Annotated in this window: 45 protein-coding genes and 1 tRNA gene; 23 read left to right on the top strand and 23 right to left on the bottom strand. The window is 66.5% G+C overall.

Going from position 1 to position 53,188, the window contains the following annotated elements:
- The first annotated feature begins 178 nt into the window (after positions 1-178).
- On the top strand, positions 179-1,261 hold the full coding sequence (locus tag AB4Z47_RS25315; RefSeq protein ID WP_441954212.1) for an ABC transporter ATP-binding protein: 1,083 nt from the start codon (positions 179-181) through the stop codon (positions 1,259-1,261).
- Positions 1,262-1,293: 32 nt separating this feature from the next.
- Here AB4Z47_RS25315 and AB4Z47_RS25310 read toward each other — a convergent pair whose 3' ends face one another.
- The 3 genes from AB4Z47_RS25310 to AB4Z47_RS25300 form a co-directional block, all read right to left on the bottom strand.
- Entirely contained in the window at positions 1,294-3,321 is a 2,028-nt protein-coding gene (locus tag AB4Z47_RS25310; RefSeq protein WP_441954224.1) for a M13 family metallopeptidase, read from the bottom strand.
- A gap of 61 nt (positions 3,322-3,382) precedes the next feature.
- The gene (locus AB4Z47_RS25305) at positions 3,383-3,763 is read right to left on the bottom strand and encodes a DUF397 domain-containing protein (protein WP_441954210.1); all 381 of its coding nucleotides are present in this window, start codon (positions 3,761-3,763) and stop codon (positions 3,383-3,385) included.
- 10 nt (positions 3,764-3,773) lie between these two features.
- Positions 3,774-4,625 carry a Scr1 family TA system antitoxin-like transcriptional regulator gene (locus AB4Z47_RS25300; RefSeq protein WP_441954208.1) on the bottom strand — a complete coding sequence of 284 codons (852 nt, stop codon included), beginning with the start codon at positions 4,623-4,625 and terminating at the stop codon, positions 3,774-3,776.
- 132 nt (positions 4,626-4,757) lie between these two features.
- Here AB4Z47_RS25300 and AB4Z47_RS25295 point away from each other — a divergent pair, with 132 nt between their 5' ends.
- Entirely contained in the window at positions 4,758-5,264 is a 507-nt protein-coding gene (locus tag AB4Z47_RS25295) for a hypothetical protein (protein ID WP_441954206.1), read from the top strand.
- Here AB4Z47_RS25295 and AB4Z47_RS25290 read toward each other — a convergent pair.
- Both AB4Z47_RS25290 and AB4Z47_RS25285 read right to left on the bottom strand, forming a co-directional pair.
- Positions 5,251-5,733, bottom strand: a complete 483-nt coding sequence (locus tag AB4Z47_RS25290) for a DUF4190 domain-containing protein (RefSeq protein WP_441954204.1) — start codon at positions 5,731-5,733, stop codon at positions 5,251-5,253. The genes AB4Z47_RS25295 and AB4Z47_RS25290 overlap by 14 nt on opposite strands.
- Before the next feature lie 114 nt (positions 5,734-5,847).
- Positions 5,848-6,636: a pirin family protein gene (locus AB4Z47_RS25285; RefSeq protein ID WP_441954202.1), complete on the bottom strand. Its 789-nt coding sequence runs from the start codon at positions 6,634-6,636 to the stop codon at positions 5,848-5,850.
- A 233-nt stretch (positions 6,637-6,869) separates the two neighbouring features.
- Here AB4Z47_RS25285 and AB4Z47_RS25280 point away from each other — a divergent pair, with 233 nt between their 5' ends.
- Complete coding sequence (locus AB4Z47_RS25280; protein ID WP_441954200.1) at positions 6,870-7,334, top strand: NUDIX hydrolase; 465 nt, start codon at positions 6,870-6,872, stop codon at positions 7,332-7,334.
- Positions 7,335-7,388: 54 nt separating this feature from the next.
- Positions 7,389-8,741: an MFS transporter gene (locus AB4Z47_RS25275; RefSeq protein ID WP_441954197.1), complete on the top strand. Its 1,353-nt coding sequence runs from the start codon at positions 7,389-7,391 to the stop codon at positions 8,739-8,741.
- Here the strand turns inward: AB4Z47_RS25275 and AB4Z47_RS25270 are convergent.
- Positions 8,731-9,240: a hypothetical protein gene (locus AB4Z47_RS25270; protein ID WP_441954195.1), complete on the bottom strand. Its 510-nt coding sequence runs from the start codon at positions 9,238-9,240 to the stop codon at positions 8,731-8,733. The genes AB4Z47_RS25275 and AB4Z47_RS25270 overlap by 11 nt on opposite strands.
- 327 nt (positions 9,241-9,567) lie before the next feature.
- Here AB4Z47_RS25270 and AB4Z47_RS25265 point away from each other — a divergent pair, with 327 nt between their 5' ends.
- Entirely contained in the window at positions 9,568-11,166 is a 1,599-nt protein-coding gene (locus tag AB4Z47_RS25265) for a DUF4185 domain-containing protein (protein ID WP_441954222.1), read from the top strand.
- On the opposite strand, the gene AB4Z47_RS25260 is transcribed toward AB4Z47_RS25265, so the two are convergent.
- Genes AB4Z47_RS25260 through AB4Z47_RS25250 form a run of 3 tightly spaced genes read right to left on the bottom strand, consistent with a single transcriptional unit; the run spans position 11,135 to position 13,470 of the window.
- Positions 11,135-12,019, bottom strand: a complete 885-nt coding sequence (locus tag AB4Z47_RS25260) for a biotin-dependent carboxyltransferase family protein (RefSeq protein WP_441954193.1) — start codon at positions 12,017-12,019, stop codon at positions 11,135-11,137. The genes AB4Z47_RS25265 and AB4Z47_RS25260 overlap by 32 nt on opposite strands.
- Positions 12,016-12,705, bottom strand: coding sequence for a 5-oxoprolinase subunit B family protein (locus tag AB4Z47_RS25255; RefSeq protein ID WP_441954191.1), 690 nt, complete (start codon positions 12,703-12,705; stop codon positions 12,016-12,018). The genes AB4Z47_RS25260 and AB4Z47_RS25255 overlap by 4 nt, the downstream gene beginning before the upstream one ends.
- Before the next feature lie 9 nt (positions 12,706-12,714).
- Positions 12,715-13,470: a LamB/YcsF family protein gene (locus tag AB4Z47_RS25250; protein ID WP_441954189.1), complete on the bottom strand. Its 756-nt coding sequence runs from the start codon at positions 13,468-13,470 to the stop codon at positions 12,715-12,717.
- A 144-nt stretch (positions 13,471-13,614) separates the two neighbouring features.
- Between AB4Z47_RS25250 and AB4Z47_RS25245 the strand changes: the two genes are divergently transcribed.
- Complete coding sequence (locus AB4Z47_RS25245; RefSeq protein ID WP_441954187.1) at positions 13,615-14,430, top strand: hypothetical protein; 816 nt, start codon at positions 13,615-13,617, stop codon at positions 14,428-14,430.
- 5 nt (positions 14,431-14,435) lie between these two features.
- On the opposite strand, the gene AB4Z47_RS25240 is transcribed toward AB4Z47_RS25245, so the two are convergent.
- Positions 14,436-15,896, bottom strand: coding sequence for a CCA tRNA nucleotidyltransferase (locus AB4Z47_RS25240; protein WP_441954185.1), 1,461 nt, complete (start codon positions 15,894-15,896; stop codon positions 14,436-14,438).
- A 684-nt stretch (positions 15,897-16,580) separates the two neighbouring features.
- Between AB4Z47_RS25240 and AB4Z47_RS25235 the strand changes: the two genes are divergently transcribed.
- Together AB4Z47_RS25235 and AB4Z47_RS25230 are read left to right on the top strand one after the other, a co-directional pair.
- A complete protein-coding gene (locus tag AB4Z47_RS25235) occupies positions 16,581-17,117 on the top strand; it encodes an NUDIX hydrolase (protein WP_441954183.1) in 537 nt (178 codons plus the stop codon).
- On the top strand, positions 17,114-19,684 hold the full coding sequence (locus AB4Z47_RS25230; RefSeq protein WP_441954181.1) for a DUF6049 family protein: 2,571 nt from the start codon (positions 17,114-17,116) through the stop codon (positions 19,682-19,684). Before AB4Z47_RS25235 ends, AB4Z47_RS25230 begins: the two co-directional genes overlap by 4 nt.
- Positions 19,685-20,084: 400 nt before the next feature.
- Here the strand turns inward: AB4Z47_RS25230 and AB4Z47_RS25225 are convergent, their stop codons facing one another.
- Entirely contained in the window at positions 20,085-20,591 is a 507-nt protein-coding gene (locus tag AB4Z47_RS25225) for a hypothetical protein (protein WP_441954179.1), read from the bottom strand.
- Between the two features lie 83 nt (positions 20,592-20,674).
- Between AB4Z47_RS25225 and AB4Z47_RS25220 the strand changes: the two genes are divergently transcribed.
- The 6 genes from AB4Z47_RS25220 to AB4Z47_RS25195 all read left to right on the top strand — a co-directional run bounded on the left by AB4Z47_RS25220 (position 20,675) and on the right by AB4Z47_RS25195 (position 28,982).
- Positions 20,675-24,370 (top strand): murein biosynthesis integral membrane protein MurJ, encoded by a 3,696-nt coding sequence (locus tag AB4Z47_RS25220; RefSeq protein ID WP_441954177.1) that lies wholly within the window; start codon positions 20,675-20,677, stop codon positions 24,368-24,370.
- Positions 24,371-24,693: 323 nt separating this feature from the next.
- Positions 24,694-25,260: an RNA polymerase sigma factor SigM gene (gene sigM, locus AB4Z47_RS25215; RefSeq protein WP_441954220.1), complete on the top strand. Its 567-nt coding sequence runs from the start codon at positions 24,694-24,696 to the stop codon at positions 25,258-25,260.
- 101 nt (positions 25,261-25,361) lie between these two features.
- Positions 25,362-26,168, top strand: a complete 807-nt coding sequence (locus AB4Z47_RS25210; protein ID WP_441954175.1) for a hypothetical protein — start codon at positions 25,362-25,364, stop codon at positions 26,166-26,168.
- Positions 26,169-26,274: 106 nt separating this feature from the next.
- Entirely contained in the window at positions 26,275-27,261 is a 987-nt protein-coding gene (trxB, locus tag AB4Z47_RS25205) for a thioredoxin-disulfide reductase (protein ID WP_441954173.1), read from the top strand.
- Between the two features lie 36 nt (positions 27,262-27,297).
- Positions 27,298-27,630, top strand: a complete 333-nt coding sequence (gene trxA / locus AB4Z47_RS25200) for a thioredoxin (protein WP_327111179.1) — start codon at positions 27,298-27,300, stop codon at positions 27,628-27,630.
- A 158-nt stretch (positions 27,631-27,788) separates the two neighbouring features.
- Positions 27,789-28,982 (top strand): N-acetylmuramoyl-L-alanine amidase, encoded by a 1,194-nt coding sequence (locus AB4Z47_RS25195; RefSeq protein WP_441954170.1) that lies wholly within the window; start codon positions 27,789-27,791, stop codon positions 28,980-28,982.
- Positions 28,983-29,057: 75 nt separating this feature from the next.
- Here the strand turns inward: AB4Z47_RS25195 and AB4Z47_RS25190 are convergent, their stop codons facing one another.
- From AB4Z47_RS25190 to rpmH, 9 genes are all read right to left on the bottom strand, one after another.
- Positions 29,058-29,786 carry a GNAT family N-acetyltransferase gene (locus AB4Z47_RS25190; RefSeq protein WP_441954218.1) on the bottom strand — a complete coding sequence of 243 codons (729 nt, stop codon included), beginning with the start codon at positions 29,784-29,786 and terminating at the stop codon, positions 29,058-29,060.
- Between the two features lie 253 nt (positions 29,787-30,039).
- A complete protein-coding gene (locus AB4Z47_RS25185) occupies positions 30,040-31,056 on the bottom strand; it encodes a ParB/RepB/Spo0J family partition protein (RefSeq protein WP_441954168.1) in 1,017 nt (338 codons plus the stop codon).
- A 69-nt stretch (positions 31,057-31,125) separates the two neighbouring features.
- Positions 31,126-32,079: a ParA family protein gene (locus tag AB4Z47_RS25180; RefSeq protein WP_441954216.1), complete on the bottom strand. Its 954-nt coding sequence runs from the start codon at positions 32,077-32,079 to the stop codon at positions 31,126-31,128.
- Positions 32,080-33,561: 1,482 nt separating this feature from the next.
- Complete coding sequence (gene rsmG / locus AB4Z47_RS25175) at positions 33,562-34,359, bottom strand: 16S rRNA (guanine(527)-N(7))-methyltransferase RsmG (RefSeq protein WP_441954166.1); 798 nt, start codon at positions 34,357-34,359, stop codon at positions 33,562-33,564.
- Between the two features lie 141 nt (positions 34,360-34,500).
- Positions 34,501-35,007 (bottom strand): Jag family protein, encoded by a 507-nt coding sequence (locus tag AB4Z47_RS25170; RefSeq protein ID WP_441954214.1) that lies wholly within the window; start codon positions 35,005-35,007, stop codon positions 34,501-34,503.
- 158 nt (positions 35,008-35,165) lie between these two features.
- Complete coding sequence (gene yidC, locus AB4Z47_RS25165; protein WP_441954164.1) at positions 35,166-36,245, bottom strand: membrane protein insertase YidC; 1,080 nt, start codon at positions 36,243-36,245, stop codon at positions 35,166-35,168.
- 4 nt (positions 36,246-36,249) lie between these two features.
- Entirely contained in the window at positions 36,250-36,648 is a 399-nt protein-coding gene (gene yidD, locus AB4Z47_RS25160; protein ID WP_441954162.1) for a membrane protein insertion efficiency factor YidD, read from the bottom strand.
- Positions 36,645-37,070, bottom strand: coding sequence for a ribonuclease P protein component (gene rnpA / locus AB4Z47_RS25155; RefSeq protein ID WP_441954160.1), 426 nt, complete (start codon positions 37,068-37,070; stop codon positions 36,645-36,647). Before rnpA ends, yidD begins: the two co-directional genes overlap by 4 nt.
- A gap of 21 nt (positions 37,071-37,091) precedes the next feature.
- Positions 37,092-37,235 (bottom strand): 50S ribosomal protein L34, encoded by a 144-nt coding sequence (gene rpmH / locus AB4Z47_RS25150; RefSeq protein WP_005516618.1) that lies wholly within the window; start codon positions 37,233-37,235, stop codon positions 37,092-37,094.
- 648 nt (positions 37,236-37,883) lie between these two features.
- Here rpmH and dnaA point away from each other — a divergent pair.
- From dnaA to AB4Z47_RS25105, 9 genes are all read left to right on the top strand, one after another.
- Complete coding sequence (gene dnaA / locus AB4Z47_RS25145; RefSeq protein WP_441954158.1) at positions 37,884-39,827, top strand: chromosomal replication initiator protein DnaA; 1,944 nt, start codon at positions 37,884-37,886, stop codon at positions 39,825-39,827.
- A gap of 915 nt (positions 39,828-40,742) precedes the next feature.
- Positions 40,743-41,918, top strand: a complete 1,176-nt coding sequence (dnaN, locus tag AB4Z47_RS25140) for a DNA polymerase III subunit beta (protein WP_441954156.1) — start codon at positions 40,743-40,745, stop codon at positions 41,916-41,918.
- Positions 41,919-42,158: 240 nt separating this feature from the next.
- Positions 42,159-43,379, top strand: a complete 1,221-nt coding sequence (gene recF / locus AB4Z47_RS25135) for a DNA replication/repair protein RecF (RefSeq protein WP_441954154.1) — start codon at positions 42,159-42,161, stop codon at positions 43,377-43,379.
- A gap of 441 nt (positions 43,380-43,820) precedes the next feature.
- Positions 43,821-44,390: a DUF721 family protein gene (locus tag AB4Z47_RS25130; protein WP_441954152.1), complete on the top strand. Its 570-nt coding sequence runs from the start codon at positions 43,821-43,823 to the stop codon at positions 44,388-44,390.
- A 133-nt stretch (positions 44,391-44,523) separates the two neighbouring features.
- Positions 44,524-45,444, top strand: a complete 921-nt coding sequence (locus AB4Z47_RS25125; RefSeq protein WP_441954150.1) for an alpha/beta fold hydrolase — start codon at positions 44,524-44,526, stop codon at positions 45,442-45,444.
- 298 nt (positions 45,445-45,742) lie between these two features.
- The gene (gyrB, locus tag AB4Z47_RS25120) at positions 45,743-47,788 is read left to right on the top strand and encodes a DNA topoisomerase (ATP-hydrolyzing) subunit B (RefSeq protein WP_441954148.1); all 2,046 of its coding nucleotides are present in this window, start codon (positions 45,743-45,745) and stop codon (positions 47,786-47,788) included.
- 58 nt (positions 47,789-47,846) lie between these two features.
- The gene (gene gyrA / locus AB4Z47_RS25115; protein ID WP_441954147.1) at positions 47,847-50,366 is read left to right on the top strand and encodes a DNA gyrase subunit A; all 2,520 of its coding nucleotides are present in this window, start codon (positions 47,847-47,849) and stop codon (positions 50,364-50,366) included.
- 39 nt (positions 50,367-50,405) lie between these two features.
- Positions 50,406-51,638 (top strand): DUF3566 domain-containing protein, encoded by a 1,233-nt coding sequence (locus AB4Z47_RS25110; RefSeq protein WP_441954145.1) that lies wholly within the window; start codon positions 50,406-50,408, stop codon positions 51,636-51,638.
- A 188-nt stretch (positions 51,639-51,826) separates the two neighbouring features.
- Positions 51,827-51,900, top strand: a tRNA-Ile gene (locus tag AB4Z47_RS25105).
- 244 nt (positions 51,901-52,144) lie between these two features.
- Here AB4Z47_RS25105 and AB4Z47_RS25100 read toward each other — a convergent pair.
- The 3 genes from AB4Z47_RS25100 to AB4Z47_RS25090 are packed head-to-tail and all read right to left on the bottom strand — an operon-like array spanning position 52,145 to position 53,030.
- The gene (locus AB4Z47_RS25100) at positions 52,145-52,399 is read right to left on the bottom strand and encodes a helix-turn-helix domain-containing protein (protein ID WP_441954143.1); all 255 of its coding nucleotides are present in this window, start codon (positions 52,397-52,399) and stop codon (positions 52,145-52,147) included.
- Complete coding sequence (locus AB4Z47_RS25095) at positions 52,396-52,755, bottom strand: hypothetical protein (protein ID WP_441954141.1); 360 nt, start codon at positions 52,753-52,755, stop codon at positions 52,396-52,398. The genes AB4Z47_RS25100 and AB4Z47_RS25095 overlap by 4 nt, the downstream gene beginning before the upstream one ends.
- The gene (locus tag AB4Z47_RS25090) at positions 52,731-53,030 is read right to left on the bottom strand and encodes a hypothetical protein (protein WP_441954139.1); all 300 of its coding nucleotides are present in this window, start codon (positions 53,028-53,030) and stop codon (positions 52,731-52,733) included. The genes AB4Z47_RS25095 and AB4Z47_RS25090 overlap by 25 nt, the downstream gene beginning before the upstream one ends.
- Between the last annotated feature and the right edge of the window lie 158 nt (positions 53,031-53,188).

Here is a 53,188-nt window from a genome sequence, read left to right as displayed (position 1 = left end):
GCGTTGCCGCGCTGGAGAAAGACGTCCGCGCCTGGATCACCAACTGGAACGAGAACCCCAAACCCTTCGTCTGGCGCAAAACAGCCGAGGAAATCCTCGACTCCCTAGCGAAATATATGGCGAAAATTTCGGGACCGACACACTAGTACCCGCCGTCCGAAGCAAGGAGACCGACAGCATGGCCACCGTGCAGTTCGAGGGTGTGACGCACCGGTACCCCGGCGCGCAGGCGCCCGCCGTCGACCAGCTCGAACTCGACATCGCCGACGGCGAGTTCATCGTGCTCGTCGGCCCGTCCGGCTGCGGCAAGTCGACCAGTCTACGCATGCTCGCCGGGCTGGAATCCGTTGCGGCCGGCCGCATCCTGATCGACGGCAAGGACGTCACCGGCCTACCTCCCCGTGCTCGCGACGTAGCGATGGTGTTCCAGAGCTACGCGTTGTATCCGAATATGACCGTCGCGCAGAATATGGGCTTCGCGCTGCGCAACGCGGGCATGAACAGAGCCGACACCCAGCTCCGGGTGCGGGAGGCCGCGCAGATGCTGGAATTGGAGCAGCTACTGGACCGCAGGCCCGCGAAGCTGTCCGGCGGCCAGCGGCAGCGAGTTGCCATGGGACGAGCCATCGTTCGCCGTCCACAGGTGTTCTGCATGGACGAGCCGCTGTCCAACCTGGACGCGAAATTGCGGGTGAGTACCCGTTCCCAGATCGCCGCGCTGCAGAAGCGGCTCGGCACGACCACGGTGTACGTCACCCACGACCAGGTCGAGGCGATGACTATGGGCGACCGAGTGGCGGTGCTGCGCGAGGGCAAGTTGCAGCAGATCGCCGCGCCCCGCGAGCTCTACGACAACCCGGTGAACACCTTCGTCGCGGGATTCATCGGCTCGCCGGGCATGAACCTGCTGGAGGCGCCAGTGCATGGCGGTTCCGCCGTGCTCGGCGATCTGCGAATTCCCTTGCCGCGCAGCGCTGAAACGGGCGACCGAGTGGTCCTCGGCATCCGGCCGGAGTCGTGGGAGGTCACCACCGACACCAACGACAGCCTGGCCGTGGACACGGAGTTGCTCGAAGAACTCGGCGCGGAGTCGTTCGTCTACAGCCACGGCGTCACCGAGGGGTGGACCAGCCGTTCCGGGAAGGTCGTCGCGCGCGTCGATCGTCGCTTTCGGGTAGCGCTGGGCGACCGACTTCGCCTGCGGCCCAAGGCGGACGACGTCTTCTTCTTCGACGCCGAAACCGAGGACCGAGTGCGCTGAGCCAGCCGACCGGACTGCTTCCGGTCGTCGGGCTACCAGATCTTCACGCGCTCCGCCGGGTCCAGGTACAGGGCATCGCCGGGTTCGACGTCGAACGCCTCGTGGAAGCTGTCGACGTTGCGCACCACGGCGTTGCAGCGGAACTCGGGCGGCGAGTGCGGGTCGATGGCGAGACGGCGGATGGCCTCCTCTGTCCTTGCTTTCGAGCGCCACACCTGCGCCCAGCCGAAGAACACCCGCTGCAGGCCGGTCAGACCGTCGATCTCCGGCGCCTCGCCGCCGTTCAGCGAGATCTTGTATGCCTCCAGCGCGATGGACAGGCCACCGAGGTCGCCGATGTTCTCGCCGATGGTGAACTCGCCGTTGACGGTGTGCTCATCCGGGAGGGCCTTGGGCGACAGCACGTTGTACTGGTCGATCAAAGTCTTTGTCCGCTTGCCGAATTCGGCGCGATCCTCGTCGGTCCACCAGTCGACCATGTTGCCGTCGCCGTCATACTTCGCGCCCTGGTCATCGAAGCCGTGGCCGATCTCGTGCCCGATCACCGCGCCGATCCCGCCGTAGTTGGCGGCGTCGTCGGCGTTCATGTCGAAGAACGGCGGCCGAAGGATGGCGGCGGGGAACACGATCTCGTTCATTCCCGGGTTGTAGTAGGCGTTCACCGTCTGCGGGGTCATGAACCATTCGTCGCGGTCGACCGGGCCGCCGAGCTTGTTCAGGTCCCGATCGTAATCGGCGGCGTAGCCGTTGCGATAGTTGCCGACCAGGTCGGCCGGGTCGATGACGACGGCCGAGTAGTCGCGCCACTTGTCCGGGTAGCCGATCTTCGGGGTGAACTTCTCCAGCTTGGCCAGCGCGGCCGTCCTGGTGTCCTGACCCATCCAGTCCAGCTGAGCGATGTTGCGGCGGTACGCCTCCTGCAGGTTTGCCACCAGCTCGACCATCCGGACCTTGGCCGCGGGCGGGAAGTGTTCGGCCACATACAGTTTGCCGACTGCCTCACCGAGCAGATCCTGCACCAGCGAGACACCACGCTTCCAGCGCTCCCGGTTCTCCTCGGCCCCGGTGAGGGTGCGGCCGTAGAAGTCGAAGTTTTCCTCGACCAACGCGTCGGTCAGATACGGCGCGCGTGAACGGAGTACCCGCCAGGCCGCCCAGGTTCGCCAGTCGGCCAGCGATTCGGCGGCCCACACCTGGGCAAAGGTGCGCAGGTAATCCGGCTGGCCCACCACCACTTCCGCGAACAGCTCGGGCCCGGGGCGTGCCGCGCCCTCGGCCAGCGCGGAAGCCCAAGCGACCCAGTCGAACTCGGAGTTCTCCTCGGCCAGCGCCTGGAACGTGGTCAGGTTGTAGCGCAGTTCGGCGTCGCGGCGACGCACCACGTCCCAGTGCCCGGCGGCCAGCTTCTGCTCCAGCTCGAACACCCGCTGCCCGACGGTGTCCAGGTCTGCGGGCAGCACTGCGGCCAGGCGGGGGTCGGCGGCGGCGAGGCCGAACATGCGGCCGATGTGCGCGATGTACTTGGTGCGGATCTCGGCGAACTCGTCCTGCCGGTAGTAGGACTCGTCGGGAAGGCCGATGCCGGACTGAGTGGCGTGCGCCAGGTAGCGGTTGGAGTTCTTGTCGTCGGTGTCGACGTAGACGCTGACGGCACCGCCGACGCCGGTACGCTGCAACCGGCCGAGCAGCGCGGCAAAAGACCCCTTGTCGGCGACCTCGTGGATGGCGGCCAGCTCGGCGGCGATCGGCACGAGACCGGCGGCGGCGACCGTGTCGGTGTCCATGAAGCTGGAGTACAGATCACCGATCTTGCGGGCGTCGCTGCCCGGCTCGGCGTCGGCGGCCGCGGCATTCTGGATGATTGCCTGGACGTCCAGCTCGGCTTGGTCGTACAGCGTGCGGAACGCGCCGTCCACCGCGCGGTCCGCCGGTATCTCGTACTCTGCCAGCCATTTGCCGTTGACGTGCGCGAACAAGTCGTCCTGCACGCGCACGCCCTGGTCGAGATGGGACAGATCGATACCGGAAGGACGGGTCAGTTCGGAAGTCACGACATCCAGTATGCCGATACGCGCGGGCGGGCCCCCGGCCGCTTGCGACCGGGGGTAGTGAACAGCGGAATCACGCAGGCAGGTGGATGTGGTCGAATTCGCCGTCGCGGGCGCCGAGCAGGAAGGCGTCCCACTCCTCAGGGGTGTAGGTGAGGGTGGTTTTGCCGTGGCGGAGTGTGGTGTGACCGTTGGCGGCAGTGTGCGTACTCAGTTCGCCCTCCGGTCGCCCGTGGGTGCGCAGGAGGTCGAGGAACGCGGTCCATTCGGCGGCGGTGACGGTGATGACGGGCTCTTCGGCGGTGCGGTGTGCCGGGTTGCGGCGAAACTTGCTGTCACGGATGAGCACCGCATCACCATCGAACCGAACTTCGACACATTGATTGCCGTTGTTCGATCGAGTCGATGTGAACCAGCCGGTGGATACCGGCATGGGGCTTGCGGTGGTGGCCATGGCCAGGATTTTACACGCGGGAATAGCGCCTGATCAGGGCCAATGACTTCATACGTTGCAGTGATTGCTCGAGCGCGCGCACATACGCGAAGCTGAGATCGCGCACCAGATCCGGGTCGTCGACCGCCCCGCCGAACACCGCGCTCTCCGCCCAGCCGAAGGTGGGCAGCTGCTCGCCCGCGAAGTCGATGAGATGGAAGCTGGAGCCGCCGAGCACCGCGCCCGAGGTGGCGGCGAACGGGATCACCCGCACCTCCACCGTCTCCAGTTCCTCGATCAAATCCGCCAGATAGTTCAGCTGCCCGCGAAGCACATCCGGCCCGCCGGTCTGCTGCAGCAGGGTGCCCTCGCCGAACACCGCGGTCAGTTCGACCGGGTCCGGGCCGCGCAGCCGCTCCTGCCGACGCATTCGAATCGCCACCAGCTGCTCGACCTGCACTGGGCGGATCATCACGTCAGCGCTGATCAGCGCGCGGGCGTAGTCTTCGGTCTGCAGCAGGCCGGGCACGAGGAGGCTGTCGTAGCTGCGGATGCTCTGCGCACCGAACTCCATCCCGTACAGCCGCTGCAGTTCCGGCCCGATCAAGGCCGACGGCTTCGCCCACCACCCACGCTGCTTGCTCGCCTCCAGCAGGGCGAGCAGCTCCTCGCGCTCCTCGGTCTCGACCTCGAGCAGCTCTAGCACCGGTCCGATGGTGCTGGTCGTGAGCACGCGCCTGCCCTTCTCCACGTGCGACCAGTTGGCCGGGGTGAACCCCACCCTCTTGGCGAAGCCCGCAGAGTCGAAGCCGCGCTGTTCCCGCAGCTCACGTAGCCGGAGCACCAGCTCCCAGCGGGCGACGGTTGGCGACACGGGTGCCATGCCTGGCGATGCTACGCCCCTCCGACTCACCCACAGGTGACTATTGTCAACCCAGTTGCACCCGACTAGGGTCGGAAGCAGCGGTCGTTTTCCCAGCACACGATCCACCCGCATCGAGGCGAGGTGTTCGTCATGACTACGTCCCGCACCGAAACAGGCGGCCATACCGGGCCCTTGGATTTCACGGAGATCCAGGGCGCGTTCGATCGCTGCCGCCGGTATGGCACGGAGCACGGGCTGTACGGCATCGTGGACCCGGCCCTCGGGCGGATCATGCTGGAAATCGGCTCCGTGGGCGCGGTCGTGATGCCCGCTGCGTTCGGCAGGCAGGTGCTCGACCGGCTGACTTCGGAACCCGAACACCGGCCAGGGCCGATTATCGCGCATCCGCGCTCGGACCGCTGGACCTTCCTGACCGGCCCCACCGATAACTCGTACTCGGATACCGCGCTGTTCGCAGATCTGTTCCGGGTCTGCGCGGCGATCGCGCTGCCGGGCAGCCACATCGTGCTGCCCTCACCCACCGACGAACGCGGCGGCTACCGGATCTGGGTCGCAGCGCCCGAGGGGGACTTCCGCCGCGAGTTCGCCGAGGTGATCACCGCCACCCGAGCGTGCGCCGCGGTCAGCGGGGTGTAGGAGCGGGCGGCGGAGTCAGTGTGACGCTGTATTTGTCCTGTAGCTTCTGGTTCCACTCGTGTTCGCACTGATCGATCTTGGACTGGTCGTTGCCCGCCTTACTGATGCAGTCGATGAAGTCCTTACCGCCGGAGTCGACGAAGAAGCTGTAGCCCACCACAGTGATCACGATGGCGCCGATGAGGCTCAGCACGCCGAGGACCAGACCTGCGATCGCCATACCGGTGCCGCCCGCGGTGCCCGAGCGGGCCTTGACCAGCGCGACCACACCGAAGATCAGTGCGAAGATGCCGAACAAGTAGCCGCCGACGACCGTCCAGAAGCTGAGCAATCCGAGGATGCCGAGCACCAGCGCGGTAATCGCGAGGCCCCTGCCTTTGGGTGACTCCTGCCAATACGCGGGCTGACTCGGCGGCGGATACTGCCCCGGGGGCGGCGGATACTGGCCGGGCGGGGGATATTGCGACATGGACTTCCTCTCCGTCAGTGCCTCGAGATGCTCGGTCCGGACGAGGTGGTCCGACAGTGTGCGACGGTCACCTGCTGATCGCGCTCCCGACGGACGGACGTTGATGCGAAACGACTACTGGGCGCCCAACCGCGCGTGCATCTCCCACACCAGGATTTCCGAAGGCTGCCTCGCCACCACGCGCTGTCCTCCGGTCCTGGTCAGACGCACCGCGTCGCCCTCATAAAGCGGGCCGACCCCCTCCATCTCCACCTCCCCGCGCGCGACGAACAGATGCAGGTACGGCGCGTCGGGCAGGTCGACGACCGATTCGACGCTCGCCTCCGCGCTTGCCATACGCGCCGCGTGCAGCGCCGAATGGCTGCTGTTGATCGCGATGGCGGTGCGATCGCGGTAGCGCGGCAGGCCCGAGGCGACCGTTACCAGGCCACCGCCCGCCAGCTCGTCATCGATCTCCAGCTGTTCGTAGCCCGGGGTGAGACCTGATTCGTCGGGCACCACCCACATCTGTACGAAATGCACCGGTTCCTCATGCTCGGAGCTACGGCCATCCAGTCGCCACGAGTCGTTCTTCTCGGAGTGCAGAATGCCGGTGCCCGCGCTCATCCGCTGGGCAAGCCCGGGGTAGATGATGCCGCTATGGCCGAGAGAATCCTGGTGCACCAGGCTGCCGCCGAGCACCCAGGTCACGATTTCCATGTCGCGATGCGGGTGGGTATCGAAGCCCTGACCGGGAGAAACGATGTCTTCGTTGTTGACGAGCAGCAGGCCGTGATGCGTGTTGTCAGGATCGTAATGCTCGCCGAACGAGAACGAGTGCTTCGAATCCAGCCACGAGATTCGCGTCTTCATACGGTCGCCGCCGCGGTGAACATCGATGTGTGGTGTCGTGAGTGTGGACATCAGGTCCTCCTCTCGGGACCGTGCACCGATCGCCATCCAGGGTAGGAGTACTTCCATCGCGGTACTCCACATTCCTAGTAAATTGTCCTGCACTGGGCATTTTACGCGAGCGACCACTGGGTGAACGGCAGGCGAGCAGAACCAACCGGTACGTCGAAACGCTGGGCCATCTCGCCGGATAGCGTGGCCCGGCGCCGATCGCCAAGCGCCACAATGGAACCGGAGGTGACGGCGTGCTGGGACCCGATGAAGTCGCCCGGATAGAGCGGCAACTCCGCAGCGAAGCGCACCGCGACGGCATCGCACATTTCGTGATCGGTGTCGCCGTGTTCCGCGAGCGCCGACTTCTAGTGGTGCGCCGGGTGCCCGACGACTATCACGGCGGTATGTACGAGCTCCCCGGCGGCGGTGTGGAATCCGGGGAGACATTCGCCGAATGCGTGGCTCGGGAATTGCTGGAGGAAACGGGGCTGCGGGTACGCGCCATCACCGACTTCCTGGCCGGATTCGACTACGCGACCCGGACCAAGGCGAAGGTGCGCAAATACAGCGTCGTAGTGGAGGCGGAACCGGGCGATGTCGCCCTCACACCACGGGAGCACGACGCGTTCGCCTGGATCGATGCGGGCGCGCTCGACGAGCTGCCGATGGCGTCGGATATGCGGGCGACGGTGAGCACGCTCCTCGATCGGGTTTGAGCCGGTCGGCCAGTGTTCGCTTGGATGTCGAGCGGGCGCAGTACCCTCGCGAACGTGTCGACCGGTCGCACCGAAGGTGTGAGCCCCGCAGAGGAACGGCCCGTTTCGCTGCGCGCCGCGCTGTGTGAAAGCCCGGGCGTGTCGCGGCTGGCCGTGGTCCGGTTCACCGGACAGTTCGGCGACGGGATGTTCCAAGCGGCGCTGTCGGGCGCGATCCTGTTCAACCCAGAACGGCAGACCGATCCACTGGCCGTCGCGGCAGGCTTCGCGGTGCTGCTGTTGCCGTATTCGCTGATCGGGCCGTACGCGGGCGCGCTGCTGGATCGATGGGACCGGCGCACCGTGCTGCTCGTGGCCAACGTGGTCCGTGCGGGCTTGATCGGCGTGGTGAGCGTCGGGCTGCTCGCAGGTATAGGGGAGACGCCGCTGCTGTTGCTGGCGCTGGCCGTGGTCGGAATCAGCAGGTTCGTGCTGGCCGGTGTGTCGGCGGCACTACCCCGGGTGCTGGCGCAAGCGTGGCTGGTGCCGATGAACTCGGTGTTCGCGACGGTGGCCTCCGGGTGTGCTGGGCTCGGCGCGGCGACCTCGGTGGCGGTGATCGGTCTGATCGGAGCGGGGGACTTCGCCTCGGCGGTCGCGGTGGCGATCAGCGGCGCCGGGTCGGTGCTCGGCGCGGTGCTGGCGGCTGGGTTCCGTCCGCGGGTTCTCGGTCCCGAAGCCGAGGCGACGGCCGGGGAGAACACCGTGCACGCCATCGCCACGGGCCTGCGCACGGGCGCCGTGGCGGTCTGGGAATCGGTGCAGGTCACCACGGCGATGCTGGGCATCGGCACACACCGGATCGTGTTCGGTGTGAATACGCTGATCATGGTGCTGGTGTTGCGCCAGGCTCCGTTGGACGGCTTCGGGATCAACGGTGGTCTGGTCGGGTTCGGCGTTGCCATCGCCGCCACCGCGGCGGGCATGCTGGTTGCCGCCGTCGCCGCGCCGCTGCTCATACCCCGCTTCGGACGACCGTGCACCGTGGTCGCCAGTCTGTTCACCGCGACGCTGGTGCAGCTCACACTGGTCACGCCGATCGTGTTCGCCGATTCGGCAACCGCGGTGCAGCGTGCGCATCAGCTGCTGCTGGTCGGTGCGTTCCTGCTGGGACTGGCCGGACAGACAATCAAGCTGACTGGTGACGCCACCATGCAGATCGACATCGATGACGCACGGCGCGGCCAAGTATTCGCGTTACAGGACACCGTCTTCAACATCGCGTTCGTCCTGGCCATCGCCCTTGCGGCGCTGGTGATGCCGGAAAACGGGCGATCGCTCGCCGTGGTATTGGCCGGCGCCGCGATCTACTGCGCGGGAATCGCGGCAATCGCGCTGAACACGCGCCGCGGCACGCCTACGCGATGATCGGTTCGTCGCCGAGGTTCCGACCATCGCGGCTCAACCAGTGCGCCAAGTGTTCGGGGAGTGTATCGGCCGGTTGCGAGGCACGATCGGGCAGCGCCGCCTGATTATCGAAGTCCACATGCGGGGACACCGAATCCGGGTGCGGCGCATCGGTGACAGGACGATCGGGCTCATCCGCGGCGGTGCGCACGATCCAGTCGAACGGCTCGCTTGCGGCATCGGCGGACAATCCCGTGATCTGGTGGTCCCAGGTGCCGAGGCCGGTGGGGTCGGTGAAGAAATGGTCGAGCAGGCCGTCGTCATCGAGATCCAGCGCCGCGATGTCCGCGATATCGGAGCCGCCCGAATCCCACAGCGCGTCGTCGGCGAAGCCGTCACCGTCGAAGTCCAGCCCTACCGCGTCGGCCGCGGCCGTGCCGGTGAGCTCCAGATCCGCCTCGCTGGTCCAGACGTGCACCCTCCCATCACCGGTGCCGAACACGTACTCGATCTCGTTCATATGTGTTTGGACGCGTACATCGTGGCACCGGTTCCATTTCGCCAGTAATTCTCCGATTCCGTCGTCCCACATTTGCTGACGCTATTCGGGTAAGTTGCACTTTCTGCGGCCCGATTCGACAGGAGTCAACACGAGATGGGTTTTTCGGCGAATTACCCCGACGCGGTGCGAGAACTGCTGGGTGCGTGGAAAACCCGATCTGTCCTATCCGTCCGGGATGCCGGATAGCCGATCGACCGAACCGACGTGATGCGCGAATCCGGAATCATCTCCCCTTGTGCGCCCGCGATATTCGGCGTCCTCCTCGCCGGGGTCCTCACTCTGCCGATGCCCGCGGCGCAGGCCGCACCGTTCCCGTGGGCGCCGCCACCGGTGAACAGCTGCGGCGAGACCGGATTCGACCCACTCGATCGCGAACCCGATCCCGCACAGCCGCCTCCGCCGCCGCTGCCGCCGCAGATCGACATCCCGCTGCCGATTCCGGAGCTCACACCGGTTCCGGTGCCCGACCCACCGCAGGACAACACGCGGATCGTCCCCGCCCCGCTGCCGACCGATCCGTGCGAGAACCCGTGCCCCGACATCCGGGACACCCCGAAGCCACCGGAACCGAATCCCGAGCCCAACCCGACGCCGGACAACAGCATCGACGACTCGACCGGCTCGAGTTCGGGCTCCGCCTCCCGTTCCGATCCGGGTTCCGGCTCCGCTTCCGGTCCGGGTTCCGGCTCCGACAGCGGTTCCAGCTCGGGTTCCGGGTCCGACAGCGGTTCCGGCGAGCCGATCAAACTGCCGCGCATCAAGTTCGCGCCGGAGACCGAACCGATTCCGATCCCGGTGCCCGGCGGCCCCGGCGAGGAACCGCAGCCAGCCCCGCCGCAGGTGGTGCACCCGATTGCACCGGGTCCGCTCGCGACGCCGGTCGACGCGCCGCGCGTCGAGTCGGTGCGGCTGGTCGGGCAGGTGACCGGGCACGGCTCGGAGAATCGAACCGACATGCGTTGGCAGGTCGACGGCACCGACCTCGGCCTCATGTGGGAGACCGGGCCTGACGAGGTCGCTGTGGTCTTCGGCGACACCTTCGGCAAGGGTTGGGGCGGCGGTGGCGCCGGCCACGACGACCAGGACTGGCGTAGCAACGTGATCGGTTTCAGCTCCGACCGTGATCTGTCCGACGGTCTGACGCTGGACACCTTCGCGCAGGACACCCGCTGCCACGCCGCAGAGATCCTGGGCAGCCGCAAGGTCAAGAACTGGGAGACCACCACCATCCCCACCTCCGGGTTCGCCATCGGGCACCGGCAGTACCTGAGCTATATGTCAGTGAACCGGTGGAGCCGCATCCCCGGCCTGTGGTGGACCAACTACGGCGGCTTGGCCTACTCCGACGACAAAGGGCGCACCTGGAAGAAGGACCAGCATGCCAAGTGGGACAACCTCTTCGGTGTCGGTCGGTTCCAGGTGGCTGCGATGGTGCCGCAGGGTGACTACGTTTATATGTTCGGCACGCCCAACGGTCGCATCGGCGTGATCGGGCTGGCCAGAGTGCGGAAGGACGAGGTACTGAACAAGTCCGCCTACCAGTACTGGGTCAACGGCACCTGGGCGCCGGCGGCCGAAAACCTGGCTACTCCCTTGGTGCTCGGCATGGCCAGCGAGCTGTCGGTGCGCTATGACCGGGAAACCGCACGGTGGCAGATGGTCTACCTCGATTCGGCGCGGGGCGCGATCGTGCTGCGCACCGCCGCCAGCCCGCAGGGCGCATGGACAGACGCGATCCCGCTGGTGCCCACGAACGACTACCCGAAGTCCTACGGCGGGTTCATTCACCCGTGGTCGACTGGTAAGGATCTGTACTTCATGCTCTCGGCGTGGGACAGCTACAACGTGTATCTCATGCATGCCCAGCTGGATTCGGGCCGCTGACCGCGCGGACGAACCGGACGGGCTGACCGGGCCGCGCCTGCGCGACGGCGTCGACGTCCGCATCGATGATTACCGCGACCACTGGGTAGCCACCCGTGATCGGATGATCAGCGAGGAACACCACCGGCTGCCCGCTCGGCGGCACCTGGATCGAGCCGAGCGTCATGCCTTCGGTCGGTAACTCGCCTTTGCCCTTTCGAGTCAGCGGCGGACCGGTGCGGCGATCCAACCGGGCACCGATCCGGTCGGTATCGGTGGAGATCTCCCAGACACCGTCGAACAACGCCGAGGCATCGGTGAACCAGTCGTCGCGTGGCCCGAGCACGGCGTGCACCGCAACGACGTCTGCCGGCGGTTCGGCAACCGGGGCGAACTCCACGGTCGGAAACGTGCGTGGAGAGGGTCCGATCGGGAGCCTATCGCGCTTGGCCAACGGGTCCGGACCGAGCCCGGACATGGTGTCTCGGCTGCGCGAACCCAGCACCGGCGGCACATCGACGCCACCGCGCACCGCGACGTAGCTGCGCAATCCGACCGGCGCATAGCCGAGCCGAAGCACCTGCCCCGCCTCGAGTTCCAACACGCAGGCGTGCCCTACGGGCGTGCCGTCGACGGTCGCGGGCGCGGGCGCACCGGTGACTGCGAACGTGGCGTGCCCTTCGGCGCGCAGCGCGAGCCCGCCGAGCAGCACCTCGATCGCCGCGTGCCCCTCCGGATTGCCGACCAGCCGATTGGCCAGCCGCAGCGACGAACGGTCCGCGGCGCCGGAGGGCCCGACACCGGAATCGAACCAGCCCGGCCTGCCGAGATCCTGAATGGTCGCCAGCGGACCGACCTGCTCGACGACGATCATCCGTCCGCCTCGACGAATCGAACCCTGTCACCCGCGCGGATCAACGCGGGCGGGTCACGTTCGACGTCCCACATCCTCTGGCCGGTAGACCCGATGAGCTGCCACCCGCCGGGCGTGCTGCGCGGGTATACCGCACTGTAGCCACCGGCGAGCGCGACGGCGCCCGCCGGAATCACGGTGCGCGCCTGGGCGCGTCGCGGCACGGTCAGCCGACCGTCGGGCGATTCCAGATAGCCGAAACCGGGGGCGAATCCGACGAAGGCGCACCGCCAGACCGTCCCGGTGTGCGCGGCGATCACCTCCGCGGTGCTGAGGCCGAGCAGCCGGGCGACCTCGTCCAGATCGTCGCCGTCATAGCGGACCGGAATCAACATCGGATCCGGGGGAGATGAATTGTCCGGCAGTGTTCCACGGGAAACACTGTCGGGAGGCTCGTCCCGCATCGCGGCGAGCAACGTGGTCACCACACGACGGACGGCCTCACCGTCGCGCGGTGAATGCAGGGTCAGCAAAACGGTTTCCGCGGCAGGCAGCACGTCCTGCACACCGGCCACGGGTCGGTCCCGCAGCGCCGCCGCCAGGTCCGCCACCATATCGCGCCGGTCGGGCGTCACCAGCAGTGCCCGATCCCCGGCCGCGCGGATCGCCCGCTCGGCTGCCTGCCACGCCGTGTCCTTCGTCGTCATCTCGCGGCCTCAGCCGAACGGCTCCACCGGCACGCCGACGTTGTCCAGCGCGCTTCGAATCAAGCGGGCCATCTCGACCGCCGCGGGAGAATCACCGTGCACGCAGATGCTCGCGGCGCTCACCGACACCACGCCGGGCCCGTCGACCGTGCGCGCGGTGCCCGACATGGCGATCGAGACCGCTTGGGCCACCGCCTCGTTCGGCTGCAGTACCGAGCCTGGCACACTGCGTGCGGCGAGCAGGCCGTTCGCCGTGTAGGCACGGTCGGCGAAGCCCTCGCCGACGAATCGCACCCCGGCGTCCTGTGCCGCTCGCTCCAGCTGGGTACCGGCAGGCCCGAGCAGCGTGAGCCGCAGGTCGTACTCCGTGATCGCGGCCACCACCGATTCTGCGAGTTTCGGGTCGCGCGCGGCCGAATGATAAAGCGCTCCATGCGGTTTCACGTATCTAACCCGGTCACCCGCGGCCTTCGCGAAGGCGTCCAAGCCACCGATCTGATATAGCACCTCGTCGCGGATTTCGGCGGGCGCGACGGCGATCTCGCGTCTGCCGAAACCGGCCAAATCGCGATAGCCGACATGGGCGCCGATCCGCACCCCGTTCTCCACGGCGAGCAGACAGGTCCTGCGCATAATCGTCGGGTCGCCCGCATGGAAACCGCAGGCGATGTTGGCGCTGGTGACGATATCGAGCATCGCGGCATCGTCGCCCATCGTCCACGGCCCGAAGCCCTCGCCGAGATCACTGTTGAGGTCCAGCGGCATGTGCGTCCTCCCACCGGCATTGTATTGCGGACGGACCTCTGATTCTGGTGCGGAGGTGATCGTCGGGCAAGGAGGCCCGGCAGCACGCCCTGGATCACAGTGCGATGGTTCCGCTCGGCACCGCCAAGTACGCTCGGAGCAATCATGGCCATGTATTTCGATCCGAAGTCCTGGTCGCCGTGGCGCGCCGTCGATCTCGGGAAACGCCTGTTCGATCCATCCTGGCTGGAGCAGTGGATCTCCCTCGGGACCGGATGGATGGCACCGGTCGCCGATCTCGGTGCCGGCACCGCCACGGCGCTGCTGCCGGATGCCCTTATGACGATGCTCAGCGAAGGCATTCTGAGCCGGTTCGGCGGGCAGGAGGTCAGCGCGACGCTACTCGGCCACGACCTCGACGCCACCCTGCAGGTGCTGAAGGTGCGCCGCCGCGGCGCGCACTTCCAAACCAAGACGGTGCTGTCGCAGCTGCGCTGGGACGACCACCCGATCGAGGCCGTAACGGTCATCGCGCACGGAGTCCGTTTGATCCCCGGCGTGCCGACCAAGCTGCGCGCCGCACAGCTCGACATCGACGGCACCGTCACCACCGCCGCGGTGGTCGACTGGCTCAACACCCAACCGCTGGCCTGGGCGCTCGACCTGCACGAGACCGGATTGATCCGGGCACGCCACCGACGAAAACGAATGACCGCCCTGGTCGATGCGTCCGTGACGGACCACCGGCTCGGCATCGAAGTACGCAAGGCGGCCTGGTTCGGCATCCGGATCCCGCGCAGGATGGTCGGCATCCCCACGATGGCGCTCAACCGGCTGCCCAACGACGCGAGGATTGTCTCCACCACCCGCGAGGACGATCTGATCCGGTTCCAGATCGAGCTACCGGAGACCACCGGTTCGTTCGATCTGGCCCAGATCCGCTCCGCAATCCTCGCGGGCAGTACCCTGATCGTCTTCTGATCCGGTCAGTTCTGCGTCTTCCACCACTCCAGCAGTGCCGATTCGGCCTCGTCCCGAGTGAGCGGACCGCGATCGAGCCGCAGCTCCTTCAGATAACTCCAGGCCCGGCCGACCTCGGGGCCCGGCGGCAGGCCGAGCAGCTCCATGATCGCGTTGCCGTCCAGGTCCGGGCGAACCTTGGCCAGGTCCTCTTGCTGGCGCAGCCGCTCGATCCGCTCCTCCAGCTCGTCATAGGTGGCGCGCAGCGCGGCGGCCCTGCGCTTGTTGCGGGTAGTGCAGTCGGCGCGGACGAGTTTATGCAGGCGGGGGAGCAGGTCGTCGGCGTCGGTGACATAGCGGCGCACCGCCGAATCGGTCCATTGCCCCTTCCCGTAGCCGTGGAAGCGCAGGTGCAGGAAAACCAACCGGGCCACGTCCTCGGTGAACTGCTTCGGATATTTCAGCGCCCGCATCCGCTTGCGCACCATCTTCGCGCCCACCACCTCGTGGTGGTGGAAGCTGACACCACCGCCCGGCTCGTTGCGCTTGGTGTCGGGTTTGCCGATGTCATGCAGCAGCGCGGCCCAGCGCAGCACCAGGTCGGGATCGCCATCCTCCTGGTCGATGGCCTGCTCCAGGACGGTGAGCGAATGCCAGTAGACGTCCTTGTGCTGGTGGTGTTCGTCGATTTCCAGCTTCATCGCGGGCACCTCGGGCAGCACCCGCTGGGCCAGCCCCGTCTCGCACATAATGTTGATGCCGTCGATCGGATAAGCGCCCGCGATCAGCTTGTCCAGCTCGACGCGCACCCGCTCGGCGGTGATCCGATCGATCTGATCGGCCATCGCGCTGATCGCCGCCCGCACCCGCGGATGCAGCTCGAACCCGAGCTGGGAGACGAATCGCGCGGCGCGCAGCATCCGCAGCGGGTCGTCGTCGAACGAATCCTCCGGCGCGGCAGGCGTATCGAGCATGCCCTCGAGCAAAGCGTTCATCCCGTCGAGCGGATCGACGAACGCCAAAGAGCCGTCCGCGCCGATCTTGACGGCCATCGCGTTCACGGTGAAATCCCTGCGTACCAGGTCACCTTCGAGCGAGTCACCGAAGGTCACCTGAGGGTTGCGGGATACCCGGTCGTAGGTGTCCGCACGGAAGGTGGTGATCTCCAGTTGCTGGTCGCCCTTTGCCGCACTGACCGTGCCGAACGCGAGGCCGCCTGTGTCCCAGAGATGATCGGCCCAGATGCGCAGCGTCTCCTGCACCACCTCGGGCCGGGCGTCGGTAGTGAAATCCAGATCGGTCCCCAACCTGCCGAGCACCGCGTCCCGCACGCTGCCGCCGACGAGATACAGCTCGTGCCCCCGCGCGGCGAACAGCTCGCCCAGAGGCGTCAGCACATCGGACAGCCTCCCGAGGGTCACCGCCGCCGCGGCCAGCAATCGGGTACGTCTATCAAGCGCAGCGTCCTCGGACTTGGGCGAAACCACGAATGAGCAGCTTACCGAGCCGCGGCAATGAATATTGCGGCGCAGCCCGCGCAGCACCCCCAGATATATAAGGCCATCCGCATCAACCGAGCCAGCGGCACCCGCCATCCTGTGCAATCCGACGAGAAACGCTCGCACCAGATCACCGATCCCGCGCTACCAGCCCCGCCCCGTGCTCGTCTGACGAGCACCGTTCGCGGCCCGGCTCACGTCCGATGCATCCACCTCGATGTCACCAGCGACAATCACCCTCCACGAGACGCCGAGCAGGCGCAAACACCCGGTGCTGCAATAGCCGACCCAACCGCCGTCACAGCGGCCCGACCTGCGCTTTCGAGCGCCGCAATCCCCGTTCACGGCCCCATCTCACGTCCGTGCCACCGACTCATCCGCAACGAAGTCACCAGCGGTGGCCACCCCCTCCACCAGCCGAAAACACCCCGTGCCGCAGTTGCCCACCCAACGCATCCACTCGGCCCTACCCCCGGTTCCGAGCGCAGCGAGACCAAGCATTCCCCGTTCACGGCCCGGCTCGCGTCCAAGAGGCCGCCGGGTCCGCGTCGAAGTCGCCGGCGGCGGTCGCTTGGACGCGAGCCTTAAGGGGCCGGGAACACGCCGTGCCGCAGGCGCGGCCAAAACCAACACAGCCGCAGGCGCGGCCGAACAACACAGTAGGATTGCCAGGTGTCTCCGGCCGATCGTGCGAACAGTCGACGCCGCCAGCCTCGGCGCCGCGGTTCGGCCGCCAATGCCGCGAAGCCGCGGATGCGAACGGTCCGCGAGACCTCGGCGGGTGGACTCGTCGTCGACGGCTTGGACGGTCCTCGGGAAAAGCGCAGTGCGGCCCTCATCGGGCGCACCGACCGCCGCGGGCGGTTACTGTGGTCGCTGCCCAAGGGACATATAGAAGAAGGCGAGACCGCCGAACAGACCGCGATCCGCGAGGTCGCCGAGGAGACCGGCATCAACGGTGTCGTTGTCGCCGAACTCGGCAGCATCGATTACTGGTTCGTTACCGACGGTCGGCGGGTACACAAAACGGTGCATCACTATCTGCTGCGATCGGTCGGTGGTGAACTGTCCGACGCCGACGTGGAGGTCACGCAGGTCGCGTGGGTTCCGTTGAGCGAGTTGGATTCTCGGCTTGCCTACGCCGACGAACGGCGACTGGCCGAGATGGCGAACAAACTGATCGACCGGATGGAGACCGGCAAGCGATGACGCGTGGACTGTTCCGGATCTTCGTGGCGGTCCTGACCATCCTCGGCCCGATGACGACGCTGCCGCTGCTTGTTTCCCCGGCAGCCGAGGCGCAGCCCACCGGGTCCGGATCCTCCTCGAACCCGAAATTCCTCAAGCTGTCCCTGGATTCGGTCTCGCCGACCGCGGTGACCACCACCAGCGACCCGCTGCTCACTGTCTCGGGCACGGTCACGAATATCGGCGACCGCGTGGTGGACGACATCAGCATCCGCATCCAAAGGGCGGCGGCGATCACCGCGCCGAGTGGGCTGCGGGCGACGCTGCGGCTCGATCAGATCAACTATGACGTGACCGGCCGATTCGAGGATGTCGCGGAGCGGCTGAACCCGGGCCAGCGCAAGCAGTTCACGCTGAGCATTCCGTTGCGCTCCGAGAGCGGCGTGCCGTCGCTGAATATCGATACCCCCGGCGTCTACCCACTGCTGCTGAATGTGAACGGCGAACCGGCGTACGGCACCCAGGCCAGGCTCGACGACGCCAGGTTCCTGCTTCCTGTGCTCGGCGTGCCGCCCCCGGCGAGCGACGACTCGTCGGGGGCGGCCACCGAGGCGGTGTCCGCGCCTACCGGCGCCCCGGTGGCGACGACGTTGCTGTGGCCGCTGGCTGACCGGCCGAGGCAGGTCGCGGGCCATCCGGGCAGCGTCGACGGCAAGGTGGAACTCACCGACGACGAACTGGCCGCCTCGCTCGGCAAAGGCGGCCGCCTCGATCAGCTGCTGGCCGCGCTGGAGGGGATGCTCAGCGCCAATGGCGGCCGGGACCGCATCCTGGCCTCCGCGGTGTGCCTCGCCGTCGACCCCGACCTGATCCTCACGGTACGCGCGATGACCAGGGGCTATCGTGTGCTGGCCAGTCCGTCCGACCCCGACGGGGCGACCAGGGCCGGCGCAGGCACCGAACAGGCACAGGCCTGGCTGGATCGGCTGCGGGCACTAGCCGGGTCGATGTGCACGGTGGCGCTGCCGTTCGCGCAGGTCGATCTCGCAGCGCTGGCCGCGGTGAACGATCCGGTGCTGTCCGCGCGCGCGATCAACGAACCCGCCGACATCGTCGACTCGATTCTGACTACCCGCTCGGTGCGCGGGGTCAGCCTGCCGGATTCCGGCAGCATCGATGACGGCGCCGGACTCCTGTTGCGGAGCCATGGTTTCGGGACCGCTGTGCTGGCCGACACCGCGGCCGTTCCGGAGGGCACGGCGGACTCGGCACGGTTGAGCGAAAGCAGCCAGCCCACCGGCAATTCGAACTCACTTACCCAGACCGCGGATCCCGCGGGCCCGGAAGTCGTTCGGATGCCCGAGATCACCGCGATTCAGCCGTCCAACCCGCCCGAAGCCGCGCCACCGGTCAACGGCACTGCAACGCCTGCGCCGAGCCCGGCAGCCGATCCTGCGCTGCACACCGCGACCTTCGATATCTGGTCCGCGACGGCGCTCGCCGCGGTCGGCTCCAATCCGCCGACGCCGTCGTTCACCCCGTCCCGAGTCCGCTACGACGTCACCAACGATTCGCGCGCCGCGCGGCTGCAGGACGCGCTGGGTGCGGTGTCCTGGAGCGCACTGAACCCGCAGGCGAACGGCCCGCGCGCCCTGTTGCTCGTCCCGCCGCAGCAGTGGGGTGCGAACCGGGACGAGGCGACTGCGCTGCTACGTCAGGTCGACCTGCTGTTGCGCGCCAACCTGGCCACCGCTCGCCCGTTTCCCGACCTGGTGACGCTGCCGCCGGACCCGCAGCCCTACGAGCTGAACTACCTTGCACAGGCCGCGCAGGACGCGGTGCCGGGCCGGTTCGTGCTTCCGGTGCGCGACCAGGGCCGCCGGATCACCGAGATGATGCGTGCGCTGGTCGACGTACCGGAGGCCGAGCCGACCTCGCACGACTTCCTGACCCCGTTGCGAGACGACCTGATCCGCGTACTGAGCCTGTCGGATCGGCGCGCGGGTGACGCCGGGCAACCGGACACGTTCGCCCAGCGAAGGCTGGACCAGACCACCCGGACGATGGACAGCCTGTACCGTTCGGTCACCGTGCTTCCGCCGGGCGGGGTATATACGCTCGCGTCCGAGCAGAGTCCGTTGCTGCTGGTCGCGCGCAATGATCTGCCGGTGGCCATCCGGGTCCGGTTCCGGATCGAGGCCCCTGCGGAGACGAAGATCACGGACCCTGGCGAGCAGCAGCTCCCGGCGAAAGGGACGCGCTCGTTTCAGGTTCCGACCGAGGTCAGCGACAGCCGCAACCTGGTCATTCCCATCTCGCTGACCTCGCCCGAGGGGATCCCACTCGGTAATCCCACACAGGTCTCGGTGCGTTCGAACGCCTATGGCCAGGCTTTGGCGATAATTACCGCATGCGCAGGACTCCTGCTGTTCTTCCTGGCCGGCCGCCGTTTGTGGCGCAGGTTCCGCGGGCAGCCCGATCCGGCGGACGAGGGCTTCGACCCCGGCACCCGGCGGCGGGTCAACCGCTACCGCCGCGCACGGAGACGGGTTCTGCGAGAGCAGGAGCAGCATCAGGAGGCACGGTGAGCGAACCCGCACCGACGGGCCCTCGCAAACCGCTTTCACCTGCGTTGATGTGGTCTGCAGCAGTGTCGTATGGCACGGTGGAGGTCAATCACGGTGTTCCCGTGCCGACACGGACCGGAGGGCGGCGATGGGCAGAGAGTTCGCCGGTCACGGCGTCGGCAAGACGCGGCTCACCGCACCGATGGGGATGCGGATATCCCGGCGGGTACAGGAGGCATGATGAGCGACGATGACATATCGGCTCATCGGCCTGTACCAGGCGATCGGCGGGACGGGCCGCCGTCCCGCCGGGCGCCGGTCGCGCCATGGGAACGCCGGCCGCCTATGCCTCAGGCCGAGGCCGAGGAGCCGAACGTGAACGTCGGCCCCTACAGCGACCAGATGCCGCGGGTACCGCAGATCAGTCATCCTTCGGCCCCACCACAGCAACCGAGGCCCGGCCAGCGCATTCCGCCACCGCAGCAGCAACCGAGACCCCAGCGGCCGCCGATGCCGCCCCAGCGGCCCGGTCCTGTACAGCACCCTGGCCAGCGGCAGTATCCGCCCGGACCACAGGGCCCCGCACAGCCGCGCTCGGTGCCGCCCCGTCCGGGGCCGGGACAGTCCGGTGCACTACCCATCGGACCCAGGCCCGCGCAATCCAGCCCGCCGCCCGCCGCCGTACCGAGGCCGGGGCACTCGGGCCCATCCCCGGCGCCCCCGCGTCCACCGCAGTCAGGTCCGATTCCGGCGCCCCCGCGTCCACCGCAGTCAGGTCCGATTCCGGCGCCCCCGCGTCCACCGCAGTCAGGTCCGATTCCGGCGACCCCGCGTCCACCGCAGTCGGGTCCGATTCCGGCCGCAGCGCCGGAGTCCGGCCGTGTGCCACCGCCGCGGTATGCCCCTGCGCAGCCGTACCCTCAGCCACAGCGTCCGCCCGCTCCGGTCCGACGCGAGCCCGTCTCGCCACAGCGGCTCCGGACCCAGGAGTGGCCCGCTGCCACCGGGACCGTGGAGAAGCCCGCCGAGTCGAAGCAGACTTCGAGCTCCCGGTTGCTCAGCGACTCGGGATCGATCGCCTTCGCGACGCTGATCAGCCGCATCACCGGGTTCGGTAAGCAGCTGCTGCTGCTGACCGTGCTCGGCCCAGCCATCGCGAGTGCGTTCACCGTTGCCAGCCAGATCCCGAACATGATCGCGGAGCTGGTGCTCGGGGCGGTGCTCACCGCGATTGTCGTGCCGACCCTGGTGCGAGCCGAGCAGGAGGACCCCGATCGGGGGGAGGCCTTCGTGCGGCGCCTGGTGACCGCCGCCTTCGTGGTCCTTGCCACGGCGGCGCTTTTGGCGACCGCGGCGGCACCGCTGCTGACCACGCACGTCTTCCTCTCCGACGACGGCAAGGTGAACACCGGCCTCACCACCGCGCTGGCTTTCCTGCTGCTGCCCGCGATCCTGTTCTACGGAATGTCGGCGCTGCTCACGGCCATACTCAACACACGACAGATGTTCAAGCCCGGCGCGTGGGCTCCGGTGCTGAACAATCTGGTCGTCCTGACCGTGCTCGGCCTGTACGTGCTGATGCCCGGCGAGATCACGCTGGATCCGGTCCGGATGAGTGACCCGAAGCTGCTGGTGCTCGGCGTCGGCGTCACAGTCGGTGTGGTGGTGCAGGCGGTCAGCCTGGTGCCGGCGATCCGCAGGGCGGGCATCGACCTGCGCCCGCTGTGGGGGATCGACGCGCGGCTCAAACAGTTCGGCGGCATGGGTGCTGCCATCATCCTGTACGTCCTGATCAGCCAGTCTGGCTTCATCTTCGCCACCCGCATCTCCTCGCATGCCGACGCGGCGGGTCCGGCGATCTACAACAACGCCTGGCTGCTGCTGCAACTGCCCTACGGCGTGCTCGGTGTCACGGTGCTCACGGCGATCATGCCGCGGCTGAGCCGCAACGCCGCGGCCGATGACACACCCGCGGTCGTCGACGACCTCTCTGCCGCGACCCGATTGACCATGATCGCGCTGGTCCCGGTGGTCACGTTCCTCACGCTGGCCGGTCCGCAGGTCGGCCAGGCACTGTACGGATACGGCAACTTCGGCGGCTCCGATGCCGAGCGTCTCGGCCTCGCGGTCAGCTGGTCGGCGTTCGCGCTGATTCCGTATTCACTCGTGCTGATCCACCTGCGCGTGTTCTATGCGAGGGAGCAGGCGTGGATTCCGACCTGGATCATCCTGGGCATCACCGCCGCGAAGATCGTCTTCTCGGCGCTTGCCCCGGTCGTCACCGATGCCGAGCATGTGGTGATCGCGCTGGGTGTTGCGAACGGCCTCGGCTTCGCGGTCGGCGCCGTGGTCGGCGGCTATCTGTTGCACCGCAGTCTCGGCGATCTCAGGATGGCCAACGTCGGCCGCACGGTGACACGTGTCGTACTCGCGTCACTCGCGGGTGGGGCGGTGATGTGGATAGTGGACCGGGTACTCGGCCTGGATCGACTGTCCGCATCCTTCGGTGGGCCCGGTTCGCTGGTCCGGGTGGCGATCACCGCGATCGTCATGTTGACGGTGGCCTTCGGCCTGATGCGACTCGCCGGTATTCCGGAAATCGTCGCCATCACCGTAGCCATCTCGCGGCGGCTCGGCTGGACCCCACCCGCACCGGATCTCGATCTGGAGAGCCCGGTCGAAGATCCCTATGTCACGCAGGTGCTCCGCAGGCCCGACCCGTATCTGGCCTACCCCCGCTTCGACGCGTACATGGATGCCCAGACCATGGTGCTGCCGGTGATCAGAGCCGACGCCGTTGACATCACCGGTGTGGGTGAGTTCCCGTACCCTGTTCGGCAGAGAAGCACAAGTGGCGAATTCGCCGAAACCGCGACATATCAGGGCGAAGGAGGACCGAGGGTGAGCGACGACGCGGTGGGCGGCGTCCCAGCCGCCGATTCTTCTGCGACCACGGCCGGCGGACTGTATACCGATGTTCCGCCGACCGCGGGGGAGCCGTTGGATCCCGCGTACGCGAACAAGGCGTCCGGGACGGCTCCGCCCGATCAGGACGCGGCGAGACCCCAGGACGGCCATATGCCGCCGCGCGATCCGATGTACGACACCGGGATGATCCCGATCGGGTCGCCGGAAATGCCGCCGATGGGTGGCGAGAACCTGGGCGCACGGCGAGTTCCGCGCGGCCCCAAGCTGATCCCTGGCGCCTCGGTGGCCGGTGGCCGTTACCGGCTGCTGGCCGACCATGGTGGCGCGCGCGGCCTGAGGTTCTGGCAGGCGCTCGACATCAAGCTCGACCGCGAGGTCGCGCTGACGTTCGTCGACGCCGACCAGAAGGCCACCGACAACTCCGGCCACGACGGCCCGCAGGCGATCCTGTCTCGCACGCTGCGACTCGGCCGGATCAACTCGCCCGGCCTCGCCCGTGTGCTCGATGTCGTCCGCGGCAGCTCCGGCGGCATCGTGGTGGCCGAGTGGACGCCGGGACGTTCGCTGCGCGAGATGGCGGAAACGGTGCCCTCGCCGATCGGCGCGGCGCGCGCGATCCGTGCTCTCGCCTCCGCCGCCGAGCTGGCACACCGAGGCGGCGGATCACTGTCCATCGATCACCCTGATCGGGTGCGCATCAGCGCGTCCGGCGACGCGGTGCTCGCCTTCCCCGGCACGCTGTCCGACTCGGATGCCCAGTCGGACGTGCGCGGTCTCGGCGCGATGCTCTACGCGCTGATCACCGCGCGTTGGCCGATCCGCTTCGGCGGGGTCTCCGGCACCGCGGCGACGATCGGCGGATTGCACCTCGCCGATCTCGGCCCGGACGGCACCCCGGTCGAGCCGAGGCAGATCCGTCCCGAAGTGCCGTTCGAGATTTCCGCGGTCGCCGTGCGATCGCTGGAGTCGAACAAGGGCGTGCGCACCGCCGCCACGGTGCAGCACGTGCTCGAGCAGGCGTCGGTGGTCGACCAGAAGACCGATTTCATCCCGGTACTGCGACTGGGCCAGCGCGCACCCGCGCGCACCGACGACTCGCTCGCCGATCCGGAACTGCTTGCGGCGGAGCGGGAACGGTCTCAGCGCATGATGTGGATCATGGTCGGCCTCGGCATCCTCGCCGCACTTGTTGTCGGCATTGTCATCTGGTGGATGGTCAGCGTGTTCGCGCCCGGCGCGTCGGACGCGCCGCTGAACGAACAGCGCAACATCGGTCTCACGACGAACAGCCAGCCCGCACCGACACCGGCAGCCGCGGGGCCGAACATCGCGCCCAGCGGCATCCCGGTGCCGGTGACCGGCGTATCTGTGTTCTCCCCGGAGGGCACCCCCGATGGCGTCGCCCGCGTCCAAGCGGTGCTGGACAACGATCCTGGCACCGAGTGGCGCACGGATCAGTACTTTCAGCAGTTCCCGGCCCTCAAGAAGGGGGTCGGTCTGCTGGCGACACTACCCAGCCCTACCAAACTGACGAACGTCTCGATCAACTCGCCCAGCTCCGGCACCTCGGTGGAGGTCCGCACCTCGCCTACCGGCTCACCGACCCTGGATCAGACCCAGCTGATCGGCTCCGCCCGCCTGGGCGACGGCGTCACCGACATCCCGGTGCACGCCGACCAAGCTGCCCGTTACGTGCTCGTCTGGATCACCGGACTGGGAAACTCCGGAGGTCAGTTCCAAACCGCCATCACCGATATTCGTTTCGACGCCGCGCCTTAGCCCGGCCTACGCAGGACTTCTGCCGCACGCATCGTTCGTGCAGGCCATTCGCTCGCGCGCCGCGTGTCGCGCACTTCATCATCCTCAGCCCGATCGGTTTGGTTGCTGCCAAATCGTTACGGACGATATGATCTTCTCGCGTTCTCAGCAGGGGAGCTTCCCGGGTTCTGATCTCTCGTTCCTGGATGCTGCGAAATTTCGGCGATGGTCTACCGTGCCCGTCGCTGCCCTGAGCGCTGTCCAAGGGGTTGGCATTGTCGTCCGAATTGAACGAGGAACTTCGCGGGGGGACGTCGCGGCCGGTCGCGCACCGCGAACGCCCGTTGTTCGTACCCGACGAATGCTCTGATATCGAACTGCTGCAGGCGCATGTGCGCGGTCAGCAGCACGCGTTCGCGGAACTGCTGCGCAGGCACAACGACCATCTTTGGCAGACCGCCCTGCGCACGTCCTATACCCGGGAAGACGCGGCCGACTCGCTACAGGACGCGCTGCTGTCCGCCCACCGAAGGGCGGCCTCGTTCCGCGCCGAGGCCGAGGTGCGCAGCTGGCTGCACGCGATCGTGGTGAACGCCTGTCTGGACCGGATCCGGCGCAACAAGACCAGGCGCGCGTTCTCGTTCACACCCGAGACCATGCCCGAACCCAGCGATGACCGCGACGAGATGGCCGAGTTGGAGATGTCCATGATCATCGATCACGCGCTGTTCTCGTTGCCGCCGGATCAGCGCACCGCGCTGGTGGCGATCGATCTGGAGGGGTATAGCGTATCCGAGGCGGCCACGATGCTCGGTGTGCCCGAGGGGACGATCAAGAGCCGGTGCGCCAGGGCGCGGCAGCGTTTGAAGGAGCGGTTGGAATTTCTGCGTGATCCGGGGAACCGGAGGTAGCTGAGATGCGTCATTAATAGTGACGAACCACTGAACGATGTCCATGAAGTCCCCGTCGTCGAGGGATCACCGCGATGTCAGATCCAAACAACGGAGGTGCGATGGCGACCCGGTCCGTGCCGCAACCTCCGTTCCCGACCGACCTGCTCGCCGACCTGCATGCCGGCAATGTGACGCCGGAGCAGCGCGAGCAGCTGTGGCCAGTGGTGTCGCGCGATCCGGAGGCGCTACGTTTCCTGCGCTCGCTCGACGATGTCACCGCCGAACTGCGCGCTCTCGGCCGCGACGAGCGCATCATCCACGCAATGCCCGCGGACGTGGCCGCGCGGCTCGCGCGGGTCGTCGACGAGTTGGACCTGTCCGAGCCGCCTGCCGAGCCAGCGGCCGCGATCCACCGGCTGTCGTCCGATTCCGATGCCGAATTCGACGGCGAGTCAATGGTTTCCCAATCCGTTCCCACAGCGCCCGTCTCGCTCGACGAGCGACGCCGCGGCAGGCTGCGCTGGCTCGCCGCGGCGGCCGCGATCGCAATGGTGGCGTGCGCGGGAGTTGCCGTGACGACGCTGCGCGGCGACGACGCCGCGCCCACCGCCCAGCCGACCCGACAGCCGACCGCAAGCAAAAATGACGAACTAGCCGACGACCTCACCGCCACCGCCGCGCTCAGTGCGCTGGGCCGCCACGACATCTCCGGCTCGCTCGCGAGGCCGGGAGCGCTCGACCGCTGCGTCCACGCGAACGGACTCGACCGTGCGGTGCTCGGCTCGACCGACATCAGATTCCAGGGCCGCGACGCGGTTCTCATTCTGCTCACCGGCCCGCGCCCGCCCAAGATCACCGCTCTGGTCGTCGGGACCGGTTGCCGCACAGAAGATCCTCAGCGCAGGGCGCTGCAGGACATCGGCTGACACTGCGATGTCGGCCACGCTTGTGGTGTGACCCGGTCAACGTGGGAACAACAGCCATTACCCTGTTGTTGACCGCTACGTCCACCGATTCTCCCCGGAAGGCCCCATGAGCACGCCAGTTTCCGACCTGATCATTGTCGGCTCCGGCCCCGCCGGCTACACGGCTGCCGTGTACGCGGCCCGCGCGGAGCTCCAGCCGCTGCTGTTCGAGGGAACCCAGTTCGGCGGCGCACTGATGACCACCACCGAAGTGGAGAACTTCCCGGGCTTCCGTGACGGCATCATGGGTCCGGATCTTATGGACGAGATGCGCGAGCAGGCCAAGCGGTTCGGTACCGACATCCGCACCGAGGACGTGGATGCCATCGATCTCAGCGGTCCGATCAAGAAGGTCACCATCGGCGATCAGACCTATCAGGCGCACGCCGTTATCCTCGCCATGGGCTCGGCCGCGCGCTACTTGAACGTGCCCGGTGAGCAGCGGCTGCTCGGCCGCGGTGTCAGCGCTTGCGCCACCTGCGACGGCTTCTTCTTCAAGGGACAGGACATCGTCGTGGTCGGCGGTGGCGACTCGGCGATGGAAGAGGCTATCTTCCTGACCAAGTTCGCCTCCAGCGTCACCATCGTGCACCGCCGTGAGGAGTTCCGTGCCTCCCGCATCATGTTGGAGCGGGCGAAGGCGAACGAGAAGATCAAGTTCGTGCTGAACGCCGAGGTGGTCGAGGTGCACGGCGAGAACAGCGTCACTCACCTGACCCTGCGCGACACCCGCACCGGCGAGACCTCCGAACTGGCCGCGACCGGCCTGTTCGTCGCGATCGGCCACGATCCGCGTAGCGAGTTGGTCCAGGGCCAGGTCGCGCTGGACGACGAGGGCTACGTGCAGGTGCTGCACCCGTCGACCGCCACCGATGTCCCCGGCGTGTTTGCTGTCGGCGATCTCGTCGACCACACCTACCGCCAGGCGATCACCGCCGCGGGGACCGGCTGCCGCGCGGCCATCGATGCCGAGCGCTGGCTCGCCGAACAAGGCGACATCACCTCGAACCGCCTCGAGAATGTGGGCGACTCGGTTTCCGTCCCCGCCAACTGAGCTTCTGTCCCGTTTCACTGCAAGGAGAGAAAATCCATGGCCGAGTCTGCCAAGACGGTCACCGTCACCGACGCGTCCTTCGCCGACGACGTGCTGCTCAGCGAGAAGCCAGTCCTTGTCGACTTCTGGGCCGACTGGTGCGGACCGTGCAAAATGGTCGCACCCGTCCTGGAGGAGATCGCCGGCACACATGCGGACAAGCTGACTATTGCGAAACTGGACGTGGATGCCAACCCCGGCACCGCCCGCGATTATCAGATCCTTTCGCTGCCTACTATGATGCTTTTCCGCGGCGGTAAGCCGGTCAAGCAGATCGTCGGAGCGAAGGGCAAAGCCGCCCTTCTGCGGGAACTCGAAGGCGTCATCTGACGACGCGGTACGACGACGCGCCGTAGGATGCCTGGACGCGGGATTGCCGAAATCCGGCCCAGGTTTGAGACAATCGACCGACGCTCCGGTCGTGCGAAGGTGTATGCCATCGCATGAGTGGGTACCCGCGGGTTGACGGAAGGAAAGGGCTCTCACGCATGCACCGACTTCGTCACGGCGATACCGGTCCAGCCGTAGCAGAGGTTCGGAGCACGCTGGCAAGCCTCGGGTTCCTACACGCCCATGTCGGTACGGGTCGCGCGGGCGCGCGCGAGTACTGGATGGACACCGACGCCATCTTCGACCATCACCTCGACTCTGCGGTGCGCGCGTTCCAGCAGCACCGCGGGCTCTTGGTCGACGGCGTAGTCGGCCCCGCGACGTACCGTGCACTGAAGGAGGCGTCCTACCGGCTCGGCGCGCGGACGCTGATCTACCAACTCTCCGCGCCGCTGTACGGCGACGACGTGGCCACCCTGCAGCGCAGGCTGCAGGACCTCGGCTTCTACGTCCACCGCGTGGACGGCTACTTCGGTCCGCACACCCATGACGCGCTCACTGCCTTCCAACGCGAGATCGGGCTGGCCGCCGACGGCATCTGCGGCCCCGACACGCTGCGCTCGCTCGACCTGCTCGGCGCAAGGGTCACCGGCGGCAACCCACACCGGATCGCCGAGGAAGAGGTGGTACACCGCGCGGGTCCGCAGCTCACCGGCAAACGGATCGTCATCGATCCGGGCCTCGGCGGACCGGACAAGGGCTATGCGGTGCCCACCGAGTACGGCGATGTCTACGAGTCGGAAGTCCTGTGGGACTTGGCAAGTCGCCTGGAGGGCCGGATGGCGGCGACCGGGATGGAGACCTTCCTGTCCCGGCCGTGGGGCACCAACCCGACCGACGCCGAACGCGCCGACACATCGAACGCCTTCGACGCCGATCTCATGATCTCGCTCCGTTGCGCCGTCAACCCGAGTCCGCTGGCCAACGGCGTTGCCGGATTCTACTTCGGTAACTCGCACGGCTCGGTGTCGATGATCGGCCAGGTGCTGGCAGGCTTCATCCAGCGCGAGGTCGTGGCGCGAACCTCGTTGCAGGACTGCCGAACTCATGCGCGAACCTGGGATCTGCTGCGACTCACCAAGATGCCGACCGTCCAGGTCGATATCGGTTACCTGACAAACCCGTACGACGCCTCGGTGCTCACCAACCCGCGTATGCGCGACGTGATCGCGGAAGCCATCCTGATCTCGGTGAAGCGGCTGTACCTGCTCGGTCAGGACGACCAGCCCACCGGCACTTATACTTTCGCGGAGCTACTGGCCGAGGAGCTTGCCGCGGCGGATCGGATGTAGTCGGTCCGCAGCTGAAATTCGATGCGCCCCTTGCTGACCCGAGATGGCAAGGGGCGCTTCGTATTTCAGCTCGGTTCAGCGTGCTCCGACGCGGGTCGGAGCCGCCATCGAGGCGGCGGCAAGCAGCTGGTCCAACGCCCGTTCCACGTCTTCCTTCCAGCCGTGATCGGAATCGAGCTCCAACCGCAGCCGCGGGAACCTGTGGTGGGGGGCGACCACCTCGAAGCCGACGTCCTCCAAGAAGTCGGCGTCGACCATGCAAGTCTCGGGCGAGCATTCAATCATTGCGCCCGGCACTTCTGCGCCCTTGATCGGTGCGATGATCCGCTCCATCAGGGTCATCGAGCCGAGACGCTCCGACAGCGCCCGCGCCGGTGGGTCGGTGCGAATGCCGAACGCCTCCAGCGCGCGGACGCCGCGGCGCACCAGATCGGCCACTACGGCCTGGATCAGCCGATGGGCGATGTCGGCATCCCGATAAGGGAATTCGGCCCGCAGCGTGGTCAGCAGGACCGCGTCCGGGCTCACCGGAGATGTGGGGAAGAGGGTGGCCCGCGGCACGGCGCTCGGCGGCGCATACAGGGCACAGCCGGCGATGTTGCCGTCGACATTCGCCACCTGCCCGCATGAGCCCCACTCCAGCATCACCGTCGACAGCCAGGCTTCCTTCTCGAAGACCGGATCGCTGAAGTTGCGCGAGTCCTCGGCCACGGCGGGATCTATCTCCCAAAACACACAGCGCCGCGCATGCGCGGGGAGCTTCTCCAGTCCGCCGAGGGTTAGTGCTGTGACGCTGGTCGACACCGCTCTGCTCAGCCTCCAGCTGTCCGATTCATCCACGCTCATGCCGCATCAATGGTTGCTCGCCAGCAAGAATAAGCGATCAAGGAGAACCCGCCTCATTCCATATCGCTGTGCTGTTGGTCGGAGAACTTGTGGTGTTCTGCCGGGGAGCCGTACAACGCCCCGCGACCCGCGCGAACCCATGCCGTCACAGTGACGTTTCGACCGCAGGTCCGCACCTACCGGAATCACAAGCTACTTTTTGTCACTTCTGTTACACGGTGGGAGTGTTCTGCTCCATCAGGGCGACGATGCGCTCGAGGTCTTCGACCGATCCGAACTCGACGACGATCTTGCCCTTGCGCTTGCCCAGACTCACGGTGACCCGGGTGTCGAATGAACCCGACAACCGTTCCGCCACGTCTTGCAGACCGGGCATGTGAATCGGTTTCCGCTGCGGAGCAGGGGAGGGCGTTGTGGCGTCCGGGTCCCGGTTCGCCAACGTGACAGCTTCCTCCGTGGCCCGAACCGAGAGGCCCTCGGCGACGATGCGGGCGGCGAGCACCTCTTGAGCATCCGCACCCGCCTCGAGACCGAGTATTGCCCGCGCGTGCCCAGCGGACAGCACGCCGGCTGCGACCCGGCGCTGCACCGGGATAGGCAGCCTCAGCAGACGGATCATATTTGTCACCACGGGGCGGGAACGACCGAGCCGTGCCGCCAATTCCTCGTGCGTAACGTCGAATTCCTCCAGCAGCTGCTGGTAGGCCGCCGCCTCTTCCAGCGGATTCAGCTGTACCCGGTGAATGTTCTCCAGCAGGGCGTCGCGGAGCATCGAGTCGTCCGCAGTCTCCCGGACGATCGCGGGGATGGTTGCGAGACCGGCCTCCTGGCAGGCCCTCCAGCGACGCTCGCCCATGACGAGCTGATAGCGGTCGGCGCCTGGTGCGACCCTGCGCACCACGATCGGCTGCATCAGACCGAACTCGCGGATCGAATGCACCAGCTCGGATAGTGCGTCTTCTTCGAAGACCGTGCGCGGCTGCCTGGGGTTCGGCTCGATCTGATCCGGTGGAATCTCTCGGTAGATCGCGCCGCCGGCCGTGAGTTCGGCGTTGTCATCGGTGGGGTCGGGAACCCGGTGCAGGTAGGTCGAGGCGGGCTGCGGCCCGATCGGATCGAGACCGATGACGCTTGCAGCGGCGCTGCTGAGGCCCGGCGTGGCCGCCGGTGCCGTCGGGATCAGCGCGGCGAGACCGCGCCCTAGCCCACCCTTCTTCGCCTGACTCATCGGTCTATCGACCCCTTCCTCGTTCCGCCACCAAACCGGACTTGCCGAGCATCAGATCGGCGCACCGAGTCACTCCACCGACTTCGTCGCGGCGCCAAGCACTATCGCGCGGGCCGCGATCTCGCGACCGGCATCCAGGTAGCTCATCGCGCCCCGGGAGCCTGGATCATAATCGAGCACCGTCATGCCATAGCCCGGCGCCTCCGAAACCTTCACGCTGCGTGGAATCACCGAGCGCAGCACCACGTCGCCGAAGTGCCCGCGAACTTCCTCAGCGACCTGGTCCGCCAGCTTGGTCCGACCGTCGTACATCGTCAGGATCACGGTCGACACATGAAGTTCCGGATTCAGATGGGCCTGCACCAGACCGATGTTGCGCAGGAGCTGACCGACGCCTTCCAGCGCGTAGTACTCGCACTGGATCGGGATCAGTACCTCCTTAGCCGCGACCATCGCGTTGACCGTCAGCAGACCCAGTGAGGGCGGGCAGTCGATCATCACGTAGTCGATGCCGTACCCGGCGATGTTCGCCTCTTGGATAGCGGCCTTCAGTCGCCCCTCCCTGGCCACCATCGACACGAGTTCGATTTCGGCGCCCGCCAGATCGATGGTCGCGGGAATGCACAGGAGTCGTTCACTATGCGGGCTCTGCTGGATCGCGTCCTTGATGGAGACCTCGCCGATGAGGAGCTCGTAGCTAGAGGGGACGCCCGAGTGATGCTCGATACCGAGAGCGGTACTGGCGTTGCCCTGCGGGTCGAGATCGATCACGAGCACCGTCATACCCTGATGAGCCAGGGCGGCCGCCAGATTCACCGCGGTGGTCGTCTTCCCGACGCCGCCTTTCTGATTGGCGATCGTGATGATGCGTTGCTCGCGCGGTTTCGGCACTGTCACCTTTCCTGGATGGAGGACCTGACTTGCACGTTGAGCTTCGGCGGCTATCGGGGTCTCACTGGGGGAGATGTGCCCGAACGGTGTGCTTCCGAATGCTTCCGTGTCGAAATTGCTGGAGTCCAGCATCCCCGGCACGCGCGACGTCGTTTCCCGTGAAACATTCGCCGGACCGCTCGACATAGACAGCTCCTTACCCGAGAACTTCAGACGACGTGCACGCGCCAGGCGGGGACGGCGCCGTGTCTGTAACAGCCTTTGTCGGATCGAACATGATGCTCAACCGGGTTAGCGGCGCCCGATCGACCGAGCGGAGCCCTTGCCGATGTGACAACCAGATTCCTCCGTGGCATCTACGCTCACGCCCAACGCCCACTAGCTTGCCAGCACTGAGCGCGATAAGAAAGCTGAATCGCTGCGACGCGCAAAGGGACACGCAAAACAGCAGGATTCGAGTCTCGGTGTTCGCTGTTTCACATGAAACATAGGCGCCGCAAGAGCCTTCCAATGGGTTTGGCCCAGTGACTTTCCGTCCCAACGGTCATCCCCTGCGCCAGAGAATCATCGCGTCGACGGATCACAGGCTGGGTGGGCGGGACCTCAATGCGCCCGCAAACGATGGACGTCGGAACTGCCGCGCCCCAACGGCCCGAGCCTGGCGGAAGCGGTACTACGAGTGGGATCGAATCATGATGCGGGTATGCGGCGTTGGCGTCTGCATGATTCCAGGAGAGCTGTCCTCGCGGGACCGGCGTGGCGCCGCGGATCGGGCCGTCGGAACACGCGGCGGCGACCAGAAACACTGCTCCCCTCTCGAGCCGGGGATCACGGACCGCCACACGAAGTGGACACGGCGCCAGTTCGCGGCTATTCCGCAGGCGGCCCGGCTGATCCAGTCCCGATTGACCGTGGGAACGAGCTACGCCCGCGACGCGGGCTGGCACTGCCCGACAGAAGATTCATGCGCCGCACCTCTGGGCAGATGTTTCACGTGAATCCATTCGGCGCGAACTAGATACCTTCAATAGCGAGCCAACCGGTCCCGCTGCTCGGATCCAAATTTTCATACTGACGCGACCCGGAAACCCCGCGCTGGCTACAACTGGAGCCGCCTCGTCAGCCCTCCTGCCACGCAAATGCGACGGACTGGGCGCCGAAAGACTTGGCCCCGACGTTGATTCACGTGAAACATTGGCGAGCGACCACAGAACAGTTCGAAGCAGCTCCAGCTCTCGTCCGCTACCCCTTCCCACACAATCGGTCAGGAACTTGAAGATCCCCAGCTACATCAATCCGGAACGCTGTTGCAAACGAATGGACCGCGGCAATCAATTTTGCCGGAATATGGACGCGACCGGAGGCGGCGATGGCGGCCGGGGAACTACTCGGTGTAGAGACAGCAGCGCGCCCGGTCGGGGGAGTGATGAGGAGAATGCCTCGGATCCGCACCCTTTGTCCCGCGATCCGCCCCCTTCCGTCAGAGTGACGAAATAACGCCGCCCCCTTTAAGAGCATCCGTCAGACACCCGCGATCGACCATACTTCGCAGACCGGCACGAGCCGCCCGATGGATCGGCCCTCAGACGCACCCGTTGGGCGAACCGACTTCTCCTACTTGGCCTTCCGAGCCGCACGCATCGCTCGGCCACGCTCGTCCGTGCCACTACGGCTTGCGCCCTTCGCTCGGCGCTCGACCTTCCGCTCCGCCCGCCGCCGCGAGCTCCGCTCGGCACGGGGGAGCCGCTCGGCGCTGATCACCATCGTTGGTGTGGACACCAACCCCACTCCGCACTCGAGCACAATCGCGTTGCCCGCGCCGGCCCGAGCTAGTGCTTGTCCGTCGCGTTCGAGTTCCTCCGACGCGCTGGCGCCCTTGAGCGCGAGCATGTGTCCGTGGTCGCGGAGGAGAGGGAGCGACCACTGGGCCAGCTTCCCGAGGGGAGCGACCGCGCGCGACGTCACGACGTCAGCCCCGCCCGCCTCCTTCATCACGCCCGATTGTTCGGCACGGCCGCGCACCACGGTCATGTCCAGCCCGGCCGACTCGATGAACTCGCTCAGAAAGATCGTGCGGCGCAGCAGCGGCTCGACCAAGGTGATCCGGAGGTCTGGTCGCGCGATCGCGAGCGGGATGCCAGGCAGCCCGGCGCCGCTGCCGATGTCGACCACGGACGCGCCCTCGGCGATCAGCTCGCCGAGCACCGCACAGTTGAGGATGTGTCGATCCCAGAGGCGCGGCACCTCACGGGGACCGATCAACCCGCGCTCGACACCGGCGGTCGCGAGCGCCGCGCAGTATCGCCGCGCGAGATCGAGTCGGTCGCCGAAGACGGTTGCCGCCGGCGCGGGTGGCTCCAGCTCTGTAGGCACCGCGGTGGTTCCACCAAGATCTCGTTCCACGTGAAACATCCTTCCGAACTCGAGTCGATCAGCGAGCGAGCAGCCGGGCGCCGGGCACGAATAAGGCCCCCGGTCCGAAGACCAGAGGCCCTATCCAACCACTACCCGTCCCCGCCGCGAAACATGACGCTCCTCGGGAAAGTCCGATATTCAGGAGGGAACGACCACCACATGACGGTTCGGCTCGACACCTTCGCTCTCGCTGCTGACACCATCTACCGCGGCCACCGCGTCGTGCACGATCTTGCGCTCGAACGGCGTCATCGGCGCCAGCGGCTCCGGCGCACCCGACTCCAGCACGCGCTGCGCCGCGGCCGCACCGAGCGCGCTCAGCTCCGACCGCCGCTTGGCACGCCACCCCGCCACGTCAAGCATCAACCGACTACGCACGCCCGTTGTCTGCTGCACGGCCAGGCGGGTCAGCTCCTGCAGGGCATCGAGCACCTCGCCGTTGCGGCCAACGAGCTTCGTCAGGTCGCGGCCGCCGTCAATACTCACGACGGCGCGGTCGCCTTCCACGTCGAGATCGATGTCGCCGTCGAAGTCGAGTACATCGAGCAACTGCTCGAGGTAGTCGCCCGCGATCTCGCCTTCTTCGATGAGTGCTTCCTCTGCATCGTTCACGACATCGCCGGTGTCCGTCTCGGCGTTCACCATCGTCGTCGCCACTGTGGCGTCCCCTCCGTCAGTCTCAATAGTCATTTGGTTTCCTTCATCTGCTCATCGCGCGCGCCGGGCACTCGCCGCCGGACGGTATTCGCGATCAAGGTTTGCTCAGCAAAAGCGGCGGACCGACCAGCCCGCCGATCATGTAGTCAGCGCCTGCGCTTCTGGTTCGGCCTGCCTCGGTTGCCTGACCGTTTCTGGCTGCTCGAACGGCGTTGAACCGCGGCCTGTTTCGTCGGCTTGGCGGTGCCGTTCGTGGACGGAGCAGCGTCGGCCGCCTCCGACGGCTCGGCATCCGTCGCGGGCGCCGGCTTCTTCTTCACGTTGACCGGCTTGGCGCCCGGCTTCGGAGCGTTTTGCGCGCGCTGCTCCAGCTTCGCCTGCTTCTTGGCTTCCTCTTCCTTCGCCATCCGACCGAAGACGAGGTGCTGCTGCCCATAGGTCCAGATGTTGTTGGAGACCCAGTACAGCAGGATCGCGATCGGCAGGAAGGGACCACCGACGAGCACGCCGAGCGGGAACACCCACAACGCGAGCTTGTTCATCATCGCGGCCTGAGGGTTGGCGGCAGCCTCAGGGGTCTGCCGCGCGACCGACGCACGCGCGTTGAAGTGGGTTGCCAGACCGGCGATGACCATCAGCGGGATGGCGACCAGCGCGATACTCAGCTTGGTCGGCACGCCGCCGTAGTTCGCGAACGCCTGCAGTTCGTTGACCGGCGTGGTGATGAACGCCGAGATCGGCGCGCCGAAGATACGGGCACTCAGGAAGGACTGAACGTCGGTGGTGCTGAAGACGTAGTTCGCGGTGTTCGCGTTCTGCTCGGGCGTCATGGCGAGCTGACCGAGACCGTGGCCGGTCCGGTTGAACGAGCGCAGCACGTGAAACAGCCCGAGAAAAACCGGGACCTGGGCGAGGATCGGCAAGCAGCCCATCAGCGGGTTGAAGCCGTTGTCCTTCTGCAGCTTCTGCATCTCGACCGCCATCTTCTGGCGATCGTTCTTGTACTTCTTCTGCAGCTCCTTGATCTGCGGCTGCAGCTCCTGCATCTGTTTTGTGGTGCGTACCTGCTTCACGAACGGCTTGTAGAGCACCAAGCGCAATGTGAACACCAGGAACACCACGGCCAGCGCCCAGGTGAGACCGTTGTCCGCGCCGAACGCGAACCCGAAGACCCGATGCCAGAACCAGAGGATCCAGGACACCGGGTAATAAATGAAGTCGAGCACGGCTCTATGCACTCCCGTCGTTCGTGTCGCCGATCACCGCGTGCGGCGATCCTTTACAAGCGTTCGGCCCCGACGGAGGCTCGGCGGGCAGGCTCGGTTCCTGCGGCGCCGCGTCGGTAGCTGCCTCGTCTGCCGGCTCGGTGCGAAGGGTGCTCCGCTTCCGCTCCGGGACGGGGTCCCACCCACCAGGGTGCCAGGGCGCGCATTTAGCCAAGCGCACGACCGTCAATCCGACCCCGATGAACAGGCCGCGGGTGCGAAGTGCGGTGACCGCGTACTCGCTGCAGGTCGGGGTGAATCGACACACCGGCATGCGGGTGGGAGAGATATAGGTCCGATACAGCTCGATCAGAAAGACCAGTGTGTTGACCGGCAGGCGGGCGATCTTCGCGGCCAGGCTCATGCCGGACCGCCTGAGACCGTGGCGCCTACGCCGAGCTTGCGTAGTGCGCCGTGAAGCTGGCGGAAGAGGTCATCCGATGACGCCGTCGCGGCGCCCGGCAGTGCCCGGATCACGACGTCCGTCCCGGCGGGCAGCTCGGCGATCACCTGGGCGCACATATGACGCAGGCGGCGGGCCACGCGGTGTCGAATCACCGCATTGCCCACCGCCTTGCTGACGATCAACCCGAATCGCGGCCCGCCTACGCGGACCAGCACATCGTTCGGGATCGGATCGTCGTGTCGTCTGTCAGCGCTCACGACTCCGTCATACCCGCGAACGAACGCATGCACGACCAGATCCCGCCTCCTGATTCGCTGGCCGCGGCGCACCGTCCGGGAGAAGTCGGCACGATGATGCAACCGATACGGCTCAGGCAACACCCGAGCGTCCGAGAGCGAGGATCAGGCAGTGAGTTCAGCGCGGCCCTTGCGGCGACGCGCCGAGACGATGGCGCGGCCCGCACGGGTGCGCATCCGGAGGCGGAAGCCGTGAACCCGCGCCCGACGACGGTTGTTCGGCTGGAACGTCCGCTTGCCCTTGGCCACGGTCAACACTCCTCGAGTAGGCGGGCACCAGGTAGTGCCCGAAGCTTGTCGGTGATACGTGTATTGCGCGAATGAATCGCAGGTCTGGTCATCATCGGCGCGCGTCGGTCCTGGCGCACAGTCGGTCGATCACGACCTAAACGCGGTCAGCACAAGACCGCCACCGCACCAAGGGGTGACTGTACGAGGGTACTGATCGGCTAGTGACGGGTCAAACTCGCCCCACCCGACCGGATCAGGCCGCTCGACCAGGCAGTATCCGGCACCGAAGAGTTCGCCGTCCTGGCGGTGACCGCGAGTTCGTCCAGGCCCCCTGGTCACAGCGCACTTCAACCACCACAGCACTTAGCCAGAAGATTGCTAGAGAACCGCTGGTCGTAGCGTCGCGGTCCACACGCGTGTGCGGGTTTCCCCGTTCCCCAAGGTTCTCCACATCTGTGGATAATTGTGTGGAAAGACCCCCGGAGTGGCATATTCGTAGGGCCGACGGTGCCACGCCGCCGCCCGGACGGGGGACCCGGGCGTCGTCCGAACCGGTTACGGATGTACGCAGGATCACGGGACCGACCTCGAGCACGGTCGCACCACATCCTCCCCGCGTGCCCCGGCCGTCTGCTCCTATCGACCTACTTCCGGGGAGGAAACTGCATGGACGACGAGCAGAACGTGCTGGCCACGGTGTGGCCCGAGGTTGTGACCGAGCTGACCACCGGCTCACCGGACGGTGCCATCCCGCCGGTGACCAGAGCACAGCAGGCCTGGCTGAAGCTGGTCAAGCCGCTGACCGTCGCACAGGGTTTCGCTCTGCTCTCGGTCCCCTCGTCGCTGGCTCAAGAGGCCATCGAACGCGATCTGCGCGAGCCCATCCTGCGCTCCCTCGCCCGCCGGCTCGGTCCCCAGGTGGAGGGACTCGGTGTCCGGATCGCCGCGCCGACTGCGCCGACCGCCGACCGGCAGAGCAGCAATCCCCGGCACGCCAGAATGACGAGCAGACCTGAACGCGCACGCGACACCGGCCGCAGCCCCGCCGGATACCCGAGGTCCGATTTTCCCGGCCGCGACGAGTACCCAGCACCCCGTTATGCACAGCCCGCAGACTTCGCACCTGCTCCGTCCTACAGCGACGGCTCCGACTATGCCGGCGCCGAGTACGGGCAGGAGTACGTGCCGCAGGAGGAGTACACCCAGCCGGAGTACTCCCATGCCGACTACCGGTCGCGCGGCGATTACTCGACGACAGCCGAGAGGCCCTCGGTATCGGCCCAGGACCCCGCCCCGCGGCGCGAAGCCGGACTTCCTCCGCGCCGTGAGCAGGCCATCCCGCCCGGGCAGGAGTCTTTGTTCAACCCTGACCCTGGTCCCGGCACGATGCGCGGTCCAGTCCGCGCCCCGGTGCGCGAAGCCACGGAGGCCGACGACACGGGACTGGCGCACGATCCAGTACGCGAGCCGGTGGGCGACAACCCCCACGGCGACCGTGACGACGAGCCTGTGGTGAACGTCCGAAATTCCTGGCCGACCTACTTCACCAAGTCGCAGGAGACCCCCGCGCCCGCGACCTCCTCGGCCAGTTTGAATGCGAAGTACACGTTCGAAACCTTCGTCATCGGTGCGTCCAACCGCTTCGCGCATGCCGCGGCCGTCGCAATCGCCGAGGCCCCCGCGCGCGCCTACAACCCCCTGTTCGTCTGGGGCGCCTCGGGACTCGGCAAGACGCACCTGCTGCACGCGGCAGGGCATTATGCCCAGCGTCTGTTTCCCGGCATGCGAGTGAAGTACGTCTCGACCGAAGAGTTCACCAACGACTTCATCAACAGCCTGCGCGACGACCGCAAGGTCGCGTTCAAGCGCCGATACCGGGAGACCGACATCCTGCTGGTCGACGACATCCAGTTCATCGAGGGCAAGGAAGGTATCCAAGAGGAGTTCTTCCACACCTTCAACACCTTGCACAACGCGAACAAGCAGATCGTCGTCTCCTCGGACCGTCCGCCCAAGCAGCTGGCCACCCTGGAGGAGCGGCTGCGGACGCGGTTCGAGTGGGGACTGATCACCGACGTGCAACCGCCCGAGCTGGAAACCCGGATCGCCATCCTGCGCAAGAAGGCGCGGATGGACCGGCTCGATGTGCCGCACGACGTGCTGGAGCTGATCGCCAGCCGGGTTGAGCGCAATATCCGCGAGCTCGAGGGCGCGCTGATTCGCGTGACCGCGTTCGCCTCGTTGAATGGTCAGCCGCTGGATCTGCCACTGGCCGAGGTGGTGCTGCGCGATCTGATGCCCGACACCGCGGCGCTGGAGATCAACGCAGCGACGATCATGGCCGTCACCGCCGAGTACTTCAACACCACTCTGGAGGAGCTCACCGGCCCGGGCAAGGCGCGGCCACTGGCTCAGGCCCGGCAGATCGCCATGTACCTGTGCCGTGAGCTGACGGATCTGTCGCTGCCGAAGATCGGTCAGGCGTTCGGCCGCGACCACACGACCGTGATGTACGCGGAGAAGAAAGTGCGCAAGGAGATGACCGAGCGACGTCGAGTCTACGACCAGGTGCAAGAACTCACAGCCCGGATCAAACAGCGCTCGCGCTGAGCTTCATACACAGCTGAGCACCGCCCCTGACCTGGGGCGGTGCTTTTTTGTGGGTTGTGGATTCCTCGAGGAATCCTTGTGGAGTCCTCGAGGAATCCACCGGTTTGTCCACCGATTCGCTCACAGGCCGGGAGGGCGTCTAAACCCGGCGACTCACAGGACGAATTCAACAGTTTCCACATCGATGGTTGTACACACCTGCTGACCAGCGTGGTGTCCGAATCGAGCCTTGTGGATTCCTCGAGGAATCCTTGTGGAGTCCTCGAGGAATCCTCGAGCTGTCCACGATTCCGTGCACACATGGAACAATCAGGCGAATCCGGTGGAACAACTCGAGGAGCGCTCGAGGATGAACGGGGGACAACCGGAGAACGTCCACAGATGCCTCACGTTCATCCTCGAGACACCCCACGGTCATCCCCACGGCACCACGCCCGCTGACCTGTGGATTCGGCCGCAGTCCACAGAATCCACAGCACCTATTACTACTTCAGTTCTTCTCATTAGAGATCTCTCTTCAAAACAGGGTGTGTGGAAAGTTGGTCGCACGACGCACGTTCGGGGCCGCTCCCGTTTTCTGCACAGAGGAGAACGCAGACCGATCTCCACACATCACTTCGTCCGCGACACCGATCAACCGACCGAGTCCCACAGACCGACGAGACACCGGATCGATTCGGAGCGCACTATGGCGCGACTCGAACGCCCTCTTCCCCGAACACTTGTCAGCGCTCACGGCACAGACAGCCGGTACCGCCGGAGGGTCGGGCTAGGTACACGTCTCACACGCGGGTACGGTTTGATGTCGGTCGCCTGTGCCAGACTTCGAAGGCGGCCGATCGGCAGAACCCTTTCGAGAACCGACACTGACGAGCCGACAACAGATCACGGAACCGGGAGAGGACAGATCGGGCCATGGAGCTTGCAGGCATGAAGTTTCGGGTCGCCCGAGAGGATTTCGCCGAGTCCGTCGCCTGGGTGGCGCGCAGCCTCCCGTCCCGGCCTCCCGTCCCGGTGCTCGGTGGTGTGCTGCTGGTCGCGAGCGAGGACGGTCTGACCGTCTCCGGCTTCGACTACGAGGTCTCCGCGCAGATGCGGGTGGCAGCCGAGGTCGCGGGGCCGGGCGAAGTGCTCGTTTCCGGCCGTCTGCTGGCCGACATCACCAAGGCGTTGTCCAACAAGCCCGTCGACGTCTCGTTGGACGGCACCCGCGTGCTGATCACCTGTGGCAGCGCGAAATTCTCCCTGCCCACGATGCCGGTCGAGGATTATCCCCAGCTTCCCGAAGTGCCGCAGCAGACCGGTGAACTGAGTGTGGATGTCTTCGCCGAGGCCGTCGGCCAGGTCGCCGTCGCCGCGGGCCGTGACGACACCCTCCCGATGCTCACGGGTATCCGGGTCGAGATCGAAGGTCAGCAAGTCGTCCTTGCGGCCACCGACCGGTTCCGCCTCGCGGTCCGGCACATCGAATGGCAGCCTGCCCGCGCCGATATCGAGACTGCGGTACTCATCCCGGCCAAGACGCTGTCCGAGGCCGCCAAGACCCTCGGACCGTCCGACGCCCCCGTGCAGTTGTCCCTGGGCACCGGAGCGGGATCGGACGGCCTGCTCGGCATCGTGAACGCGGGCCGTAGAACGACCACCCGCCTGCTCGACGCGGAATTCCCCAAGTTCCGCCAGCTGCTTCCGAAGGAACACACCTCGATCGCCACTCTCACGGTGGCCGCGCTGACCGAAGCCATCAAGCGCGTCGCGCTGGTCGCCGAGCGCGGCGCTCAAGTACGACTGGAGTTCTCCGGTGAGGGCTTGCTGTTGTCCGCGGGTGGTGACGATGCGGGTCGCGCCGAAGAGTGGCTGGAAGCAGATTTCCGCGGCGAATCGCTGACCATCGCGTTCAACCCCGGTTATCTCATCGATGGGCTCTCCGCGCTGCACGCCGACCGGGTCACCTTCGGCTTCACCACGCCGAGCAGGCCCGCGGTACTGCTGCCCGCTTCCGAAGAAGAGCCCGAGGTGCTCGACTCCGGTGCGTTCGCGGCGCTGGCCAGCCCGTACATCTATCTGCTGATGCCGGTCCGGCTCCCAGGCTGATCACCGGTGCGTGATCGGGTATCGTGCGGATCCGCATCATGTGATCCGGTGTGGATAATCGGCCGCACCGCTTCGAAACCGGCAGCGACCTCCTGGAATTCGGCGACGCCGGTGCACGCAAAATTTATCCACAGGTATTCCACAGGGGGTCGGTGCGCGGAAAGGCGGTCGACGCCGGTGCCGATGGTGTCCAGACCAGCAGAAAAGACTGCTCCGCCCCAGGTAAGGGCACGATAGCGGATGTTCATCCGGTCCCTGTCGCTGCGTGACTTCCGCTCATGGGAGCATGTGGAACTCGAATTATCCCCAGGTCGCACCGTCTTCTTGGGATCGAACGGCAACGGCAAGACCAACCTGCTGGAGGCGGTCGGCTACCTGGCCACGCTCGGCTCGCACCGTGTGTCCGCCGATGCCCCGTTGATACGGCTGGGCACCGAACGCGCCCGGGTCGGCGCGACGGTGGTCAACACCGGTCGCGAGTTGCGGATCGATATCGAACTGAACCAGGCCAGCGCCAATCGCGCACAGATCAATCGCTCACCGGTCCGCCGGACCCGCGAAATACTCGGCATCTTGCAGATGGTGCTGTTCGCCCCGGAGGACCTCGCGCTGGTGCGCGGCGATCCTGGCGAGCGCCGTCGCTTCATGGACGAGTTGTGCACAGCTCGGCTGCCCAGGTTGGCCGCGGTCCGTAGCGATTACGACCGTGTGCTGCGTCAGCGCTCCGCGTTGTTGAAATCCGCTGGGCGGCAAGCCCGGTCGAAGGCCGATCTGAGCACCCTCGACGTATGGGATGGGCATTTGGCCATCCACGCGTCGGTGCTGCTTGCGCAGCGGCTGCGCCTGGTGCACGACCTCGCTCCCTATCTCGCGCAGTGCTACGCCTCGATCGCTCCCGAATCGCGTCCCGCCTCGATCACATACCACAGCGCCGCGGTGCCGCCGGAGTTCCTTGATCCGGACAGGGAACCGCGGCCTGAGGACACCGAGGCGCTGGAGGCGATCATGTTGCGTCAACTCGCCGCAGCCAGGACCAAGGAACTCGAGCGCGGTGTGTGCCTGGTCGGCCCACATCGCGACGAGCTGGAGCTGACACTCGGGGATGCGCCCGCGAAGGGGTTCGCCAGTCACGGCGAATCATGGTCGTTCGCGCTGGCCCTGCGGCTCGGGTCGTTCGAACTGCTGCGCGCCACAGGAGCCGAACCGGTGCTGCTGCTCGACGACGTGTTCGCCGAACTCGACCACCGGCGCCGCACCGCACTGGCCGCGGTGGCCGCAGGGGCGGAGCAGGTGCTGATCACCGCTGCGGTGCCGGAGGACGTACCCGCCGAACTTGCCGCAGTGCCGTTGCGGGTCGAGACCACCGGGGGGCCCGACGGCCGGATCTCGCGTATCGCCGACTCGGCAGCGATCACGGAACTGCCGGAGGATTCCGCGGCCGGCGCCGAGCCGGATTCGTAGGTCCGCGTCCGTGGCTATCCCCAGCTGTGTCGGGTCGACGCTTCCCGACGCCGGAGCCGATGGTGGTGCTCGCAGCAGTTCCGCCGATACGCGATTCGCGCGGCCGTGCCGCGTCCGGCGGCGAGCTGCGCGGTCCACTACAGTGACCACTCGTCGGGACCACCGCCCCGCACGTGCGAACAGCCGAGTTCGATCAACCAATACCTGTGGAGAACTCAGCTCGACCGCCTCCGCTGAACCGGTGAGATCCGGTTCAGCAACAGTTGAGCGATCGACTGTTCTCGTCCGCAAATTCTCGATATGGGCGTCGAACAGGTCTTTTTTCCGCTTGTCCACCACTGGGCAACATGCGAATTCGCTCAGCTGGCAACATACGGCAAAAGTTGGGGACAACTCGGCCGAAACTGGGGATAAACGAGTGTCCGGGAAGGGAGAGGGGCGATGGGTGATACGCCCGACCAGCCCGGAGCCGCCGAGTCCGAAGGCAAGGAACCTGAGCTGCGCGGCATTGATCTGGCGCGCCGCGCGCTGGAGGAAGCCCGCGCCGCGGCGCGGGCCAGCGGCAAGGCTGTCGGCCAGGGGCGTTCCTCTCCGCAGCGCAGGCTCCGTTCCGGCGCCCGCAGACGCACCGGGTGGTCCGGCGCGCGGCCGGACGATCGCGATCCCCAGCTGCTGTCCAAGCTGACGGGGTCCATCGCGAAGAGCCGCGGCTGGTCTAACAAGGTCGCCGAGGGTACGGTGTTCGGCCGCTGGTCGGGCGTCGTCGGCGAGGACATCGCCGCGCACGCAACACCGGTCACCCTGAAGGACGGCGTACTGAGCATCGCCGCCGAGTCGACCGCGTGGGCGACCCAGCTTCGCATGCTCCAGGCCCAGATCCTGGCGAAGATCAATGTCGCCGTCGGTCAGGGTGTGGTGACATCGCTGAAGATCTCCGGTCCGGCCGCGCCGAGCTGGCGCAAGGGTGACCGGCACATCAAAGGTCGCGGGCCGCGCGACACCTACGGGTGAGCAGGCTGGCCAATATCTGATACCCGGTGTTACGTTCATGAGACATGGGCGTTTCACGTGGAACGCCTCGGCCCGATGTCGCGCCCGGAGGCTCCAACGTCGGATCGAAAGCGTCCGGGCAGAAGGGGCTTCGATGGCAACCACCGCCGCCGGTCCGTTTTCCGCGTCCGCGACGCGCACCGTTCGCCGCGACGAGGTCGAGCTCGCCGTGTACGAATGCGGCAATCCCGAGGGGGCGCCGGTCCTGCTCGTCCATGGCTGGCCCGATACTCATCTGCTGTGGAACCGTGTCGCCGCGCTGCTCGCCGGCCGTCTTCGTGTGATCGCTTTCGACAACCGCGGCGCGGGCGATAGTTCGGTACCCGCGGATGTCGCCGCCTACCGCATCGAGGAGCTCGCGGCCGACGTCCGTGCGGTGATCGACGCTGTTGCGCCGGGCGAGCGGGTGCACGTCCTCGGCCACGACTGGGGTTCGGTAATCGGCTGGGAGTTGGTCTCCGCTTCGGACGCCGCGTCCGTGATCGCGTCGTTCACCTCGGTGTCCGGTCCCAACCTCGACTTCCTCGGTGCCTACCTGCGCGGCCCCTTCTCCCTGGCACGGCTGCGCGGCTCACTGTCACAAGCGATCGCCTCGGCATACACCGTCGCCTTCCAGATTCCCGGCTTGCCGAATCCGCTGCTGCGGCTGCTGTCCAACCGCTGGCCTCGCTTCCTCGCCTTCTTCGACGGCCTGAACCCCGAACTGGTGGAGACGGCCCCTACGCTGCGCGCCGACATGATCAACAACCTGAAGCTCTACCGCGCGAACATCCGGCCCCACCTGCGCAATCCGCGGCCGCGTCGGATCGACGTGCCCGTGCAGGTGATCGTCTCGACCGGCGACCGCGCGGTGCGGCCGGTGGTGAATGCCGAGGCCGACCGGTGGGTGACGAACCTGATCCGGTCCGAGATCCCGGCGCGGCACTGGTCGCCGATCTCACATCCGGCCGACCTGGCTCGCCGCACCGCTGCCTTCGTCGACCGGATCGGCGCCGACCGTGAACCACCGGTCTGAAGCGGCTAACGCGCCACGCATCTCTCAGCCGACGTCTGATGGATCAAAACCGCCGGAAGGCGGAACCGAGTCGTGGTAATCCGATTTCTCGCATCCACGGAGCTGCCAGGGGTGTCGGAGGTGCGTTGTAAGTTGGGTGTACCAGTAGGATGGTGGCGTAACTAGCGGCGATACCTTCGGCGCGTTCGGCACAAGCCCGCGTGGACCCGTAATTCTCGAGCAGACATGACCAGGGCCCCACGTGTGCTGTCCAAGCGTTACACACCGAGGATCAGCAAGTAAGGAGAGCTACCGACCAGTGGCTGCCAACGACTCCAACGCATCGGGTTCGACCAGGGCGACCGGGAAGCAGGACTACGGTGCCTCCTCCATCACGGTTCTCGAGGGGCTCGAGGCGGTCCGCAAACGTCCGGGCATGTACATCGGCTCCACCGGTGAGCGCGGCCTGCATCACCTGATCTGGGAGGTCGTCGACAACTCTGTCGACGAGGCGATGGCCGGGTACGCCACGAAGGTCGAGGTCACCCTGCTGGCCGACGGTGGTGTCGAGGTGGTCGACGACGGCCGAGGCATCCCGGTGGCGATGCACGCTCAGGGCGTCCCCACCATCGAGGTCGTCATGACCCAGCTGCACGCGGGCGGCAAGTTCGACTCGGACTCCTACGCGGTGTCCGGTGGTCTGCACGGCGTCGGTATCTCCGTGGTCAACGCGCTGTCGAGCCGACTGGAGGCGGAGATCGACCGCGACGGTTACCACTGGAGTCAGACCTACAAGGACTCCACCCCGGGCAAGCTGACCCAGGGGGAGCAGACCAAGAAGACCGGCACCACCATTCGCTTCTGGGCGGACCCCGAGATCTTCGAGACCACCACGTACAACTTCGAGACGGTGGCCCGCAGGCTCCAGGAGATGGCTTTCCTGAACAAGGGCCTGACCATCAAGCTCACCGACGAACGTGTCAGCGACAACGACGTCACCGACGAAGTGGTCAGCGAGACCGCCGAAGCGCCCAAGCACGCGGAAGAGAACGCCGCGCCCGTCGAGCACAAGGTGAAAACGCGGACCTACCACTACCCGGGTGGTCTGGAGGACTTCGTCCGCCACATCAACCGGACCAAGCAGCCGATCCACAACTCGGTCGTCGGCTTCACCGGCAAGGGCACCGGCCACGAGCTCGAGGTCGCTATGCAGTGGAACTCGGGCTACTCCGAGTCGGTGCACACCTTCGCCAACACGATCAACACCCACGAGGGCGGCACCCACGAGGAAGGCTTTCGCGCGGCGCTGACCACGGTGGTCAACAAGTACGCGAAAGACAAGAGGCTGATCAAGGAGAAGGACGGCAACCTCACCGGTGACGATATCCGGGAGGGCTTGGCCGCCATCGTGAGCGTCAAGGTCGGCGAGCCGCAGTTCGAGGGCCAGACCAAGACCAAGCTCGGCAACACCGAAGTGAAGTCGTTCGTGCAGCGCACCTGCAACGAGCACCTCACGCACTGGTTCGAAGCCAACCCGGCCGACGCGAAGACCATTGTGAACAAGGCGGTGTCCTCGGCGCAGGCCCGTGTCGCCGCGCGTAAGGCGCGCGAGCTGGTGCGCCGGAAGTCCGCCACCGACCTGGGTGGTCTACCCGGCAAGCTGGCCGACTGCCGGTCGAAAGACCCGAGCAAATCCGAGATCTACATCGTCGAGGGTGACTCGGCCGGTGGCTCGGCCAAGTCCGGCCGCGACTCGATGTATCAGGCGATCCTGCCGCTACGCGGCAAGATCATCAACGTCGAGAAGGCGCGTATCGACCGGGTGCTCAAGAACAACGAGGTCCAGTCGATCATCACCGCCTTCGGCACCGGCATCCACGACGAGTTCGACATCGCCAAGCTGCGCTACCACAAGATCGTGCTGATGGCCGACGCCGACGTCGACGGCCAGCACATCTCGACGCTGCTGCTCACGCTGCTTTTCCGGTTCATGCGCCCACTGGTCGAGCACGGACACGTGTACCTGGCGCAGCCGCCGCTGTACAAGCTCAAGTGGCAGCGCAGCGAACCGGAGTTCGCCTACTCCGACCGCGAGCGCGACGGTCTGCTGGAGGCGGGTCTCGCGGCGGGCAAGAAGATCAACAAAGACGATGGTGTGCAGCGCTACAAGGGTCTCGGCGAGATGAACGCCAAAGAGCTGTGGGAGACCACCATGGACCCCGCGGTGCGGGTGCTTCGTCAGGTGACGCTCGACGACGCGGCCGCGGCCGATGAGTTGTTCTCTGTTCTGATGGGCGAGGACGTCGAGGCGCGTCGCAGTTTTATCACCCGCAATGCCAAGGACGTTCGCTTCCTCGACGTATAGCCGGCGTGAGTTCCGCTGCTGCACAGCCCCTCCACGCCAGGCCCTGTAAGGAGACCGCATGACCGAGACCACGCTGCCCCCGAACGGCGGTGCAGGCGACCGTATCGAACCGGTCGATATCCAGAACGAAATGCAGAGCAGTTACATCGATTACGCGATGAGCGTGATCGTGGGTCGGGCGCTGCCCGACGTGCGCGACGGCCTCAAGCCGGTGCACCGTCGCGTGCTCTACGCGATGTACGACAACGGCTATCGCCCGGACCGCGGCTACGTGAAGTCCGCCCGCCCGGTCGCCGAGACCATGGGTAACTATCACCCGCACGGTGACGCGTCGATCTACGACACGCTGGTACGCATGGCCCAGCCGTGGTCGCTGCGTTATCCGCTCGTCGACGGCCAGGGCAACTTCGGTTCCCGCGGCAACGACGGCGCTGCCGCGATGCGGTACACAGAGTGCCGCCTAACCCCGCTCGCGATGGAGCTGCTGCGCGAGATCGACCACGAGACGGTCGATTTCACGCCCAACTACGACGGTCGTTCCCAGGAGCCCACGGTGCTCCCGAGCAGGGTGCCGAACCTGCTGATGAACGGCAGCAATGGCATCGCGGTCGGCATGGCGACGAACATCCCGCCGCACAACCTGAACGAGCTCGCCGAGGCGATCTACTGGGCGCTGGACAACCACGACGCCGATGAAGAAGCAACGCTGGCGGCGTGCATGGAGCGCGTCAAGGGACCGGACTTCCCGACGCACGGCCTGATCGTCGGCAACCAGGGCATCCACGACGCCTACACCACCGGGCGCGGCTCGATCCGGATGCGCGGCGTCGTCGAGATCGAAGAGGACAACCGGGGCCGCACGACCATCGTCATTACCGAGCTCCCGTACCAGGTCAACACCGACAACTTCATCAACTCGATCGCCGAGCAGGTGAAGGACGGCAAGATCGCAGGCATCTCCGACATTCACGACGAGTCCTCTGACCGCGCTGGTATGCGAATCGTCGTGACGGTCAAGCGCGACGCCGTCGCCAAGGTGGTGCTGAACAACCTCTACAAGCACACCCAGCTGCAGACCAGCTTCGGCGCGAACATGCTGTCGATCGTCGACGGGGTGCCGCGGACGCTGCGCCTGGATCAGATGATCCGGCTCTACGTCGAGCACCAGTTGGAGGTCATCGTCCGGCGGACCCGCTACCTGTTGCGGAAGGCGGAGGAGCGGGCCCACATCCTGCGTGGCCTGGTCAAGGCGCTCGACGCGCTCGACGAGGTCATCGCATTGATCCGGCGCTCGGCTAACACGGACACCGCCCGGACCGGACTGATGGACCTGCTGGATATCGATGAGATCCAGGCCACCGCGATCCTCGACATGCAGTTGCGTCGCCTCTCCGCCTTGGAGCGGCAGAAGATCATCGACGAATTGGTCAAGATCGAGGCCGAGATCGCCGATTTGAAGGACATTCTCGAGAAGCCGGAGCGCCAGCGCGCCATTGTCCACGACGAGCTGGCCGAGATCGTCGAGAAGTACGGCGACGATCGGCGGACCCGCATCATCGCGGCCGACGGCGACGTGGCCGACGAGGACCTGATCGCCCGCGAGGACGTGGTCGTCACCATCACCGAGACCGGCTACGCCAAGCGCACCAAGACCGACCTCTACCGCAGCCAGAAGCGCGGCGGCAAGGGCGTGCAGGGCGCGGGCCTCAAGCAAGACGACATCGTCAAGCACTTCTTCATCACCTCGACGCACGACTGGCTGCTGTTCTTCACGAACAAGGGCCGGGTATACCGTGCCAAGGCCTACGAGCTGCCCGAGGCCAACCGGACCGCGCGCGGACAGCACGTGGCGAACCTGCTGGCTTTCCAGCCGGACGAGAAGATCGCCCAGATCATCCAGATCAAGTCGTATGACGATGCCCCCTACTTGGTGCTTGCCACCAAGAACGGCCTGGTGAAGAAGTCGAAGCTGTCGGACTTCGACTCCAACCGCAGCGGCGGTATCGTCGCGGTGAATCTGCGCGACGAGGACGAACTGGTCGGTGCCGTGCTCTGTTCGTCCGATGACGACCTGCTTCTGGTGTCGGCGCTCGGCCAGTCGATCCGGTTCTCGGCCACCGACGAGGCACTGCGCCCGATGGGACGTGCCACCTCGGGCGTGCAGGGCATGCGGTTCAATACCAGTGACGAACTGTTGTCGCTCAATGTGGTCCGCGACGGCACCTATCTGCTGGTCGCGACGTCCGGCGGCTACGCCAAACGGACCGCGATCGAGGAGTACACGGCGCAGGGACGCGGCGGTAAAGGCGTATTGACAATCCAGTTCGACGCGAAACGTGGCACCCTGGTCGGGGCGCTCATCGTCGATGACGAGGATGAGTTGTACGCGATCACCTCCGGGGGCGGCGTTATCCGGACGGCGGCAAAGCAGGTTCGTAAGGCTGGACGACAGACCAAGGGTGTGCGATTGATGAACCTCGCGGTTGGCGATACTTTGCTTGCGATCGCGCGCAATGCCGACGAGCCCGATCCCGATCAGGTCGCCGGCAGCGGCGACACCGGTTCTTCTGAGCAGTAACCCAACAGCGGCGGCAACGAACGGATCTAAGGATTCCCATTGACCACTCCGAATCAGCCGAATGACGAGCGGCACCAGACGAACGGTGTGACCGAAAGGATCGCACCGTCACCGATCCCGCCGCGGCCGATCCCACGGCCGGTCGCCTCGGCCGAGAACGGTCAGCCCGGCGGTCAGCAAAGCGGCGGTCAGGCGGGCGGTCGCCTAGGTGGCGGTCAGCCGGGTGGCGGTCAGCCGGGTGGCGGTCAGCCGGGTGGCGGTCAGCCCGGTGGCGGTCAGCCCGGTGGACACCAAGATGCCGGTCAGCTCGGTGGGCACCAGGGCAGCGGGCAGCCAGGCGGCAATCAGCCCAACCCCCAGCCGCACGAGATCCGCGACCAGCAGGGCGATTTCGCACCCAAGCAGGGGGCGCCGAACCAGGCGCCCGGCGGCGACGGCCAGGAACAGTTCGACCAGCCGTTGCGGATCGACAGCCCGGCAGAACAGTCCGCGCCCGAGGGCGGAGACAAGTCCGCGTCCAACGGTGGCCAGTCGCCATACCAGGACGGGTGGGCGCAGCTCCCGCAGCGGGAGCCGCAGTCCAATCTGTACCGTCCGGGTCAGGCGCCGGTCACCGGGCGCCCGAATTCGGCCGCTCCGGTCGGCCTCGGTGGCGGCGCCGGTAATGCGCGCACCACCGCCGATCTGGCGGCAAAGGCGGCACGCAAGGAAGCGGCGATGGTGAAGTCCGTCGGCATCGACGGACCCACCCGCAGCATCGCCCGCCCGGAGTTGATCAAGGACATGCCCGACCTGTCCGACCTCCGCCACCCGCTGCCGCCTACCGAAAGTGTCGGCCTTCCACAGTCGTCGCCGCTTTCGCCGCTTTCGCCCGCGGTTCCGGTCGCGGTCGCCGCGGCGGTTGCCTCCGGGGAGCCGCTGCGGGCCACGGTGCAGATCCGTCGCATCGACCCGTGGTCGACGCTGAAGATCTCGCTGGTGATCAGTGTTGCGATGTTCTTTGTGTGGATGCTGGCGGTCGGACTGCTCTACATCGTGCTCGAAGGCATGGGCGTGTGGGAGCGGCTGAACAACACTTTCACCGACATGGTGTCGCAGGACAGCGGGTCGGTGGGTCTGATCGATGCGGGTACCGTGTTCGGCTACGCCGGCGTGATCGGTCTGATCAACGTCGTGCTGTTCACTGCTCTCGGTACAGTCGGCACGTTCATCTACAACCAGTGCTGCGACCTCGTCGGTGGAATCCAGGTGACCCTGGCAGACCCCGACTAGTTCGGCTTTCCGAACGGCCGGTGCCGCGGCCCGCACAGGGCGAGCACCGGCCGTTCTAGGTAGCATGCCAACCGACTCAAAGGCCGCTACCAGCCGTTTTGGTCGTTCTCGGGGGCGTCGGGTAGTCTCTGTTCTCGGTCAACGTGTTGTGTGTAAGCAATAGTGTGCACATAACACAACACCAATACGGGCCTATAGCTCAGGCGGTTAGAGCGCTTCGCTGATAACGAAGAGGTCGGAGGTTCAAGTCCTCCTAGGCCCACTCCCTGGATTCCTGGTCATCGACCATCCGGTGGTCTGGACTCTGCACCGCGTAACCATTGGGGTAACCCTCGCGCTTCTTAGCACATTTCGTGCCCTCCTGTTCCCGCTCGCCGAACCCTTGCTCGTCCAGGCTGTCGGTAACATCGCGGTCTGAACGGGTACGGCCGACGCCCTTACCCGCTGAGCGGCGCCGGATCCACCCAGCGCACTGGACAGCGGCGACGTTCACAGCGAAAGCCGTCTCACCTCCGGCCGGTGACCGAGCCGGAGAGCCCTGGAAATGTGAGGTTTGGCGGTGTTCCGCCGCTGGGCCATGCGATGTCGTCAACGGCGAGAAACGGCTCGCCGGCCACGGTCGCGGGGGTCGCCCCGGTGAATGCCCTGACGTCCCGATGCAGGTGGGACTGGTCGGCGTAGCCGGCTTCTGCCGCGACTCGAGCCGCGCCTTCACCCGCGATCAGGCGGTGGGCGGCATGGTCGAAGCGGACCAGCTTCACGGCGCGCTTGGGCGGCAGGCCGAGCTGCGACCGGAACCGGACCACAGCCGCTTACGGCTCCACCCGACCTCGGCCGCGAGTCCGTCGACCCGGGCCAGGCCATGGCTGCCGACGATCTGGCGCCAGGCCCAGGCTACCTCCGGATCCACCGGCGGCCCCGCCTCATGCCGGCTGGCGAGCAGCGCGTCCATCAACGCGAAGCGATCCTGCCACGACGAGACATCGCCCAGTCGTTCACGGATCCGCGACGCCTCCCTGCCCCACAGGTCCTCGAGGGCCAGGACGGTGTCGTCGAGGTCGGTGTGGGATACGCCCAGAACCGCGCGTGCGATCACCGGGGCCAGGCGCACCTGCACGCACTCGACGTTCTCACCCCACGCCCAGACCGCGCCTCCGGACCCGACCCCGGCCCGGCCACGACACTTCCCCGCTGCTGCCGCCCGGCGGCATCGCCCACGACCGGTGAGCAGGCGCCGAACTCCACGAGCAGCGTCACGGCCGGGTGCGGGACCACCCGGACCGCGTCCAAGTCACGGACACGGAACCCGGCCATGGTGACACCGACCACCCGGCTGGGCTGCCTCGGGCACGCGACGCCCCACACAGCCGCATCGTGCACGAACGTCCGCATCGCCCCATGCTAGTGTGTCGGTCCCGAAATTGCAGCTCTAATTATCTATGGTGTTGGGGTGGCGGGTTTCGGGCGTAGTGATGTCGAGTTCGTACTGGCCGGTGACGAGCGGGACCAGCTTGTCGCATGGTCGCGGGCGGAGTCGTCGCGGTTGGCGG

It is taken from the genome of Nocardia sp. 2TAF39, assembly GCF_052114905.1.
Taxonomy (GTDB): domain Bacteria; phylum Actinomycetota; class Actinomycetes; order Mycobacteriales; family Mycobacteriaceae; genus Nocardia.
The sequence above is the reverse complement of the archived record's forward strand: the minus strand, read 5'-3'. Positions and strand labels throughout refer to the sequence as shown.

Bases quoted from the DNA above. Each gene is read 5' to 3' on its own strand.
- AB4Z47_RS25315 (WP_441954212.1), top strand. From the start codon at position 179: ATGGCCACCGTGCAGTTCGAGGGTGTGACGCACCGGTACCCCGGCGCG.
- AB4Z47_RS25305 (WP_441954210.1), bottom strand. From the start codon at position 3,763: ATGGCCACCACCGCAAGCCCCATGCCGGTATCCACCGGCTGGTTCACA.
- AB4Z47_RS25300 (WP_441954208.1), bottom strand. From the start codon at position 4,625: ATGGCACCCGTGTCGCCAACCGTCGCCCGCTGGGAGCTGGTGCTCCGG.
- AB4Z47_RS25295 (WP_441954206.1), top strand. From the start codon at position 4,758: ATGACTACGTCCCGCACCGAAACAGGCGGCCATACCGGGCCCTTGGAT.
- AB4Z47_RS25290 (WP_441954204.1), bottom strand. From the start codon at position 5,733: ATGTCGCAATATCCCCCGCCCGGCCAGTATCCGCCGCCCCCGGGGCAG.
- AB4Z47_RS25285 (WP_441954202.1), bottom strand. From the start codon at position 6,636: ATGTCCACACTCACGACACCACACATCGATGTTCACCGCGGCGGCGAC.
- AB4Z47_RS25270 (WP_441954195.1), bottom strand. From the start codon at position 9,240: ATGAACGAGATCGAGTACGTGTTCGGCACCGGTGATGGGAGGGTGCAC.
- AB4Z47_RS25265 (WP_441954222.1), top strand. From the start codon at position 9,568: ATGCCCGCGGCGCAGGCCGCACCGTTCCCGTGGGCGCCGCCACCGGTG.
- AB4Z47_RS25260 (WP_441954193.1), bottom strand. From the start codon at position 12,019: ATGATCGTCGTCGAGCAGGTCGGTCCGCTGGCGACCATTCAGGATCTC.
- AB4Z47_RS25255 (WP_441954191.1), bottom strand. From the start codon at position 12,705: ATGACGACGAAGGACACGGCGTGGCAGGCAGCCGAGCGGGCGATCCGC.
- AB4Z47_RS25250 (WP_441954189.1), bottom strand. From the start codon at position 13,470: ATGCCGCTGGACCTCAACAGTGATCTCGGCGAGGGCTTCGGGCCGTGG.
- AB4Z47_RS25245 (WP_441954187.1), top strand. From the start codon at position 13,615: ATGGCCATGTATTTCGATCCGAAGTCCTGGTCGCCGTGGCGCGCCGTC.
- AB4Z47_RS25230 (WP_441954181.1), top strand. From the start codon at position 17,114: ATGACGCGTGGACTGTTCCGGATCTTCGTGGCGGTCCTGACCATCCTC.
- AB4Z47_RS25210 (WP_441954175.1), top strand. From the start codon at position 25,362: ATGGCGACCCGGTCCGTGCCGCAACCTCCGTTCCCGACCGACCTGCTC.
- trxB (WP_441954173.1), top strand. From the start codon at position 26,275: ATGAGCACGCCAGTTTCCGACCTGATCATTGTCGGCTCCGGCCCCGCC.
- trxA (WP_327111179.1), top strand. From the start codon at position 27,298: ATGGCCGAGTCTGCCAAGACGGTCACCGTCACCGACGCGTCCTTCGCC.
- AB4Z47_RS25195 (WP_441954170.1), top strand. From the start codon at position 27,789: ATGCACCGACTTCGTCACGGCGATACCGGTCCAGCCGTAGCAGAGGTT.
- AB4Z47_RS25185 (WP_441954168.1), bottom strand. From the start codon at position 31,056: ATGAGTCAGGCGAAGAAGGGTGGGCTAGGGCGCGGTCTCGCCGCGCTG.
- AB4Z47_RS25180 (WP_441954216.1), bottom strand. From the start codon at position 32,079: ATGCTGGACTCCAGCAATTTCGACACGGAAGCATTCGGAAGCACACCG.
- rsmG (WP_441954166.1), bottom strand. From the start codon at position 34,359: ATGTTTCACGTGGAACGAGATCTTGGTGGAACCACCGCGGTGCCTACA.
- AB4Z47_RS25170 (WP_441954214.1), bottom strand. From the start codon at position 35,007: ATGGTGAACGCCGAGACGGACACCGGCGATGTCGTGAACGATGCAGAG.
- yidD (WP_441954162.1), bottom strand. From the start codon at position 36,648: ATGAGCCTGGCCGCGAAGATCGCCCGCCTGCCGGTCAACACACTGGTC.
- dnaA (WP_441954158.1), top strand. From the start codon at position 37,884: ATGGACGACGAGCAGAACGTGCTGGCCACGGTGTGGCCCGAGGTTGTG.
- dnaN (WP_441954156.1), top strand. From the start codon at position 40,743: ATGGAGCTTGCAGGCATGAAGTTTCGGGTCGCCCGAGAGGATTTCGCC.
- recF (WP_441954154.1), top strand. From the start codon at position 42,159: ATGTTCATCCGGTCCCTGTCGCTGCGTGACTTCCGCTCATGGGAGCAT.
- AB4Z47_RS25130 (WP_441954152.1), top strand. From the start codon at position 43,821: ATGGGTGATACGCCCGACCAGCCCGGAGCCGCCGAGTCCGAAGGCAAG.
- AB4Z47_RS25125 (WP_441954150.1), top strand. From the start codon at position 44,524: ATGGCAACCACCGCCGCCGGTCCGTTTTCCGCGTCCGCGACGCGCACC.
- gyrA (WP_441954147.1), top strand. From the start codon at position 47,847: ATGACCGAGACCACGCTGCCCCCGAACGGCGGTGCAGGCGACCGTATC.
- AB4Z47_RS25090 (WP_441954139.1), bottom strand. From the start codon at position 53,030: ATGCGGACGTTCGTGCACGATGCGGCTGTGTGGGGCGTCGCGTGCCCG.